Annotated in this window: 64 protein-coding genes and 1 tRNA gene (2 of these 65 only partly in view); 19 read left to right on the top strand and 46 right to left on the bottom strand. The window is 43.4% G+C overall.

Annotated features, from left to right (window positions below; genetic code table 11):
• The 26 genes from L3V37_RS14035 to L3V37_RS13910 form a co-directional block, all read right to left on the bottom strand.
• On the bottom strand, nt 1-244 hold the start of the coding sequence (locus L3V37_RS14035) for a DsbA family protein (protein WP_053304219.1). Its footprint begins 386 nt before the window's first position; only the first 244 of its 630 coding nucleotides appear in the window; its start codon is at nt 242-244; its stop codon lies beyond the left edge, outside the window.
• Nucleotides 245-1,024: 780 nt separating this feature from the next.
• Complete coding sequence (locus L3V37_RS14030) at nt 1,025-1,558, bottom strand: hypothetical protein (RefSeq protein ID WP_193837607.1); 534 nt, start codon at nt 1,556-1,558, stop codon at nt 1,025-1,027.
• Between the two features lie 235 nt (nt 1,559-1,793).
• Entirely contained in the window at nt 1,794-3,434 is a 1,641-nt protein-coding gene (locus tag L3V37_RS14025) for a hypothetical protein (RefSeq protein WP_237306491.1), read from the bottom strand.
• Entirely contained in the window at nt 3,431-3,904 is a 474-nt protein-coding gene (locus tag L3V37_RS14020) for a hypothetical protein (protein WP_017635430.1), read from the bottom strand. Before L3V37_RS14020 ends, L3V37_RS14025 begins: the two co-directional genes overlap by 4 nt.
• Nucleotides 3,898-4,788 (bottom strand): hypothetical protein, encoded by an 891-nt coding sequence (locus L3V37_RS14015; RefSeq protein ID WP_193837609.1) that lies wholly within the window; start codon nt 4,786-4,788, stop codon nt 3,898-3,900. Before L3V37_RS14015 ends, L3V37_RS14020 begins: the two co-directional genes overlap by 7 nt.
• Complete coding sequence (locus L3V37_RS14010) at nt 4,785-5,186, bottom strand: hypothetical protein (protein ID WP_193837610.1); 402 nt, start codon at nt 5,184-5,186, stop codon at nt 4,785-4,787. The genes L3V37_RS14015 and L3V37_RS14010 overlap by 4 nt, the downstream gene beginning before the upstream one ends.
• Nucleotides 5,187-5,189: 3 nt before the next feature.
• Nucleotides 5,190-6,968 carry a phage tail protein gene (locus tag L3V37_RS14005; RefSeq protein ID WP_237306490.1) on the bottom strand — a complete coding sequence of 593 codons (1,779 nt, stop codon included), beginning with the start codon at nt 6,966-6,968 and terminating at the stop codon, nt 5,190-5,192.
• Between the two features lie 6 nt (nt 6,969-6,974).
• Nucleotides 6,975-7,571: a phage tail protein gene (locus tag L3V37_RS14000; RefSeq protein ID WP_042522470.1), complete on the bottom strand. Its 597-nt coding sequence runs from the start codon at nt 7,569-7,571 to the stop codon at nt 6,975-6,977.
• A complete protein-coding gene (locus tag L3V37_RS13995) occupies nt 7,564-8,769 on the bottom strand; it encodes a baseplate J/gp47 family protein (RefSeq protein ID WP_193837612.1) in 1,206 nt (401 codons plus the stop codon). The genes L3V37_RS14000 and L3V37_RS13995 overlap by 8 nt, the downstream gene beginning before the upstream one ends.
• Nucleotides 8,766-9,107: a DUF2590 family protein gene (locus L3V37_RS13990; protein ID WP_017635436.1), complete on the bottom strand. Its 342-nt coding sequence runs from the start codon at nt 9,105-9,107 to the stop codon at nt 8,766-8,768. Before L3V37_RS13990 ends, L3V37_RS13995 begins: the two co-directional genes overlap by 4 nt.
• Nucleotides 9,097-11,076, bottom strand: coding sequence for a phage tail tape measure protein (locus tag L3V37_RS13985; protein WP_193837613.1), 1,980 nt, complete (start codon nt 11,074-11,076; stop codon nt 9,097-9,099). Before L3V37_RS13985 ends, L3V37_RS13990 begins: the two co-directional genes overlap by 11 nt.
• A 30-nt stretch (nt 11,077-11,106) precedes the next feature.
• Nucleotides 11,107-11,259, bottom strand: a complete 153-nt coding sequence (locus tag L3V37_RS13980) for a hypothetical protein (protein ID WP_017821181.1) — start codon at nt 11,257-11,259, stop codon at nt 11,107-11,109.
• Nucleotides 11,260-11,291: 32 nt separating this feature from the next.
• Nucleotides 11,292-11,573 carry a putative phage tail assembly chaperone gene (locus L3V37_RS13975; RefSeq protein ID WP_017821180.1) on the bottom strand — a complete coding sequence of 94 codons (282 nt, stop codon included), beginning with the start codon at nt 11,571-11,573 and terminating at the stop codon, nt 11,292-11,294.
• A complete protein-coding gene (locus L3V37_RS13970; RefSeq protein ID WP_140337432.1) occupies nt 11,566-11,754 on the bottom strand; it encodes a hypothetical protein in 189 nt (62 codons plus the stop codon). The genes L3V37_RS13975 and L3V37_RS13970 overlap by 8 nt, the downstream gene beginning before the upstream one ends.
• Nucleotides 11,755-11,776: 22 nt before the next feature.
• Complete coding sequence (locus L3V37_RS13965) at nt 11,777-12,118, bottom strand: hypothetical protein (RefSeq protein WP_052764199.1); 342 nt, start codon at nt 12,116-12,118, stop codon at nt 11,777-11,779.
• Nucleotides 12,093-12,683: a lysozyme gene (locus tag L3V37_RS13960; RefSeq protein WP_042522473.1), complete on the bottom strand. Its 591-nt coding sequence runs from the start codon at nt 12,681-12,683 to the stop codon at nt 12,093-12,095. The genes L3V37_RS13965 and L3V37_RS13960 overlap by 26 nt, the downstream gene beginning before the upstream one ends.
• Nucleotides 12,670-12,879 (bottom strand): HP1 family phage holin, encoded by a 210-nt coding sequence (locus L3V37_RS13955; protein WP_017635442.1) that lies wholly within the window; start codon nt 12,877-12,879, stop codon nt 12,670-12,672. Before L3V37_RS13955 ends, L3V37_RS13960 begins: the two co-directional genes overlap by 14 nt.
• A gap of 4 nt (nt 12,880-12,883) precedes the next feature.
• Nucleotides 12,884-13,090: a TraR/DksA C4-type zinc finger protein gene (locus tag L3V37_RS13950; RefSeq protein WP_017635443.1), complete on the bottom strand. Its 207-nt coding sequence runs from the start codon at nt 13,088-13,090 to the stop codon at nt 12,884-12,886.
• Nucleotides 13,091-13,110: 20 nt separating this feature from the next.
• Entirely contained in the window at nt 13,111-13,563 is a 453-nt protein-coding gene (locus L3V37_RS13945) for a phage protein (RefSeq protein ID WP_017821175.1), read from the bottom strand.
• 3 nt (nt 13,564-13,566) lie between these two features.
• Nucleotides 13,567-14,697, bottom strand: coding sequence for a DUF2586 domain-containing protein (locus L3V37_RS13940; RefSeq protein ID WP_193837614.1), 1,131 nt, complete (start codon nt 14,695-14,697; stop codon nt 13,567-13,569).
• Nucleotides 14,698-14,699: 2 nt separating this feature from the next.
• Nucleotides 14,700-15,359, bottom strand: a complete 660-nt coding sequence (locus tag L3V37_RS13935; RefSeq protein WP_193837615.1) for a phage virion morphogenesis protein — start codon at nt 15,357-15,359, stop codon at nt 14,700-14,702.
• On the bottom strand, nt 15,352-15,840 hold the full coding sequence (locus L3V37_RS13930; RefSeq protein WP_042522477.1) for a phage tail protein: 489 nt from the start codon (nt 15,838-15,840) through the stop codon (nt 15,352-15,354). Before L3V37_RS13930 ends, L3V37_RS13935 begins: the two co-directional genes overlap by 8 nt.
• Nucleotides 15,837-16,301, bottom strand: a complete 465-nt coding sequence (locus L3V37_RS13925; protein ID WP_017635448.1) for a head completion/stabilization protein — start codon at nt 16,299-16,301, stop codon at nt 15,837-15,839. Before L3V37_RS13925 ends, L3V37_RS13930 begins: the two co-directional genes overlap by 4 nt.
• A gap of 108 nt (nt 16,302-16,409) precedes the next feature.
• The gene (gene gpM / locus L3V37_RS13920) at nt 16,410-17,126 is read right to left on the bottom strand and encodes a phage terminase small subunit (RefSeq protein ID WP_193837616.1); all 717 of its coding nucleotides are present in this window, start codon (nt 17,124-17,126) and stop codon (nt 16,410-16,412) included.
• Nucleotides 17,119-18,141 carry a phage major capsid protein, P2 family gene (locus L3V37_RS13915; protein WP_017821171.1) on the bottom strand — a complete coding sequence of 341 codons (1,023 nt, stop codon included), beginning with the start codon at nt 18,139-18,141 and terminating at the stop codon, nt 17,119-17,121. Before L3V37_RS13915 ends, gpM begins: the two co-directional genes overlap by 8 nt.
• On the bottom strand, nt 18,141-19,007 hold the full coding sequence (locus tag L3V37_RS13910) for a GPO family capsid scaffolding protein (protein WP_237306489.1): 867 nt from the start codon (nt 19,005-19,007) through the stop codon (nt 18,141-18,143). Before L3V37_RS13910 ends, L3V37_RS13915 begins: the two co-directional genes overlap by 1 nt.
• 165 nt (nt 19,008-19,172) lie before the next feature.
• Between L3V37_RS13910 and L3V37_RS13905 the strand changes: the two genes are divergently transcribed.
• From L3V37_RS13905 to L3V37_RS13895, 3 genes are all read left to right on the top strand, one after another.
• Nucleotides 19,173-20,960, top strand: a complete 1,788-nt coding sequence (locus L3V37_RS13905; RefSeq protein WP_017821169.1) for a terminase family protein — start codon at nt 19,173-19,175, stop codon at nt 20,958-20,960.
• Entirely contained in the window at nt 20,957-21,988 is a 1,032-nt protein-coding gene (locus tag L3V37_RS13900) for a phage portal protein (protein ID WP_017821168.1), read from the top strand. Before L3V37_RS13905 ends, L3V37_RS13900 begins: the two co-directional genes overlap by 4 nt.
• 65 nt (nt 21,989-22,053) lie before the next feature.
• Nucleotides 22,054-22,305, top strand: a complete 252-nt coding sequence (locus L3V37_RS13895) for an ogr/Delta-like zinc finger family protein (protein ID WP_017821167.1) — start codon at nt 22,054-22,056, stop codon at nt 22,303-22,305.
• On the opposite strand, the gene L3V37_RS13890 is transcribed toward L3V37_RS13895, so the two are convergent.
• Complete coding sequence (locus L3V37_RS13890; RefSeq protein WP_017821166.1) at nt 22,300-22,578, bottom strand: hypothetical protein; 279 nt, start codon at nt 22,576-22,578, stop codon at nt 22,300-22,302. The genes L3V37_RS13895 and L3V37_RS13890 overlap by 6 nt on opposite strands.
• 323 nt (nt 22,579-22,901) lie before the next feature.
• On the opposite strand from L3V37_RS13890, the gene L3V37_RS13885 reads away from it, so the two are divergent.
• A complete protein-coding gene (locus tag L3V37_RS13885) occupies nt 22,902-23,366 on the top strand; it encodes a hypothetical protein (RefSeq protein ID WP_193837618.1) in 465 nt (154 codons plus the stop codon).
• 74 nt (nt 23,367-23,440) lie between these two features.
• Nucleotides 23,441-23,878, top strand: coding sequence for a hypothetical protein (locus L3V37_RS13880; protein WP_017821164.1), 438 nt, complete (start codon nt 23,441-23,443; stop codon nt 23,876-23,878).
• Between the two features lie 110 nt (nt 23,879-23,988).
• On the opposite strand, the gene L3V37_RS13875 is transcribed toward L3V37_RS13880, so the two are convergent.
• The 8 genes from L3V37_RS13875 to L3V37_RS13840 all read right to left on the bottom strand — a co-directional run bounded on the left by L3V37_RS13875 (nt 23,989) and on the right by L3V37_RS13840 (nt 29,572).
• A complete protein-coding gene (locus L3V37_RS13875; RefSeq protein ID WP_021033993.1) occupies nt 23,989-24,567 on the bottom strand; it encodes a hypothetical protein in 579 nt (192 codons plus the stop codon).
• A complete protein-coding gene (locus tag L3V37_RS13870) occupies nt 24,564-25,295 on the bottom strand; it encodes an AHH domain-containing protein (RefSeq protein WP_017635458.1) in 732 nt (243 codons plus the stop codon). The genes L3V37_RS13875 and L3V37_RS13870 overlap by 4 nt, the downstream gene beginning before the upstream one ends.
• Nucleotides 25,296-25,479: 184 nt before the next feature.
• Nucleotides 25,480-27,567 (bottom strand): hypothetical protein, encoded by a 2,088-nt coding sequence (locus tag L3V37_RS13865; protein WP_237306488.1) that lies wholly within the window; start codon nt 27,565-27,567, stop codon nt 25,480-25,482.
• A gap of 222 nt (nt 27,568-27,789) precedes the next feature.
• Nucleotides 27,790-28,017: a hypothetical protein gene (locus tag L3V37_RS13860; RefSeq protein ID WP_237306487.1), complete on the bottom strand. Its 228-nt coding sequence runs from the start codon at nt 28,015-28,017 to the stop codon at nt 27,790-27,792.
• Nucleotides 27,999-28,301, bottom strand: coding sequence for a hypothetical protein (locus L3V37_RS13855; RefSeq protein ID WP_237306486.1), 303 nt, complete (start codon nt 28,299-28,301; stop codon nt 27,999-28,001). The genes L3V37_RS13860 and L3V37_RS13855 overlap by 19 nt, the downstream gene beginning before the upstream one ends.
• A 63-nt stretch (nt 28,302-28,364) precedes the next feature.
• Nucleotides 28,365-28,700, bottom strand: coding sequence for a hypothetical protein (locus tag L3V37_RS13850; protein ID WP_213909913.1), 336 nt, complete (start codon nt 28,698-28,700; stop codon nt 28,365-28,367).
• Nucleotides 28,701-28,709: 9 nt separating this feature from the next.
• Nucleotides 28,710-29,249, bottom strand: a complete 540-nt coding sequence (locus L3V37_RS13845) for a phage regulatory CII family protein (RefSeq protein WP_193837620.1) — start codon at nt 29,247-29,249, stop codon at nt 28,710-28,712.
• A gap of 110 nt (nt 29,250-29,359) precedes the next feature.
• Nucleotides 29,360-29,572: a hypothetical protein gene (locus tag L3V37_RS13840; protein ID WP_017821157.1), complete on the bottom strand. Its 213-nt coding sequence runs from the start codon at nt 29,570-29,572 to the stop codon at nt 29,360-29,362.
• 153 nt (nt 29,573-29,725) lie between these two features.
• On the opposite strand from L3V37_RS13840, the gene L3V37_RS13835 reads away from it, so the two are divergent.
• From L3V37_RS13835 to L3V37_RS13825, 3 genes are all read left to right on the top strand, one after another.
• Nucleotides 29,726-30,388: a helix-turn-helix domain-containing protein gene (locus L3V37_RS13835; RefSeq protein ID WP_237306485.1), complete on the top strand. Its 663-nt coding sequence runs from the start codon at nt 29,726-29,728 to the stop codon at nt 30,386-30,388.
• Between the two features lie 86 nt (nt 30,389-30,474).
• Nucleotides 30,475-31,431 carry a HipA domain-containing protein gene (locus L3V37_RS13830; protein ID WP_237306484.1) on the top strand — a complete coding sequence of 319 codons (957 nt, stop codon included), beginning with the start codon at nt 30,475-30,477 and terminating at the stop codon, nt 31,429-31,431.
• A gap of 17 nt (nt 31,432-31,448) precedes the next feature.
• Nucleotides 31,449-32,183 carry an HIRAN domain-containing protein gene (locus L3V37_RS13825; protein ID WP_237306483.1) on the top strand — a complete coding sequence of 245 codons (735 nt, stop codon included), beginning with the start codon at nt 31,449-31,451 and terminating at the stop codon, nt 32,181-32,183.
• A gap of 34 nt (nt 32,184-32,217) precedes the next feature.
• Here the strand turns inward: L3V37_RS13825 and L3V37_RS13820 are convergent, their stop codons facing one another.
• The 4 genes from L3V37_RS13820 to L3V37_RS13805 all read right to left on the bottom strand — a co-directional run bounded on the left by L3V37_RS13820 (nt 32,218) and on the right by L3V37_RS13805 (nt 36,056).
• Complete coding sequence (locus L3V37_RS13820) at nt 32,218-33,153, bottom strand: sce7725 family protein (RefSeq protein ID WP_237306482.1); 936 nt, start codon at nt 33,151-33,153, stop codon at nt 32,218-32,220.
• 20 nt (nt 33,154-33,173) lie between these two features.
• On the bottom strand, nt 33,174-34,016 hold the full coding sequence (locus L3V37_RS13815; protein ID WP_237306481.1) for a sce7726 family protein: 843 nt from the start codon (nt 34,014-34,016) through the stop codon (nt 33,174-33,176).
• Between the two features lie 429 nt (nt 34,017-34,445).
• The gene (locus L3V37_RS13810) at nt 34,446-35,519 is read right to left on the bottom strand and encodes a hypothetical protein (protein ID WP_237306480.1); all 1,074 of its coding nucleotides are present in this window, start codon (nt 35,517-35,519) and stop codon (nt 34,446-34,448) included.
• A 168-nt stretch (nt 35,520-35,687) separates the two neighbouring features.
• On the bottom strand, nt 35,688-36,056 hold the full coding sequence (locus L3V37_RS13805) for a 4-fold beta flower protein (protein ID WP_237306479.1): 369 nt from the start codon (nt 36,054-36,056) through the stop codon (nt 35,688-35,690).
• 510 nt (nt 36,057-36,566) lie between these two features.
• Here L3V37_RS13805 and L3V37_RS13800 point away from each other — a divergent pair.
• On the top strand, nt 36,567-37,589 hold the full coding sequence (locus L3V37_RS13800; RefSeq protein WP_237306478.1) for a tyrosine-type recombinase/integrase: 1,023 nt from the start codon (nt 36,567-36,569) through the stop codon (nt 37,587-37,589).
• A gap of 236 nt (nt 37,590-37,825) precedes the next feature.
• On the opposite strand, the gene L3V37_RS13795 is transcribed toward L3V37_RS13800, so the two are convergent.
• Entirely contained in the window at nt 37,826-38,161 is a 336-nt protein-coding gene (locus tag L3V37_RS13795; RefSeq protein ID WP_017635833.1) for a Grx4 family monothiol glutaredoxin, read from the bottom strand.
• 285 nt (nt 38,162-38,446) lie between these two features.
• Between L3V37_RS13795 and sodB the strand changes: the two genes are divergently transcribed.
• The 3 genes from sodB (at nt 38,447) to L3V37_RS13780 (ending at nt 40,566) form a co-directional block, all read left to right on the top strand.
• Nucleotides 38,447-39,031 (top strand): superoxide dismutase [Fe], encoded by a 585-nt coding sequence (sodB, locus tag L3V37_RS13790; protein ID WP_005396533.1) that lies wholly within the window; start codon nt 38,447-38,449, stop codon nt 39,029-39,031.
• 153 nt (nt 39,032-39,184) lie between these two features.
• Nucleotides 39,185-39,688 (top strand): VC2046/SO_2500 family protein, encoded by a 504-nt coding sequence (locus L3V37_RS13785; protein ID WP_033907342.1) that lies wholly within the window; start codon nt 39,185-39,187, stop codon nt 39,686-39,688.
• A gap of 134 nt (nt 39,689-39,822) precedes the next feature.
• Nucleotides 39,823-40,566: an SDR family oxidoreductase gene (locus L3V37_RS13780; RefSeq protein WP_005380732.1), complete on the top strand. Its 744-nt coding sequence runs from the start codon at nt 39,823-39,825 to the stop codon at nt 40,564-40,566.
• 143 nt (nt 40,567-40,709) lie between these two features.
• Here L3V37_RS13780 and adhE read toward each other — a convergent pair whose 3' ends face one another.
• Nucleotides 40,710-43,412, bottom strand: a complete 2,703-nt coding sequence (gene adhE / locus L3V37_RS13775; protein WP_005380731.1) for a bifunctional acetaldehyde-CoA/alcohol dehydrogenase — start codon at nt 43,410-43,412, stop codon at nt 40,710-40,712.
• A 650-nt stretch (nt 43,413-44,062) separates the two neighbouring features.
• Here adhE and L3V37_RS13770 point away from each other — a divergent pair.
• Together L3V37_RS13770 and L3V37_RS13765 are read left to right on the top strand one after the other, a co-directional pair.
• Nucleotides 44,063-44,701 (top strand): YchE family NAAT transporter, encoded by a 639-nt coding sequence (locus L3V37_RS13770; protein WP_005380729.1) that lies wholly within the window; start codon nt 44,063-44,065, stop codon nt 44,699-44,701.
• A gap of 35 nt (nt 44,702-44,736) precedes the next feature.
• Nucleotides 44,737-45,600: an ion transporter gene (locus tag L3V37_RS13765; protein ID WP_005380728.1), complete on the top strand. Its 864-nt coding sequence runs from the start codon at nt 44,737-44,739 to the stop codon at nt 45,598-45,600.
• 57 nt (nt 45,601-45,657) lie between these two features.
• Here L3V37_RS13765 and asd read toward each other — a convergent pair whose 3' ends face one another.
• The gene (asd, locus tag L3V37_RS13760; RefSeq protein WP_237306477.1) at nt 45,658-46,773 is read right to left on the bottom strand and encodes an aspartate-semialdehyde dehydrogenase; all 1,116 of its coding nucleotides are present in this window, start codon (nt 46,771-46,773) and stop codon (nt 45,658-45,660) included.
• 431 nt (nt 46,774-47,204) lie between these two features.
• Between asd and nhaC the strand changes: the two genes are divergently transcribed.
• Complete coding sequence (gene nhaC / locus L3V37_RS13755) at nt 47,205-48,638, top strand: Na+/H+ antiporter NhaC (protein ID WP_005380726.1); 1,434 nt, start codon at nt 47,205-47,207, stop codon at nt 48,636-48,638.
• 193 nt (nt 48,639-48,831) lie between these two features.
• A complete protein-coding gene (gene tnpA / locus L3V37_RS13750) occupies nt 48,832-49,266 on the top strand; it encodes an IS200/IS605 family transposase (RefSeq protein WP_017633711.1) in 435 nt (144 codons plus the stop codon).
• Nucleotides 49,267-49,342: 76 nt separating this feature from the next.
• Here tnpA and L3V37_RS13745 read toward each other — a convergent pair whose 3' ends face one another.
• The 3 genes from L3V37_RS13745 to yejK form a co-directional block, all read right to left on the bottom strand.
• Nucleotides 49,343-50,506: a chemotaxis protein gene (locus L3V37_RS13745; protein WP_130545928.1), complete on the bottom strand. Its 1,164-nt coding sequence runs from the start codon at nt 50,504-50,506 to the stop codon at nt 49,343-49,345.
• Nucleotides 50,507-50,622: 116 nt separating this feature from the next.
• Entirely contained in the window at nt 50,623-51,939 is a 1,317-nt protein-coding gene (locus L3V37_RS13740) for an Hpt domain-containing protein (RefSeq protein WP_130545929.1), read from the bottom strand.
• Nucleotides 51,940-52,022: 83 nt separating this feature from the next.
• A complete protein-coding gene (yejK, locus tag L3V37_RS13735; protein WP_005380723.1) occupies nt 52,023-53,021 on the bottom strand; it encodes a nucleoid-associated protein YejK in 999 nt (332 codons plus the stop codon).
• A gap of 85 nt (nt 53,022-53,106) precedes the next feature.
• Between yejK and L3V37_RS13730 the strand changes: the two genes are divergently transcribed.
• The 3 genes from L3V37_RS13730 (at nt 53,107) to L3V37_RS13720 (ending at nt 55,409) form a co-directional block, all read left to right on the top strand.
• Complete coding sequence (locus tag L3V37_RS13730; protein WP_098415157.1) at nt 53,107-53,334, top strand: YejL family protein; 228 nt, start codon at nt 53,107-53,109, stop codon at nt 53,332-53,334.
• Nucleotides 53,335-53,356: 22 nt separating this feature from the next.
• The gene (locus L3V37_RS13725) at nt 53,357-55,165 is read left to right on the top strand and encodes a DUF3413 domain-containing protein (RefSeq protein WP_005380721.1); all 1,809 of its coding nucleotides are present in this window, start codon (nt 53,357-53,359) and stop codon (nt 55,163-55,165) included.
• A 153-nt stretch (nt 55,166-55,318) separates the two neighbouring features.
• Nucleotides 55,319-55,409: transfer RNA gene (locus L3V37_RS13720), tRNA-Ser, on the top strand.
• Nucleotides 55,410-55,603: 194 nt separating this feature from the next.
• Here L3V37_RS13720 and L3V37_RS13715 read toward each other — a convergent pair.
• Nucleotides 55,604-55,708, bottom strand: the end of a protein-coding gene (locus tag L3V37_RS13715) for a histone deacetylase (protein ID WP_005384909.1). 819 nt of this gene lie beyond the right edge of the window; only the last 105 of its 924 coding nucleotides appear in the window; its start codon lies beyond the right edge, outside the window; the stop codon is at nt 55,604-55,606.

The raw sequence follows: 55,708 nt of genomic DNA, 5'->3' as shown, positions 1-55,708 counted from the left end.
AAAGCTTCCAGAAATCGTAGTTAAACTTAGTGCCTAACTGGCGCTCAATCTGCTTCCAAATACCTTCGAGTTTTTGTTGCATCTCGGGCGGCATCGGTAAATTAGTATCTGGCGCAAGACCACCAACCACATACTCAAATTGAATCACACCTGGCAGTTGCTGTTTTAGTTTATCCAGCGTTGGTTTGTAACCCCAACACCAACTGCACATTGGGTCATGCACGTAGTAAAGCTTTATATCCACTTTAATTTTTTAACCTATAAAATCAATTAGTTAAATGAAACAAGAATAATAAATGGCGATAAAGTGGCGACACATTTAAATCTTATTGCTTGGTTTCTGCTTAAGAGTTAGCGAGTTTTGCTTGTAACCCTGATAGCAATATAGGTCCAGCACTCACTCGTTCCCCTCTTCTTCATCAACACGTAAACAGCGGTTTTGTCCCGTTAACTGCACAGTGATTTTGACATCTGAGTTTAATTATACCGTCTCATAAATTGAAAAACTGCTTTATCTTAATAATTCGCTCTAAAGACTTATAGAGTAAGGCTCTATGCCCTCTTAATCAGATCTTATCTGCGCTCACCTGATCATCTATATTTCTCACAAAATTCTGAACAACACTTATTTTTCATACACTTACAAATTTCATCTTGATCTTTCCAGATCATTAAAATTGGAATTTACTGAAAGTATTTTCAATCTTTGAAATTTTCAAAACACTCTCAGTCTAGGCTCTAAGTAGCTCTATTCTCTCGCAAGCCCCGCTATATATATGGTTTTCCACGAGACACTCTAGGAACTCTCCCCACTAAATTTCAGTACACAAAAACTGAAAAAAAACTGTTCGAAAAACCTCGCAGGCGGGTGAGGAGAGTGCGGATTTTGTCATCCGCTCAGTGTGTCCCGTGAGTTCATAACCGTTCATCGCCATATGACTTGTAGCTTTAGTTTGAGGCCAACATAAAAAAACGCAGCCGTATGGCTGCGTTGATTGTGTGAAAATCAAGTTCTTTATGTGTGCTAATATGCCTTAAACTTGCTTTCATCATCACCTTGTCCTACGGACTGCATTTCAGAGCAGCTCCATAGCAGCTCAAATTGGTTCAGATCTTCATCGTCTTCGGGAAGAACAATGGTTGAATCTTGAATAACTAGCTTCACGCAACTTGATTGTTTAGTTGGGATACAGTGGTAAAGCTCAGCAACTTTTTTATCATCTTCGACTCCCCCAAGCACAAGCGTTGAAGCGTCTAGAATGAGACACTGGCAAGGTACAAAGTCCGGCAATGCCCCAAACTTAGTTTCTAGATTATTCAATAACTCCGTATCTAAACTATCTCTCTTCAAGCAACCAACGATAGCAAACTGGTAATTTTTCGATTTTCTAACCACCTTACCAGAGAGCCAAGGTTTGTGGTCTTCGTTGACAATTTCTACCCACCAATTCCAGTCCTCAAACATTTTATAGATCTTCTTATTTTGAGTGCTTTTTTTAAAAGCGAGATACAAACCCACCACTACAAATGCTGCAGCTACTAGAGTACTGATTGTCATCCCCTTTCCCCTACTTAATGGTTCTTTAAATACAAAAATAGGAAAGAGAATAACAATAATTTCAAACAGTTATTATTCTTAATGGAGTATTCCAGCGAATCTCCCTACAAAATGGTTATTTTGTCTATCAAAAACATGGCATAAGAAGGTAATAAGCCTAATTAATATATGGATAACCATTGTTTAAGCTATCAACATTAAAGTCCAAGTGAGTTATCCCCCACCCGTTGGGCAACTAGCTTGTTTGTGTTATCGGTTCGAGTCTTCCCTTCAATTTCATACTAGCCTCCCCATGGCCAACAATATCATTCGCTTGGACTGGTGTTTTGGTGCTTGCTCGTCCTGGTGCTACACCGCTATGTGTATGCGTTGCTAAAGTGTCGGCCAATTCTTTAACCACCTGCATTAGCTCCGATAAAAGAATCAACACATTCTCTTGCTTAGAGCCTATCCAAGTCTTAGGTGATTGAAGCCATTGGTGCTCAGCGGCAATACTTCGGCGAAATTTTCCGATGGTCTCAATCAGTTCGCCAGCGGTAGCCGTTTGCATGTTACCCAAGCTTCCTAACACCAGATCATCTCCTGACAACAAATTAATAGCGCCAAGCGCTTCAATAAGCTTCTTACCATTCACTTCTTCAGTACTGTGCTCATTTACAAAAAGCTGATGCTGGCCAAACTCACCTTTATACCGTTCAAATTGGTCTAACTTACCAAACGCTCTCTGATTTTGAGTTTGGTCAGTCTGTAGTGTTGTATTTCCTGCGGCATCGACTCGATAACTCACTTCTTCACGTTGTTGTTGTAGTTGTTCACCAGGCTCTATTGAGGGAAGCGCATATTCACGTCCATAAACGCCACGTATGATGGGCCTATCGCTTCGACCATAAGCGAAAGCAATTTCAACCAATGTTCCTTCTAATGGATACGCTAACAATCCGGACTCATGTCCGCTCATGTTAACCGGCAGTGGAATCGAGCGATAAACCGGTACGTTACTATCTGGTTGCAAGTTCTCATCTAGAACTTGCACATCAACAGAGAGTCTTGGCCGAAATGGGTCAGATACTTTACCCGCCGTCGCACTGTCTCTGACCATTTCGACTCGCCCGAACTTTGGCAAGTGAAAGCCTGCTGTTAATTCAGGAAAATGCTGTAGTGTTTCTCGCATTTTAGGTATGACTTCAGACTGCTCAGCTTTCCAATACGCCGTCATATCATCCTGTATTAAGTCAACCCGATTGACTCGCTTACCATTCACAACACGACCTGGTCTAAGCATAGGAAACGGAACAAAGGTGGCACTGTTACCATTTTGGCGACTCGTAAACTCTTCAGGTAATGGCATTGGTTTGTCGTTGAAATGGCTATCTTGATAGGAGCCAAAATAAACCACCTGGTCAGTATGTTGAAACCACACACAGTCAGGAATAGAAAAAGCCTTAGCGACCTGATCTAAACATTGATAACCCGTTCCCTGGCAAACAAAGTTTGGGATCGCGGTCTTCATGTATTCTTTATTAGGTAGATTAAACTCGAGACCAGTAAGGTGAGAGAGCGCATCAATAACTTGCTCGGCATTTGGATGCTCTAAACTGAGAGACCAACGTTTACTCAAAATACCTGTCAGTTCTTTTACTGTGACTTTTTGGTAGCCATTGACTGTAGATTGGATTTTATCAACATAGCCCTCAAACCAAGGCGACGTTTTGTTTTCATATCCAATATCAAAACGCACCGGCTCGAATAATTTCAAGGGTTGTGTAGCTTCAATTTCAAAGATGGCCACACTACCCAAAGAAAGCTTTAAGCTCACCATGTTACTTGCCAATTTGACTTCTTCGCCGCTTATATACAAGCGCTTCTCTAACTTCATTGAGTCGCCTCCTCTGCGGTGATGAGTGCCTGTTTCAAGCGAGTATTCTCTCGCTGCTCTGGCTTGCTTTGCGCTTTAATCCGCTGCTCTTTTTGCTCGGCGACACTGTTGTACTCCCGAAGCTCAAAAGATACATTCCAGGCCTGTAGAGTTTCATGTTCTCTTGCTTGAATACGCCCAGTGAACTTCACATTGCGAATTTTAAGTGCGAGCGCAATGTCATTGCCGATTCGATAAATACGTCTAGCATTCGCCTCATCTTTGTCCGAAGCAAACGCATAAAGTTGGGTCAGTGTGTCTATACGAATGAATGGAACACGACCACTAAAGGTAAGCTTTTTGCCTTTGTCACCTTGCTCTGCCACATCGGTACCAGAAGACTGCCCACTCATGTCCTGGTCTTTAAACTCCATGGACACTTCAACCGTCATCGAGTCTAAGTTAATTGGCACACCATCTAGAGCTAGCATAATAGCTCCTCAAAAAACGTCATAGGTTCATAACTAAGCAATAAGCTTGCTAATGTAAATTGATGATTGTTGGGCGTACCCGCTTGATTCAATCGTGTTGCTATACTTTCCGCATTGCCCTCCACGGATAACGCATAGATACTTCCTTTTAGGTTCTTCAGGGCGTTGAGCTGAGCCTTGATTTCTTCCATCTTTTTATTGCGTTTCGCTGCTAGTAACTGCAACTTGTCAATTACGTCATGGTCATCGTCTGCTAATGACTCTAGCGTAGCTACTTGGGCACCTTGCCAATGTAAAGCATCATGTAATGGGTTAGCGTTGAGTAAAGCCATCGGCTTAAAGCGTGGTAGAGCGATCGCTGCAGGTTGATGGAACTTATCAACGTCATTGGTATTTAAAGCATGACTTTGCCTAGCTACTTGGCACCACTCAGGCATTGGAAACAATGATGTAAGCTCAATGAGCTGCCGAGAGAATTGGTTCAATTGAGAGGCCGTTACCATTATCGCAATACCGTGAAGATGGCCATTTGGTCGGTACCTATCAGCGTAATCCCGCAGCTTATTAGATAACGTTTTAATTGCAGTACTAGGATTGAGGTAACACCCCGAGTCCAAACGGGTCCCCACTTGAAACTGATATGGCGACACTGTAAGTACGGTTCCTGAGACAAGTAAGGGTTGAAGTTCACTACGCAGCTTAAGCAAAGCGCTCGCCTCTTCACTTAAAGAGTGACGCCCGTAATTGGCGTCACTTGTATGGTTGGTTAACCGGTTAATCGCTTCATTCATTACGGCGCCGACTGCGTCTGTCACTGACTCAGCCTTGGTTTGAATATTCTGCGAGTAACTTGGCCAGTTTAATTGGGATAAGTGCCAAGTCATAAGCGGCCTTCAATTGTCATGGATTTCTCTGTAGGGCGTTGTGGTCGAATGGCCATCGTTACTACACCGTCCTTTACATAGTCGCGTAGTGCTCTCCGGTAACTTCTCCAAACTGAAGCAGTTAGCGTAGAACGAGGGTCGGAGTCTTCATGTAATGTGACTTGTCTATCCACATAAACCATTTCATGTGCCACCCACTGATTTTCTGCTTCAGCAAAAATGGCTGGCTCTTCTTGACCAGAAACTGCATCTGGATATGTCCATATGCCATTTGATTGTAAGACAGCGGGCAACTTTTCGGGTGGTGAAGGGATCTCTATCCATCCATGCGGAGGGGTACCTCCGACAACTTGAAAGCACCCTGTTCCCACTAATCCATATATTTGCTCGTTATCCATGCCTTACACCTTAACGCCCACAATCTTTCTCAAATAATGCTCACCTGAATAGGCGGTCACACCATCGTATTTTAGAGAAGTACCACCTCTAACCGATTGAACTTCCTTACATGTCAAGGTAAACCCGTACTTGCCATCACTCTGCAAGATGATATAAAACTGGCCCAGCTCCATTGCTAATTGCACATCAACAATCGCGCTAAGACTTAGCCCTGACGCCGCTGCATAACCACCTTCGGCTGTCACTATCAAGAAATCGAAGTTCGTAATAGGCTCTGACGTTTTTAGCTTCGTATCACCTGGCGCTCTTCCATTCCATAAAATTGACCGCTTTGTATTTGATTTACTACTGAGTGCTTCTTGTAAACCTCGAATAGTAGAAATAGCTTGAGTGCCCGTATGATTAGCTCGGTTCTTTAAGTATGCGTCTGTTTGATTTTTCGTAGCTTGAGTGGCAACTCCATCGAGCTTTTTCTTATCTGCTGCCGTCATTACCCCTGCATGAGATGTCGTCACCGCACTTAAAACCGCATCTTTACCCGTAGAACTCTTGATCGTTTGAGTTGTGGCGTTGCGAGATGCCGTCAAGTTAGTTGCGATATTCGCTTGCGCTCCAGCTTGTATGCCATCCAGCTTCTTCTTGTCTGCTGCGGTCATAACCCCGGCGCTCGATGTTGTTGCGGCACTTAAAGTGGCATCTTTACCCGTAGAGCTATTAACCGTTTGAGAATTGGCGTTGCGAGACACGCTCAAGTTAGTTGCTACATTGACTTGAGCCCCACTCTGAATCCCGTCTAATTTTTTCTTATCGCTTGCACTCATCCAACCGGAGGCTGTTTTAGTGGCATTCTTAACATTCTTGTTGATGTATGACGCGACAGACTGAAAGACTCGCTTTGCACTCCATAGGCTACGGTATTCATCCTCACCAGCTTCAGCTTGTTGCTGAGTGATAACATCCCACACGCGCCAATCAGTAACATTGCCATGGGAGTCAATGCCAGCAAGTCGAGCGATGTAATGCTGTTGACCGTTTTCATCAACGTAATTACTGAGTTCTGTTTTTGAGCTTCTTACTGTCGCTATGTTTTCCCAACGAGAGAGTGCGCTGCCTTGGCGTACCACATCTAAGTACAAACCACATGGGATGCCATCACTGACCACCACCTCTTTTTTTGACAGCTCAACACGTAACCCTGAGACATAAACAACTCCGGGACTAACAACAAACGTGTTTGACTTTCCTTTAGCGACGACCGAGTAGCCACGAACAAAGGCCGAATGGCCATAATGGTCAAGATTCGCCAAACGTAAATCATCATCAATGCCCATTAAGCGCCCATGAAAATCTATCTGCCAAGTTCCTGGTTCAACATGAATATTTGCTATCGCTGCAGCGCCACTGTACTCCTGCGCGACGGACTTAATAGTGGTCATGTTTTCTTCTTTAGTTTCCGTGTTCTTATACACGATCAAGCCACAGGAGTTCTCAACATGCTTATCATGGAGGTAAATCGCATTGAACTTAAAACTCGGTGTGGTTGACTGAAGAATGACGGAATACACCAACGTATTACTATTAAGTCGCGCAGCCTGGTCCACTTTTTGACGATGCACGATATACGCTTCACTAGGCAGACCTAGGGCTCGGTCAATCGGTGATTCAGCGTCTAAGTTAGGAATATGAGCAAACACAAACTCGTTCATGTCTGTCGTACTACCCGTTGTAATTTTATCCACTAAATAGCGCTCAAACTGAGCAGGGATAATGGTCTGGCTCATACTGTATTATTCCTCTAGTTTTGCACTAAATAGCTGCTGACTCTGGCTGAAACAGGCCGTACGAATGTGCACCTGAATGGGATAAACGACTTCAAATCGATATCGACGGCAAGTTCTCCCATATTGCTCTATGAGCACTTGAACCAACTTGCTGTTTTGCGAGATATCGCCATCACTTAGCTCAATAGTACAAACGTCCCACTGAACTTCGTTTTGACGCTCTTTGAACTTAACGATACCAATGCCTAACCTTTCAAAAATCCGCTTGAAGCCCGCTACGCTACCTGCGTCTTTGGCGTTCACTTCTGCGTATTTCACTCGCTTTCGAAACAGTGAAAGTGGCTCACTCTCAAACCTTTTGATATCTCTATCCCATGCCATTAATTCCAATGCTTTTTCGTTACAGGTCAACGCATCCATTTGGCGAAGCGGAAATAGTAGGCTGCTCCAAACTATCCGGAAGAATGAAAAAACGCCTTTAGATAAAAAGTGAGGTTCTTTGACTTCATCCGCCGTCGTTCTTCCGTCCTGCCACCATGGGATCACAATTTCGGGTAAGCGAGGGGAATGTCGGCTTTGGTCGTAATTTCGAGACTCAGACATCCACGAGTTCCTTAACTGTGAGTGATTTCAAGCGAGGCTGTTCTAGCTTGCTGATAATGTCTTTTTGGACTTTTCCGTCTACGGTAAACCTTACCGATTCAACTTCCGTCATGTTGGTATGTATCTCAGTACCAAGCAAAGATAAGCTAAAACGATGCTCAGGTTTCGCGCGTGTCATTTCTGGGTAAGCTGCTGTTTCTCGAAAAGCCGCTCTAATCCTCTCTTCCACTTCAAGAAGTTCATTCACTTTGGTGGCGCTGTCTAAGTTCTCAGCTAAGACGACATCCGCCGTGATCTCATGTTTCGTATCGGGAATGGCTTTACAGGTAAGTACATCACCGTGACCGTGATGCCCTTTAGACATTATGTGCTCATTTAGCTGTTCAAGAACGGTTAGCGGGGTTGGTCCCACTTCCATCAAAATCAATGCTTCTGCTGAACCAGGGGTTATGTCCCCTGTATTTCTAAAATAGATGTTATCACTTCGGATCCCCGCTACGCTGGCGATGATAGAGCGATACACATCATCGATGTGCCATTCACCAGAGCTAGTAAAGGCATTTTGAATACGAAGCGCTAACTCTTCATCAGTTTCTGCGTCAGCACCGAGTACAGAGAGCCAGTCAGGTTCATTCACCGCATCAACAATGCCCGGTATCGCTTCAGGAATAATGTTGAAATACCCCGCCGGCAAGTTAAACGCGGAGCCCGCTTCAAGTGCTTCGACAAGCACCTTACCCTTTAGGTGACCAGCCTCGATGATTCCAGGCTCAATAACTTGAACTTTATACATAACGCCATCTATAGGTAGCGTTTGAATAACCGCCCCTTTCTCAATCGTCACCGCATCAGCAGCATTTGCTTTAGTTAGTGTGATGTAGCCTTGTGCTCTTTGAGCTACTTTCGGCGCGATATTGTGCTCCCATGCTTTTAGGTCCAGAGCCCAACGCTCAGCGGTTGCCACGAACATATTGGGCATAACGTGCTGAGCCAATAGATGTCTAATCAGCCAAACACATGGCGTGACCACTGCAGCGCGAACCCAACGCCAAAACGGTGACATTTCGGAGTCATTCGAAACCTTGCTACCAGCCCCCACGACTTCTTGTTTTAGTTTGGTTTCAAAGTCCTTTTCGGTAACTGGCACACCCGATTCACTTAGCACCTGAACAAAATCCGTACTTGGTCGTTTACTCATACTTTCACCTCAAGTTCCCCATATTCATAAGCCTTAGCGGTTAAGGTGATATCACCAGTTTCTGTTTCTCTTGCTGTCGCTGAACCCGGTACCACTCTTACATCTCTCTCAGCAAGTTGCTCAATTTGCACCATTACATCAGCGCGTAACGCTGGGTTTCTTTCTGCAACCAATTGGCGAGCCAATCCTGATTCCATGATCGCGTGCTTAATGTCCTGCGCGATGCTGTATAAATCACTGCACTCTTTAGGCTGTTGGCCTGCGTCCATATCCCAGCCACCCTCGACCACTTTGATATCGTTGTAGCGCTTGCGTTCTGTTAAGTCGTTACCCCACATTGAGCTCATCCCACTCGGCTAATTGGTCTGGTGTTATTCCGTTAGGGGCAGTGATATACACGTCACCAAAAGAGCTAACTCGACTAGCATCACTGTGATTGGTTGCTTTCATATTGTTCACCACTTGAGGAGGCAATCGTGGCTCGTTGCTCTTCCCTTTGTATTCGATAAACGGTTGAGGCGATTGAGTATCTAGATTTGGAGCTTCAACGTTGATGCTTGGCTGAGAAATAACCTGGCTTTCTGCAATTTTGAACGGCGCCATTTGCTCTGGCTCATATCCATAAACGTCTTGGTTCGTCGCTATCGCAGACTCGTAACTCATTTGAGGTTGAAGTAGTTCTAATTGCTTAACTTCTGACGCATCACCCGGAGTTAGGTTCTGTGATATAGGAGTACTGTGTTCAGCTTGGACGGCCGTTGTCATCTCTGGCGTTTCAATTTGGCTCCCCAGTTCAATATCAACACCTGGGATCATATTGAGTAAATCAACGAGCCCTTCGATAGCATGAGCAATAACATCAAACCAAGCCGTATCTTTAAACGCGGAGGTTAAGTCGTCCCACCAATAAATTGCCGCAGCAATACCACCTATAAGCAGCGCTATACCAGCGACAACCCAAGTTAGCGGGTTGGCCCAAAGCGCGGCGTTAAATAGCCATGCAGCAGCAGTACTCGCCAGCGTACTAATACGCAGTAGTTTCATGATGCTATTTAAACTCGTCATGGTAACCGTCCAACCAGCAGACATCATTTGCCCGATCCCCATGGCAAGCGACAATGTTGCAATCACCCCGCCAAGAGACAGGCCTGCGATAGCGACATAGCCAAGAATTTCAGCAAGCCAAGGAAATTGGTCCGTCCAACCAACAATCACCATTAAGCCGTCAGCCATGGTGCCTACAACTGAATTGATTGAAGGAAGAATCGCACCAAATACCGCAGCACGAACCGCAAACCATGCCGCTTCTAACCGTTCCCACTGATCTGTCATGGTGCTGGCCATTTGCTCAGCCTTCGACATTCCCTCGATTTGACCAAGTTGGTCAATACTGCCTGCGAGTCCTTCAGTATCAGCCATTAATAACTTAATCATGCTAACGGCTTCTTCTGAGCCGAATGCCTTTTTCAAATCAGCCGCTTCAGCAACACTTAAGGTGTCACCATATTTACCTTTCAATTGTTCAAGAATATCTAGTATAGGCAGCATCTGACCTTGGCTATCGGTAAACGACAAATTGAGCTTATCTTGAGCGTTGGCCACACCCGCTAAGAATGCTTTGTATTTGGTACCCGCTTCGCTGCCACTCATGGTTGATTGAAGGGTGCCTAAAATCGCCATCTGCTCTTCGATAGCAACTCCTGCACTGGTCGCATTCGCTCCGATGCTAGTGAAAGCACTACTCATGCCTGCGCCTGTAGTCTTAAACATTTCAACAGACTGCGCAGTCATGCCGGCAATTTGTTTGGACCAAATTCCAACCCCAATTTCATCAGCTTGATTTTTGAAAACACCATACATGGTGCCCATATAATCCGTAATGGTTGCTGTATCAGCCTTAGTCGCAGCAGCTAAAACGGCAGAGCTTTTGGTGATGTCAGAAAGGTTGTCTCCATCAATATCACCAAATGCTGACTTGATATCATATGAGGCGCCGACAATATCTGTGGCGGATTTCCCGTACTGTGCCGATGTCCAAAGCGCGGTCTTTGAAAGCTTCGTGAGATCCTCATCCAGAACCCCTAACGACTTCACTTCGCCTAGCTTTCTATCCATTTCAATCGCTGGCATCAGCGCATTTTGAATAGCAAAGCCCGTGGCGACTAAACCCGCACCACCTGCCGCCATGTTTTGCATGCCTTGCTTACCAGCATCCATCGAAGCTTGTACTTCTTTAGTAATCCCCTGCAACGGCTTGGTGACTTGATCAACCAACGCTATGTGCATCAACAGTTTTTCCATGCTCATCGCGTAATACTCACTCGCTCTTTATGTCTGTTAATGACTAAACAGTCGGCTGATAGCACTCATTACCGCTCTTTCTTCGCGTTCGAACTGGTGTTTGTCCAGCCAGATAGCGCGACTTAAACTTCTTTCGTCGTCTGGCTCACTCGGCAAAAAATGACGACGAAGGGCAAAGGCTTGTTCCAAAGGATTATCTTCAATCCGCTTTGCCCTATCTGTTATTTTTTTAGTGTGATTTCGATACCACCTTTAGAAGCGTTACTGACCGTGGCATAAAGCTCGATAGTTAAGCCAGGAACGCTATCAAGTAACTCAGTGAGCTCATCTTTTTGCTCTGGGTTTACGGTACGCGTTAAGTACGTATAGGCAGGCGCGACTTTGTTGTTAGGCATCATGTCATTGGTATAGTTATTTGCATCCTGTACCGTTGGCGTAAATACGAAGTCAGTGCCACCGATAGCGACTACGACAGGTTTTGATGTAAAGGTAGGTTTAGTCATTTTTACTTCTCTTCTTGTTTTCGTGCCTAGCACGCCATTGCAAATAATCTTCAATCTGGTTATCACACTCAGTCAGTGCGTTTTTCAGCTTGGGAATGTCGTCGGTAACCACTTCTGGCCATGTCCCTTGAACTTGTGGTTTTGAACAGGGCACCAACATTCCAGCAGGTGGCAATTTCATGAACACCTGCGTTGCGACGGTTTCAGTAGGGTTCGCGCAGGCGGTCAGTAACAGTGGCAGGGATATGGCACTGAACGTTTGCCAGCTCTGTTTTAAGTGCTGCCAGGTCTGCATTGAGTTTTTCCTCTGCTGCTATGTGTTGCCGTTGCCGCTGAACTAACATGTTGTTAGCTTGCTCACTTTCACCCTTCAAAAATTCAATGGTGGTTAAGTTGATTTGGTTGTCTGCTTCTGCCTTGGTGAGCTTTTCACTTAATGTGGTTTTCTCTGCTTTGACGGTATGAAGCTGCAGCTTCAGCACCGCGATGGTCGTCACCAACACCGCAAGACCAATCCACTTAATCCATTTCCATGCAGCGATCACGTTCTAATCCTCTTCGAGTGACGAGTCCTTTAAGTACAACGCCCTGACTCTTTACCCACTCCGTAATGTGACCGCAGGCTTTGGGATAATTGCCATGTTTGATTGCTGCGTAAATCCGAGTGTCAGAGCCGTCCTTATTTTTGCGAAACTTGGTACACCCGAAGTTGAAAACAAAGCTGGTAAATGCGTCAAATTGACCCGTGCTCATTTGCGCTCCTGAAATCCTTTCTGCATTGGTCACACATCGTTCGGCCGATTGAATATTTTTCACCCAGTCGATCGCGACTTGCTCCAATGTGATTGGCGTATCTGGCACACCATGAGTATTCCCAATCCCATTCGTAGGAATACCTCCCGGGCAAACGTAAGGGTTCTGCCGGCATCCCTCGGCATCACCAATCAACTTCAGTCCTTTAGGGGTGATGCGCAGCGCTCCTAAGTCTCGTTCCGATACCACAACTTGCCCAATGGGCTGCGTCAATTCAGGTCCATAAACAGCCGTACCACCTGTTACCAAGCCGATCACAGCGACTACAGAACAAATGATCCGCTTAGTCAGTTTCACTCAGTGCTACTCCTTTTTCGCTAGCAATACGTTGCATTGCTCGCTTGTGCCAATAGTTCAATCCCAGTGCTGCAAGGCCAATCACTAGTGATAAAATGAAATACCACTGCTCAAATGTCAGCTTGCTGAAAGTCATTCCTGCCAATGACACAAGGTAAGCAACTCCACTGGTTAATTTGTCGAACCAATCTTTCATATCGTTACTCCAACTTAGCCTGGCAAGGGGCGCAAAACTGGCATCCCGCTATCGCTATCTGACGCCCTTCAGGGATAGGGTCACCACATTCAAGGCATTCTTTTGCACTCTCTTGTTCGCTTGTCTGCATAGACTGTTTAAGCTGGTTTGCGATTGCCATTTCAGTAAACTTGGTTTCGTTACTACTAGCATGGTCGATAAAGTCAGGCATTCGTTCTCTCTCTGATAGGCTTAAAGCAAACCGCGGGTATCATCATTACTTAGGTATGAGATGCCATTAATGCGAACAAAGTGAGGGCTCGTCACAAAGCCTTTAAGCTTGCGCTTGGTTTTATCACTGCTGTTTGGATCAACACTAAGTAAATCTGAGATTTGAAGCTTCACACCAAACAGCTCTACTTTGTCTTCATCATCGCCAGTATTTGCATAGAACATACAGTCGTGTGGCTTAATACCGCGCCAACTGCCAGCTTCGCGAGCTTTTTGTTGAAGCTTACGGAAGTTGTTCAAGTCCAGCTCATACTCAACATCACAACTCACAGCTCCATGAGTAAATCCAGTGGGAATGCCGCGCTCTTTATCAACAGCAGACTCATCATTGATGGTTGCTGTAGCCGACTCCACATGAACCAAAATCCCCAGCATGTTTATGTCGAAGCTTCGCCCTGTATAACGAGAATTCATTGTTTACTCCCCTAGTCGTTGATTGAGCATGATGCCGATGGTGATTTTCACTGGGCACTCGTAAGGTGTAACTGCGAGTAGAATTTCAACTTCTTCACTATTAACCCATGTAATGGTGATGTCATCGTCTTGAGGTGGTTTGATTTCACCAGGGAACTCGTAATCACCAATTTTTTTCACTACCGCCATTTCACGGAGGTCTTGAGTAAAATACAGCTTTGCGCTGGCTTCACTGCCTGGTGTGGAATTGAATTCTCGATCAGCAATTCGTGCAATTGCTCGTACCCGCACTTTACGTGCTGCTTTCATGGCGACACGAATGTGACGAATATCTTGATAATCACCACCAGGGACATCTAGCGTACGTCCAGTTGTCCAATATTGCCCCGGATAGTCCGGATACCACATCGGCACAGCGATTCGAGCAGCTTCTAGTGCTTTAAGTGTTGCTAGCTCTAATGGCTTTCCATCCTTATCTTTTGCTAATGCCATACTGCCGAGAATGCTGCCTGTTTTTACTCGTGCCGGTGAGTCAGCAATAGATACTTCTTGATTGGCCAACCGACCTGCATAAATGCCAACTGTAGAGTTTCCTTCGTGTACTTGTGGCACTACGGTGATGTATTCACTTGCAATGTTCTTTGGCACATTCACCGTTTGCGCTAACCACTCGGCCCATGTTTCACCGTCCTCGGAATCATTAATTCCTGGTAAGGAACAGATCATGAAAACTTCTCGTCCAAGCTTGGCTTTAAGTTCATGGCGAAATGCGACTGCATCTTCAAGAGTGGACGCTCCAGTATTTGGCTTATCCAACACAACAGCTTCAAAGCTTGATGTCTCATTGGCTTTAAAAACCGCAGCCTGCCAACTATCTGATGGGTTTAAAACGATCACACCGGCAGTCCAGTTCTGTTTCCCATTTAACTGAGCAGCTTTTAGCGTGAGCATGTGTACAGGGTCGATGTTATCGAACGCGCTGTCTGAAAAATCCGTGGTGTTATCCACCATAATTAGGTTGCGCTCTGTTCCTGCAACTGTGCCGTACACAACAAACAGAAAGTGAAATTCAACGCCCGGGATCGGTCCGCGCATCATGTTCAGAATGTTAATAATGACGGTAGGCCATGCCATGTTTAGTTGCTCCTATTTCGATTCATTTCCCGCTTGATAATCATTGCTGCCCGTTTCGGACTAATGCCTATCAATCGGCGTTCTGGGCGATCTACTTCCCACTTACGTAATGGCGTTTTATTTTCCAGATCACTAATCAGTTTTGCGGCTTCAGCGACGGTCATATTCTGAGTAATGAATTTGAGCGTTGGCTTTTTGCCTCTCTTCTGCCTGCCTTGGGGCGGAAGTCTGTAACCTAAATCGCGTAACTCTTTTGCTTGCTCTCTCGTTGCCGGGTCGGTTTTCTTTGGTTCTTTCGCTTTCTTGGCTTGCTTGAATCGCTGCTGCAATCCGCTTTCCTCTGCTTCACCGGTATGGTGAGCCAGTGCAACGGTTCCTCGTCTTGATGGCCAACCAACAACCAAAACCCGGTTATTGTCTTTTTGAAAATGCTTTAGCTTCTTAGTGAAACCTCTAAGCATTTTTCGCCTGCCGTTTTTGCGCTTTGACCACGCTTTACCGTCTGGGTCACGATGTGCTCGAATGTTTTTTTTGGTCGTTTTGGTGATGTATTTACCAAGCTCTTTCAGCACTCGGGCTCTGGCTTTTTTCTCAAGCTTTAGCAGCTCGAATTGCTCTTTAACTCGCAAATAACTGCGCTTATCGGCCCGTATCTCATACATTGCGGAGAACTACATGTGATAGCCTTTCCGCCTGCCAAATCTCGTACTCTTCAATCTTCCAGCGTTGACCATTCCAATAGATTGGCCCGTCGGGGTCTGCAGCCACTTTGACGGGTTCTTCAAACATGACTGAGACCAACACTTCGGCGTTTTTCTCATCTTCCAGTACTACGTCTACGTATGGGTCGTCTAAGTCTTCGATGCGGAAACGGTCAGAATCGTTGTCCATCAACCACGCCCCAACATTAGCGAACAGCACCGCTGGGTCGTATTCTTTGAAAGGGAATTTGTCGAAGTAGAAGTCAGCAACATAACGCTGATACAGCAGGTCAAAACCATGACCCATGTGCTTGGTTTCTAGTTTCAACTCAACCTTGCCCATTTCACATTCCATGCGCTTGGCTATCTTGTCGCCCACAACGCTGATTAAAAATGCGTTTAGGTCACGCAGCTTGTAACCTGCTTGGTATTGCGTTCTCATAGCAAATCCACCGATGAACGGTTCAGCCCTTTCATATTTCGAATAATGCGCTGGCTTTCTGAAAGTAATTCAGTGCGCACCTCTACGCTTCTGTCTGCGATGTGATCGCCCTTGTCCTTGGTATGAACAGTTGCAATGTCCGGCAGCAAATCAGCTTTGGCTCTCGCAAATACTGCTGATTCGTATTGATATACAACACGGTTTTTATCATTCATTTTCGGAAATGTAGGAACATTGCCAGCAGTTGCATGCCCCTCTTCCCGATACTTAGCTTTTAAGTCTTCGAGTTGCTGATTAACTTCCGAAACCGCATTAACTAGAGCGATAGCAATACGTTCTGAATCTTGAGCAGCAGGAATACCGCGACGCTTTTCAAAATCACCGGCATTGATGTTCGGCCAAAAACCGTCATTAGTGATTTCTGTCGCTTGATAATCCGAACCGGAAGATCCCGTAAACATCGTTATTCCTCTTTTAATAAGTGAGCCTCTAGCCACTGGGTCGACGGTATTGAGTTAGCCTATTGGCACTCTTACCTCACCAGCCGAGGCTCGGCGGCGTAGGAGCTGTTATAAATTTTTGTTGTCTTTAATCGCTCGAATACGTTGTTCTACCTGACCAATTTTGGTTTTCACCCCAATTTTGGCGTACTTCTCATGAGCACACTGCAGTAGCAACAAGGCCTTTTCCAAGGTATCTAAACAACCGATAGATGTCGGTTGCGGTTGTCCTTCTTCATTTCGAAGTAAGTGCAACCCAGCAAATCGATACCACTTGGCATGCACTTCTTCGTGTAGTCGCCATTCGCTCTCAACCTTTTCAAAAACCGCGCTGAAATAAGGCTCGATAGAATGTCCTCTGCCAGACTCTTTTTCCGCCCAAGCTAAAACTTCATCGGCGCACACGGTTGGCCAGTCACGTCGGAAGTTATCTGGTGTAGGTAAATCAAGCGCTATGGCTTTCAAGCACCAATCAATCGCGGTTTCCATGTCGTTGACATCGAACAACCAGATAACCATATTGGTGAAAATTGGGTTCTCGAATACTTCGCCTTTTGCTAGGTAAGCTTCCACGTACGGTTTGTACTTGGGCACCAAAACATCACGCTTATGTTTCACCTTGTCTTCGATAGCATTGAGCTGTTTTAGATATTTGCGGTCTTCTTCAAAATCGATCAGCTTGATGTGCAGGCTTTCGGTATTTGCACTAACACTCAACTTCGATGCAGAATGACTGACTTGATTTTCTAGAAGCTGACGACGCTGCCTTGCTAAAGGACTAGCCATTCATCACCTCTGCAGTGGCTGATTCGACGACTGAAACAGATTCGATAGCCGCGAACTTTTTAAGATTTCCCACAGCGTAACCTTCCATACGGATATGGTTTTGCTTGAAACGAAGCTCATCTTCATCGTTTTTCTGCTTACGCCACTGAGTGCCTTCTTGCGTCAGAATCTGTAGGTTCTTGGTATTGGTAACCCAAAGTTGATCAGCTGGGAAAAATGGTGGTGTGTAAGCCTTTTTGCCAGCAATTGTCTTGGCTAGGCTTTGGGCCGCTTTATGCTCTGTTGGACTATCGGCAGCCTCAAGTAAGCGGTGCTGCTCAGCCGCGACTAGATTCGACCCAACTAAAACAACGAGATCTGGGTCTTGACGATGTTCGGGAGCAATCGTCGTGTTGATTAGATCTTGCGTAAGTGAATCAAGATTCTTGTATGAATCAGTCGCAGTGCCTGTTGGGTCAAGCTTTGCTGATGCGAGTACCTGGCTAGATCTCTTCTCTTTAACAATCGTGAGCCAGCCTTTATTTACATCCTGGCCTAATGGATTTTTAATCGGGTCCGTATTAGTTGCGATAGACGTACCGTTAAAACCGACACGCAACATATCCAATGCAAAACGACGAGAAATCGCGCTTTTCATCATGCTCAACCAGTGACCTTTAGAGCCAGAGTTTGCCCATTGCGTCATAGTTTCCCAAAGGATGTGTGCTCCTGAATCTGTCTTTGTAAGCTCGTAGGTATTACCACTTTGGCCCACTTCCACGCTAAAACGTCCCGAACCAGATCGACCGGTCGAAAGGCCATCATCACCAACATCAACAACCTGACCTTTGATTTGCTGAACTGGCAGCAATGAAACCATACCTAGGAAAGCATCCGATTCCATAATTGCTTGACGTAGCTTAGTTTCCATTGGGGGCGTCAAGTTAAACGACTGTGTACCTTGCGGAGCATTTGCGGCGGATAACGTCGCTGTACAAAACTCTTGTAAATAACTGGTAGATAGTGCGTTCAGCATTAAAACATCTCCTTAGATGAGAAAGATTCACTAGCACCTGATGGATCTGGTTCCTGGTCAGGGACTTCTTGTGATAGTTCAGCAAACTTAGTTTCTAGTCCGTTCACTTTCTCAAACAACGGATTTAGCTTTTCTTCCAGCGCAGCGGAAAGCTGCTCGACCGTCGCATCTTTGCTTGCTACTTCTGGTGTTTCTGGTTGTTCAGGTGTGTTTTGCAAATTGAACTCTTCTTTTAGTTCTTGCTTAAACTCACCTTTGAAAGCAGAAAACTGCTCTTTTAGTGCGACTTTTAATTGTTCTTCGGTCACGTTGGTGCCCTCTGCTGTTGATAGCGTTTCTGGCTCTTCATCGTCAGAAGAGAAAAATTCATTGAATGCCGCAAAAAAGCGGTCTTTGCGAGTAAAGCAATCTGAAAAGTCCACCTCTTCTAAATGGCTTGCTTTGATCTCGGTGGTTTCCCCATGAACACGAGAGAATTGAAGGAGCGATGTTCCTGTGGAGGCTGGGGAGTCAGTCGCAGCTAGGCCCATTAGATAGCAACGCCCTTCCCCCTTGTAGTCGGGATTTGGCTCAATAGATGTGAAAAGTTTTTGTTTTTTACGGTTGGCTTCAAGCAGATAGTCATTCGGCTCTAGCTTGGCGAACAGACGTAATTTTCCGCCTTGTTCCTCCGCTTTTACTTCAACCACTCGGCCCCAGTTTTCACCGTAACCGTAAAATCGACGATGCTCAGGCCAAATTAGTGCGGTGTACTCATCCATCGAATAACTAGCGGCCATTTGCTCAATCCAATCACGGGTTATTTTACGCCCGTCGACGGTCGGTCCTTCTGTCGCGATGATTTTCCACTCACTAATCTTTGGCATTTTTGTACTCAAACTTGTCAATCACATACGGTTCGAGCAAACAATACGCCTTTGAATGTGTCGTTTCAGCTACTTCAATTCCTTGTAATTCGGATACATTTACTATCCGAATTCATCCGAACTTTGCTTAGTCATCTGCAAGTTTTCGGCGCGTATGATGCGCTTATGGCATATTCTCCCGAAATACGACAAGCCGCCCGAGCACTCTATTTGAAAGCTTGGACGCCACGTGAAATCGCTACCGAACTGAACCTGAATAATGAGCGCATCATTTATTACTGGGCAGATAAATTCGGTTGGCGCGATATGTTGCGTGAACAAACCATTGATGAAGCGATAGCAAATCGAATTCAAACACTGCTTGAACTTGTTGACCCCAGTAAAAACCAACTAGACATGCTCGATCGGCTTATCAAGCATCACGCTGCATTAAAGAAACAAAGGGCACAAGAAAAGCAGCAAGGTGAGCAACCTTTAAATACAGGGAATAAAAAGCACGACGGTACGAATAGCCGTAACAGCCAGAAATCTAGCAGTAATTCAAAATCTACCAAGAAACGTAAAAGTAAAAAGAATGACATCAGCGAACTGAGTGAAGATGACTTTGTCACATGGCATGACTCCCTGTTTGCCTATCAGCATGTAATGCGCAACAACATAAAACAGCGTATTCGAAACATTCTTAAGTCCCGCCAGATTGGCGCAACTTACTACTTCAGTGGTGAAGCGTTAGAAGATGCGATTCTGACCGGCGATAACCAGATCTTTTTGTCAGCATCACGAGCTCAAGCGGAAGTTTTCCGCAGCTACATCATTGCTATTGCAAAAGAGTTCTTAGACATAGAGCTAACTGGAAACCCGATCATTCTCTCCAATGGTGCTGAACTTCGTTTTTTATCTACCAATAGCAAAACCGCGCAAAGTTACCACGGCCATGTTTATGTAGATGAGTATTTCTGGATACCGAAGTTTGACGAACTAAACAAACTCGCTTCGGCAATGGCTACCCATAAAAAATGGCGTAAAACCTACTTTTCGACACCATCATCGAAAATGCACCAGGCATATCCGTTTTGGACGGGCGACCAATGGCGAAAAGGCAGAGACTCACGCGCCAAAATTGAGTTTCCAACGTTCGATGAATATCGCGATGGGGGTGTACTTTGCCCTGATAAGCAGTGGCGATACGTCGTCACGATTGAAGACGCTGCTGCAGGCGGCTGTGAACTATTTGATATTGAAGAACTGAAGGACGAATACAGTAAAGACGATTTCGATAACCTGTTTATGTGTATCTTCGTCGACGGCTCTTTGTCTGTATTCAAATTCTCTGACCTCGAAAAAGGCATGGTTGACTCTGCCCACTGGCAGGACTTCAAGCCGAAAACAAAATCACCGTTTGCCGGGCGTGAAGTATGGTTGGGTTATGACCCTAGCCGAACGCGAGACAATGCTTGTTTGGTAGTAATAGCTCCACCGGCAGTTGCAGGTGAAAAGTTTCGTGTCTTAGAGAAGCACTACTGGAAAGGGCTTAACTTCCAGTACCACGTGAGTGAAATTGAAAAGGTATTTCAACGCTACAAAGTCACTTACATAGGCGTTGATACTACAGGCATTGGTGGCGGTGTTTGGGACTTAATTAAGAAAAAGCACCCTCGTGAGGCCCACGCCATACATTACAGCAACGAAAACAAGAATCGCTTAGTAATGAAGATGATCGATATCGTAGAAGCAAAACGACTGCAGTTTGATGCCGAACACAAAGACATTGCTATGGCATTTATGGCGATTAAACGAGTGCCGACCAATAGCGGTAACGCTATGACCTTTAAAGCAGAGCGAAGTGAAACAACAGGCCACGCTGATGCGTTTTGGGCCATTTCACACGCCATTATCAATGAGCCGCTAGACCACAACACACCAACGAAATCAACCTGGGCGACTGCAGCATGAACAATCAAAAAGACAAACTAGTACAACAGGAGCAACATGTGGAATCGGTTTATCACCTTGACTCCACACCTGAGGCAATTGACTCAACGAGTTGGATGACTTCATATTCTGAGCTTTTCTATAACGACACTGATGGTTACTGGGAACCTCCAATCTCACGCCAGGGCTTAGCAGAAACTTCACGTGCAAACGCCTATCACGGGTCTTTACTTAAAGCTCGAGCAAATTATGTTGCTGCCCGTTTTATTTCAGGTGGCGGTTCAAGACGTCGGCAGATTCAATCTTTTTGTAATAACTACTTCACGTTTGGTGATGCCGCATTTTTAAAAATCCGCGACCACTTCAAGCGTGTTGTGCGCTTGTTTCCTCTACCGACCATGTATCTACGTAGACGTAAAAATGGGGACTTCGTTTTGCTAGAGCGAGACAACAAGCAACGAGTATACAAAGAGAATGACATCATTTTTTTGCCTCAAGAAGATCTGCAGCAACAAGTTTATGGATTACCTGACTATCTAGGTAGTTTACAAAGTAGCTTACTAAACCGTGATGCAACGCTATTTCGTCGTCGCTATTACAAGAACGGTGCACACATGGGATTCATTTTTTACGCCACGGATCCAAACCTTAGTGATGACGACGAACAAATGCTGAAGGAAAAAATCGCGAGCTCCAAAGGGGTGGGTAACTTTAGAAGTATGTTTGTTAATATTCCAGGCGGTGCAGAAAAAGGGATTCAGCTAATCCCGGTGGGCGATATCGCGACAAAAGATGAATTTGAGCGAATCAAAAACATCACTGCGCAAGATATTCTCGTAGGCCATCGCTTCCCTATAGGAAAAGCAGGAATAATTCCCCAGGGAACGACTAATCTGGGTGACCCCGTCAAAATTGGCAGTGAGTATGCCAAAGACGAAATCATACCTGTATGCGAATTAATTATGGATGAAGTTAACAACGATCCAGAGATAAGAAATATCAAAAATCTACATTTAAAATTTGATACTACGTTTGGAGAATGCTCATAAACCTGTACAAAAACACAGCCCTTTGACGTATCATTATTTGGTCAGTCAATAAGTTAGGTGCTTGTATGAGAGTATTGTGTCCGGAGTGTGGTTGTAAAAGCCGAATTCAAAAATCCAATCGACTATCCAATAGTCATGCCGATTTATATTGCAGTTGTAGTGACCCAGAATGCGGGCATAGTTTTGTGATGAACTTGTCTTATAGTCACACTTTAAGCCCATCGGCAAAAACAACTAGTCAAATAGCTTTTGATTTATGTAAGGCGTTGCCGCCAGAGGCACGACAACAGCTCAAACATCAACTCTCGATACTATAGTGAATCTTGTATAAACGCCGTGCTATCTACTTCAGAAGCCATCTCGACAATGCTCAAGATGGCTTTTTGTTTTTCGGAGTCCAACTGCCCTTTTGTATCAGCCAGTATTAAGCCAGCAATATATGCACCTGCCGCTCTAGTCCTCTCTGTTGCCTCACTATTAGCCACACCATCAATGACGATTTCTAAAGCAGACAACAAGATATCGTTTTGATTTTTATTCGACATATCAACACCCTTACCAATCATTAGTGAAATATACTGTATATCCATACAGTTTTCCACAGTGGTTTTTAGATACCAGTCACTAGTTTGTTATGACGACACATAAAGTAGCTAAAACGTATCTCTGCTGGAGAATGTTAGTTGATTAGCAGTGAGGAGATTTCATTTTGTAATTACTCATTTGAAGCATTTCAATTTTAAAGCAGTATTGCTGCATGACCTTCAGTTTGAAGGTTACTTTTCAATCAAACAAGAAAGCTGAACACTGATTAATATCACTAATTAAACATCTGCTAATTGAAGAGAATTATTAAAGGTTGCAATATCAGTATTGAAAATTATGTTTTAATACAAGCAACAATCTGACTTTTATGAGAACTATAACAACAGAAATTCTATTATCATTATTACTTGGAGCTGTGCCGATAATATTGCTCAGCAATCAACCTGATTTTTCAGCGGCAAAAAGCTTATCGTCTTTGAACCCTGGTGACATTGTACTCAACTACTTCTTATACTTATTATGTATTCATTTAGTTATTTGGTTTTTAAATAGTCAAGTTTTAAAAACAAACCAGTCTATTTCAGCAACGCTACAAAGGGCACACGAGTTCACTCACAAGCTCGGGTTTGCCATTCATGGTGTTTATCGTGTTATAGCAGGTGCTGTTCCAGCGGCAATTTGGTTTGAAATTGATAAGCATGGATTTGTTCAAGGTTGGCAAGCGATAACTATTTTCAGTGTGGTTTTATCAATATCTAGCTTTATCGCTAGTGTAGCTTTAGCCAAAGCTACTAACTATACAGCACCAAGAGCACTTCTTTTCGGTAAATAACATCAAAATTATAGTAGGCATAAATATCAAGTTGCTTACATTGCAAACAAATGTAACTTTTAGAGAGACTATTAATGAACAAATCAATCATTCTGGCCAGTGTTTTCATTGCATTAACTGGCTGTGCTTCACAACCTAATAATGAAAAATTCAATGTACATACAGCAGACTTTACAAAATCTAGTGACTTAAACCTATGTGCTGTCTATGGGGCCAGAGCGAATCGCTCTATTGAAGCTAAGAACGAACTAGTTAAGAGAGGTGTTTTCTCTGATGCTGAGTGGGAAAGCATTGCAGATAACAAAGTATCTGTCGGAATGACAGAGTGTGCTGTTAAAGCGGCCTACTCTGTTAATTTTATAAAACAGAAAACCACAAAATTCAAAAATGGTGATAAGGGTATGACTTTCTTTTATGATTGTAAGTCAAGCAATGCTACGTATTGTCCATTCACAAAAGTAGACTTTGTAAATGGAAAAGTCTCTGCGGTGTCTAAAGTTCAAAAAATATAACACCAAAAGCTAAAAAATCTTGATCTAATTTAAGTGTACCAAACCAGTAGGATGAGAATCACTAGCTTGGTACATTTATTACCAGAATCTGAGTAATGACTACAATCTCATCAATCAAATGGATCTGTCAGATTAGAAGAAAATACGAGTCCATTAAGCTGATTTTGTTCACACATAGCCTTGAACCTCTCTGTACAGTATAAGTTGCTGGCCCCTTCTAATCTTGATTTAAAGATCACTTTATCTTTCACATCATCATCAATGAATGCAAGAACCTCTAACCCATCAGGGCTTCCATATGAGATCTTCTCTACACACTTTTGTCTATCTTCTTTTCCAAAAGTCAGCGATGTATATAAATACCATTGTTCACTTTGATAATTGACAGGTAAAAAATCCCCGCTTTCAGATAAGAAACTATTTAAAGCTTCATATGCTCTCGGCGATAAAACAAGATATGTTCGTAACCATAAGCTAATATCAGGCAATACGGAGTTATCGGTTAATACATCTTCAAACTCGACCTCCGCAGACTTCCAAATATCTTTCAGAGATTTATTTTCAACAGCCTGCAATAAGATTCTCTCAAAATAGTCGAAATCCCCCAACTGGGTAGCGATTTCATCTGGGCCAGAACATACCGACTGAAACTTAGTTAAATCATCTGTAATTTTATAAACCGTCATCATCCTTTCCAAACTTCATTCTTAGCTTCCAAGACCTCTTTAGGGTAGGTGCCACTCTTTAACTCCATTTTGACCCGAAGTAAGTTAGCCTCAAAGTGCTGTTTACTCGGAATACCCTTCGAAAATTTGGAACTAATCCAAGTTTCATAATTAAATGTATGGATCGAACGGTGAGCCGGAGACTTAGGTGCTTCCCAGTTAAAGTCCGTATGCTTCGCATAATTTGTTAACCAAACACCATTTACGGGCGCATTTATGCCAATTTTATGCATGTGCAAATTTAACCTTGCGGCTCTCATTTCTGCTTTTCTAAACCTTCCCGAGCCAGGAATGATATGGTGAGGCTCATGGTTTTTAGTCGGTTTAGGCTCTCCTGCAGCGGTTAGATTATTAGCTAGTTTCGTCGTCGGATGATGCTTTTCAACGAACAACTCTTTCGCATTTTTTTTTAAGTTTTCTGCAGAGTACGATTGTAACTTAGCTTGCATATCTTCAACTCGAGCATGAGCAATGAGTTCAATCCTCATTTTTTTCAAAAACCTCAAGTCTTGTGCTTCAAACTGCAGTCGTTTTGCTCTTTGCTGTTCAGTTTCACCCGCAGGTGGAGCCACACGATACTTGCTATAGAAATCGTCGACTAACGCATCAAAACGATCTAAGGCCAACTCAGCTGCAGTTGGATTACTAGGACGATTCGTTTTTCGTCCAACTATACTCAAATTATGCTTCATACTCGTATCCCTCGAACAAACAAAGCCGTTGGATAACATTCACATAACTGACGAGCAAATAATCAATAGCCTTTATGTGGCCTACAGCTCAGATTTGTATGCAAGCAATAGCATTTTAAATCAACTTTAAGAAATAGCGGTTCACTACTCTAACCTTTAAGTTCTTATGACGACACAAACCGGACTAACTCAATATTGGAAAAAGCCGCCCCTCAAGATAATCTGCCGTAATGCTATACCAATAAGAAAGCTCACTTTCATCAACTTCCATGTGTGGTATAGATTCATGTAATAGTGATTGCCAATAGGACTGATTCTCCTTAAATCGCTGATATTCAGATTGATAGAAGTGGCTCGCGTCTTGTTTTATATCGCTCAGGTCCAAATCTCTGCAATTCAATGACCACCCTCTTGCACCAGCAGCCCAAACCATAAACTTGTCTACTTTATCTTTAGCCAGTTCTCCTTCAAACGTAATGCAGAAGCGATTGTTCGTATTCACGTGCACTCCCCTGCTATGCAAGTTCTGCCTCAGCTTTTCGGCCTGCTTTTCCAAACGGATGATTCTCTGATAAAGCTTGTTCTGATATTCCTCAGGTTTCTGCTGCTTTTTGGCGATCGCTTTGGCCTTAATGGTTTGCTCTTTGGCATTTCGTAGCTTGCGAATTTGCCGCTTAATTGGCTTTTTCCATTGCTCAAGTTTGTAGCCCAACTCCTTAATTATTGCGGTCATATTGCCAGCTTCAAACGAAGCAAGAGTTTCCCAGGCAGGAGCTCTTGAGCACTTCGCGATATTGTATCGATTTCCCTTGATTAGCCCTTGGTCAGCATTTTCACCTTTAGCGGCATAACCGACTGCTTTGATAATGTAAGAACCGGCGGCTTTTGGCTTTTTGATTCGCTCTAATTTCGCAAACCCGTGCCCCCATATCTTTTCAAGTCGCTTAGCCCAAGGACTAAAGAGATGCTCTGGTACTGTCCAACGTAGCAAAATATGAACGTGTGGATTAGGCTCTCCATCTTCATTAGCTGGACACTCGGCTACCCATATGTAATGGAAATCAGCAGGCAAGTTAGTTGGGCCAACATCGCTGGGGTGAACATGTTTAGCAACTTTCTCCTGGGATAAATCACAGTACTTTCGTCCACTATCTTTATCAACTTGGATGGTATGATCCGCAACCCAGCCACGTTGATACATTTTCTTTGCGCCATCAAGAAAACGAGAGACTTCTTTACCTATCGTTGTCTCTAAGGTTTTTTCCATCGAGAACTCTTGCTTGGGCTTTTGTTTAAGATCGCAATACGGCCCGGCTATGACACTGCCCTGGTTCATAGCTTTAACACGCTTACTATCTGAGGTTGGAAACAGCCAGTATTCTCCACCAATATCCGTGATTGGTTGGTCAACTTTCTTTTCGCCGCGCTTGGGATGTATTGTCACCATGTTGCGCTTATAGATTATTGGGTGATGCGATCCCATATTGACACACTCACTTCCATCCAACATTCCGCCGAATATGGCCATCCGTTGTGCCTTGGTGAAAGTCAGCGTCAGAAAAGTAGAGAAACCACCATGGCAAGCTGCAGTGTAAGCCCCTGCCTCAAAGATTTTAGAAACAGAACGGGACGTCAGCTTTTCCGAAAACCTCTCACCACTGTTTTCCGCAGGCGCAGCACTAGATGGCGTTTCGGTTACCGCCTGAAACTTATAAGTTTCATTCCAAGACCGGTGCATTAGCTGCATTGAAATAGGAATCTTTTTAGGTTCGCCTTGTCCTCGTTTTCCATTCTGATTGAGAATGGCAGGTTTGGAGCGCTCGTTCGTTTCATACAAAGCATCATGGCTGAAGTTGGCGTCGGCATTACTGATGATACTTTTAGGGCGTAGAGACTTGCTCAGACTCATCAATTGCTTAATTTGCTTGTCTTTTCTGTGGCGAAATTTCTCTGTCGGACTTTTGCGCCCTTTGACTAGCCTATACTCTTCGGCGATTCTCGCCGCCGCTTCGCGGTCATGTTCCGAGAGGTAATTAACAGATTTATAGAAGTCAGTTCGCTCTTGAAGCTCTCGCTCACGCTTAGACTTTCGATTGGGAACGCGGTCATATATCGCTATTTTTTTGACCATTCCGCTATCCAGAAGCGCTTGTTCTTGGTCTGAGTAAATTTTGGAACCTAAAAAACCAGCATTATAGCTGGCGTCATTATTTTTGATTCGGTCCAGGGGCATCACTGCCCCGCCGATATAGAGAAGGTCAGACTGGTTCATACTCTATCCCTAATTTTTCTTTCGAAAACTTAACGAATAGTCTCTGTGTATCAGGAGACTTCAGAAAACCTTCGACCTCTTCGAGTCGAATAGTCATGGTTATGCCCCATCCTTCCGGCCCAGCAAAATATGCAATAGCACACTTTTCATATGTCTCTGTTCGTCCTTCCAAAATTTGAATGACATCATCACCGACACTAACTGAAGTGATCCTTTTATTTTTCATACCGCCTCAAGTTCTTGGGTCGTTACCAACATAAAACCGCCTTTCCCATTGCCTTTGCTCAAAACGCCTTTGGTTAAATGAGTGCAACTGAGGGATACACACGCTTGTTCGATCGCTTGGTCTAGCGAGTCGAAGTCGCCAACCATTAAATTGTCAACTTCTTGAGTGTCTTCATGGCGGATAACACCGCCAGCTGGACAAAGCATTATTGCGGCATATTGCATAAATAAGGCTCCAGTTCTTTCTCATCGCGACGAACGGCAATGCGTTCGATCAAGTAATCTTCAATGTTCAGTAGTTCTTCAAGCGCACGCTCTTTATCAATTAACACAACGTTGTGAGCGTGATTCGTTGTGTTTTCATCAAACACAATCACGTTGAGAAGACTCATTTTTGATGAGTACTCGATACGAATACTGATGACATCTGAGCTATCCAACGCCAAAGCGAACAGACTATTAATAGTTGTTTGGATCGCGAGTTTGTTTGCGACTTCATTTAGATTCATCTTTTATGCTCCTACGCTAAGACGAAAAAAAGCCCCCTGTTACAGGGGCAGAGGCTTGGAGAATTAATGCGTACCACTGAATTGGTAATGCTTGAGGCGTCGAACGTCACCAAGATTGCGATCGAACAACGTTGCGATTTCTTTAATCTGTTGCATGCCGTTACGGATTTTTTGAAGCTCCAAATCATTAAAGCTTTCAAACTCTCGCACATGCTCCGAGGCTTTCAGATCACCGGCGACTAAAACCATACCGCGAAAGCGTGGTGGCATCGCGTTCCACAACTGCTTCAACTTGCCGCGTGTAGCGGAACCATTGAACAAAGCTTTACAAGCGGCAATGCTCTCGTTGGCGTTGGGTATTTGCTTTTGTTGTTCCTGTTGAATAGCTAACTGACTCATTGGCTCTCCTTAGGCTAAGCCCGGAAGTGGCGCACCGTTGGCGAGGAAATCTGTGCCCATTTGCATTAGTGGCTGAAAGCCGGTGGTGCGATTTTCTAAATCGTTGACGAACAAAACTAAGTTGCCGATGGCCGCTTGAACCTTGGCAATGGTTTTGCGTTTTTGACTGCGAGGTAAACGGTCTGCACTGCACATGTGCATTGCATCGCTAGACAGCTCACCTGAATATTGGTTGTTAAGTAGCGTGCGCTCTAAAAGGTTCTTCTCTTTCCCGTCTTGAGGTAACTGAACCGTAACCACACCTAGGTCAGCAAAGAGTGTATTCACAATGGTGTAATCGCCGGATTCTTTGCTCAGCAATGCCAAATCCACTGGGTCCAGCTTATGCGGCTGTTCTGGGTTGAGCTTGTTACGCAACATTCTCCCAGTCAGGCCAATGCGTGGAGCCAGCTTTTCCATATTATGATTGATGGCGAAGTCGCAGCATGCAGCGTTAAAAGATTGCTGTTTGCGTTCGCGGAATCCGCACATAGCGATATTTGCGTCCATGATCCACACTCTTACATGAAAGGCGGTACGAGAATGACAACCAACGAGAACACATTTAGCCAAATTGGGCAGTGCGTTTTAGTTGGAATAAGAGAGGAAAAGCCCATTACTTACCCAAGCGCAGCAATGGCTTCACGAGCCGCCATTTCGTGCATAGCAACCATGTTAATCAGTGGCTTATCACGGCGTTTGTCTTTGGGCTTGATGATAACGCGACCTTCAGTCACGTATTGTTTGATGGTGCCCATAGGTAAACCAGTAAGGCGAGAGTATTCTTCGTAAGTCACATATGGACTTAGTGGAGGTATCTTGTACGTTAACATGGTGATATCCTTGTATTTATATCTATCTTCTTCGGTTGCCTCTTGCTTTGGTCGGCGAGTCACCCGAAAACAAGTTTAGTATTGATCCGATTTTTCGTACGGTCAACGCATTTTCGTACAAAATTGAAATCAATCACATAATGGTGAACGATTATGAGTGCAGAATTGGCTATTTTTGATTACATCAAAGGCGAGGCATTCACTGACAAACTAAAAGAAATCAATGGCGTAAGCTCTCTTGGAGAACTGGCGCAGATATATGGTGTACCTAAAACCACTTTTAGCACTTGGAACTCACACAACAGAAACTCACACGAACTGGTTGTGAGAACTCATTTACGTACGGGCATCCCAGTTAAAGAGCTGATTCTTCCTAACGACTATCCTGAGACCGAGTTACACCACTCTTTTTGGGGCAATCAAAAAACGCCTGAAGCAGAACTGACTTCATCGAGTCTAGAGTTACAGAACCCTCAGTTAGCCGTCGTAGCAATTAAGAGTTTCTGCCTCACGAACGGTCAACTTGTGCCAACTGGAGAAATCCCATATGCACAACGCATGTTTAACTCTTGGGATTTAGAAGCCAGCAACACCATTGAAATCGAGACAAACGACGGCCGCTTTCTGGTAGATAAAAAACAGAACGATGCAGTGAGTGGAGAGTATTTGATTGATATGAATGGGCGTCTGTCCATCAACCACATTCAACGACTACCAAACAAATTAGCAATCGTGTTTGGTAACTCGACGGTTGAAGTATCAGAAGAAGATATAAAAGTAATTGGTCGCGTAGCGGTGGCATTAGAAAAGGTGTGAATAGTTATATCAAGTCATTCCAGCTCAACTCTTTTGTCAAAATATCCCTAAACTATACTGAGTTACTCTAACAAAACGGTAAACTAATGACAGATACCCCACCTCTTGAGTATTACCCAATTATCGATATTTCAGATCAAGATATCGATGAGTTTGAACAAATGGGCACCAAATCTAAATTTTGGTACAAAGACTCTCAAACCGGTATAGATTATCTGTTTAAGTCCATTCATACGGAGGATGGTAACGGCAAGCCAATTCAACGCAAAGGTGAAGACTGGGCCGAAAAAATTGCGTGTGAAATCGCCGCGTTACTTGGTGTGCCACATGCAATATATGAATTGGCGACACATAGAGGGGAAAGAGGCATTAGGAGTGAAAAGTTTACTCTAGAGGGAGAAAACATGTTTTTTGGCAACCAGCTTATAGAACACGTTGTCAATACCATCAACGCAACTCTAGAAAGTGGGCAGCGTTCACAAACGGTTTCTCGTGTATCCTTGATTATGGACCAGTTAGTTAAGCATCCTCCCAAAGGTTGGGTAGAAACTGAAAATATTAAAACTGCATTGGATGTATTTATTGGCTATCTATTACTCGACGTATTGATTTCCAACCAAGACCGTCATAATGAAAATTGGGCGATGATTGTTTCAGGTAATACGATTAATCTTGCACCTTCATTTGACCATGCAGCAAGTTTAGGGAGAAATGAGTCTGTAGAAAATATGCAACGTAGACTTACCTCTAAAGATAGTGGTCAAAAAATACCCAATTATGTGAGTAAAAGCAAATCTTGGTTTTATTATAAAGACAAGAGACTGAAAACGTTAGATGCTTTTCTTCATATTGGCTACATACGGAAAGATGCCGCATTGGAATGGCTTTCGAAACTGGAAGCAATCACAACGGAACAGCTAATTAATGTAGTAGTTAGAGTTCCTAAGAGTATAATGTGCGAGACAGAAAAGACATTTTGCGCAAGCATTCTCGTAGCAAACAAAGCTAGAATTCTGGTATATAAAGATTTATTTAAAAATTAAGAGGTTAAACCTAACACATGAAAAGTGTTTTTGTTATTTGGAAAGATATTGAAGATGGTATGTGGCATCCAGTAGCCAAACTTACCCGCATTAACGACGGGTATCGCTTCAACTACACCAAAGGAGCAAATCACAAAAATTTCATAGCCTTTCCTCGCATGAATGATTTGGCTCAGGTCTACCATTCAACTACATTGTTTTCATTTTTCACAAACCGACTTATTCCAACGAATAGACCTGAGTTCAAAAAAATGTTGAGTTGGTCTGATATCGATCCAACAGCTTACGACGAGCTTGATTTGCTCGGCATCTCTGGTGGTGCACGCAAAACTGATGAGTTCCGCATCATTCCTGAGCCCGAAGTGACAAATGATAGTCGTTATGCGATCCGTTTTTTTATTAGTGGCGTTAGTCACTTAGGACCAGAGAACACTAAGCGTGTTGCAAGCTTAGAGGATAATGAAGAACTAAGATTGGTCTATGAAAACTCGAACGCTTATGATTGCAATGCCGTCCTGATCTCTACAAAAGATGAAATTACCGTAGGTTACTGTCCGAAATACTTCAATTGTGACATCCGGGCATTGTTAGAGAAACCAGAGCTTACCTCATATTCACTCCGAGTTGTTAAACTAAATGCAGATGCACCGGCACAGTATAGAGTTCTATGCGAGTTCGTTACAAGGTGGCCAAATGGTTTTACCCCCTTTGTATCAGAAGAATATGTAGCTTATTCTGCCAGTTATATTTAGTGTAAAAATGTAAAGCCCCACTATGGGGCTTATTTTATATAATGCGATTAATCAATTCTAGATGATGCCGCATGGCTAACTTCTTAACAAACGCTAAGCTGGTTTGACGACCGTCGTCGTGTAATGCAATAAATTCGTCAATAGCCATAGTAAATTGGTTTTCATCCCAATTATCTTGTATAAAATTAACCAACTCTTCAATGGCCTCAGAAGCTAGTGTTGCTCCATCTTCAACAAAGTCCCTAGGCTCTGACAGGAAGTGCTTAACCCAAATTTCTTCTTCGTCTGGCTTCTCATATGTAATATGGATAGCACAAGCTTTGGCCCCACCACCACCTTCAGAGAAGTGGTCTCCGACTACTGAGTAATCACCAAAACCGAAGTGCCCGTCAGATTTATATGTATATACCTGATCACTAAAGTATTCTTCACCTTCATAAGCAGAGTTTGGCTCCTGGCGAATGAAACAGTCTCTTAGCAGTACGTTATCCCAGCCATGGAATTTGTTGCGGTACAACCTTCCGGTGCTTTCAACACAGAAAATATTGTATCTGAAGTTTTCCGTATCAATAATTTTGATTAAATCATCAACTTCTTCAACGCTACTTTCATGAATAAGTGATACTGGGAAATTGGAAAACTCGGAAATAAAGCTTTTTATGTTTTTTAAAGGCGTTTCGTCATTAATTCTTAGAGCAAATTCTATTAATGGATTCCTGTTTGCACACTCTTCAATCAAGTTGAGGATGCTTTTTTGATTTCTTACGAAATAGCCTTTAGATGGGTTCACCACAAAAATAAAGCCAGCACCTGCTTTAGAAAACTCGTCACAAAACCTATAAATATCTCGTGTACCTTCTACTACTGGCTCGATTATAGGCTTTATTTGGTCGCTATCGATACTACTATTAATTGTATCTCTAAGAGCTAATAACTCATACTGTCTTGCTCGGAAAAATGGGAAGTACATACTCACTCCTGACGCTAAACTTAGATAACCTCCCGTAATACTTGATCAAGCGTAGAAATTTCTTTCAGTGATAAATTGACTGATAAGAGTGCTGATATCAAAGCAGGAGGAGCTTCTTTAATCAACTGGATCTGTTCATGTTTAATCTGACGAGATTTTAGAGCGAGAAGAAACTCTTTATGCGCTTGACTCTTATCTAGCGTTAAAAACAGCTCTCTACACCTACTCTTTAGTTCGACTGGTTTACAATTGGGAACAAATCCAAACTGATTCTGAATTGCGTTGATAAATTCTTTGCGTCTGAAACAAGAGAACAAAGCTTCCATATCGAACTGTTCGATATGGGACTCCGACTCTCTTATCTGCTGAAGTGTATAATTGGGGGTTAAAGCTAGAATGCCAACATCTACAGGAATCTTATGCGCCCACTCAATTACTTTTGAGCTAGGAATAACAACATAAATACGATCACAAACCTTTGCATAGTCTGCAAGTTGACCTGCTAGACGTTCAAATGAGTCGTACTCTGTTTTTATCTCATACGCCGTAGTTGTTCCGTTTGCTATTAAGGCATCAGCAACCGAACTTCTTATACGAAACTCAGTTGCATAGAAGCACTTATTTGAAAGCTTATGCCTACCACGAATAATCTTTTCTGCGATCGCATTCTTATAAACGTATTCATTACGGTATTCATCAACGAGTTTTGAATAAGCAGTCTCATACCACTTGGCTACGGACATACCATGCTGACTAGTCGAGCCTAAAGAGCCAATCTCATCAACACCTTGTTCAATTAGCCTTTTCATTGCTGCCGGAGAGAATTTAAGCGCTATATCTCGCAGTTTTTTACCATTATTCATGAATACTTGTTTATCATAGTTGCGTACCCAAATTGTACTTTATCAGCCACAAATAAAGAAATTCACCAACACTGTTTGCCGAATTTTTGCACGAGAATCAATTAATGAGCTTGACTCAACTCACACGATGAAACTTACATCCATTAGTCCTCTCTAAAGTTAGACACAACACATGATTCTTTGCTAATTAAATTACTAATCCCTCAGTACGCCATAAACATTGTTCTTACTATCAGAAAGATACGCGCTGTTTCTATGCACATATTGGGGGCTATATTTATGTCTATACGAAACCTTAAAGTCAGTTTTAAAAAACCTTGTCCGTCAATGCATCAACCACCCCATGATTTACACGCACGTCTCGCTAAACAGCTTTGCAGAACCCTCTTACTATTCTAGAAATCTAATTCTGGAATCTTTAGAGGTTTGTTAGAGAGTTTTTTGTAACGCACTAATAAAATTCTTATTTACCTTTGTTGCGAAATTGAATTTATCTTTGATGTATCGCTTTTGATCTGGCGTTAATAATCTAGTGTCAGGCATTTGCGTAAACAACCAGTTTTGCCATTTGAGCGTTTCAATTGCACTGGCTGTCATCACCTTCTCGTCTTTATGACAAGGTAAGTTTTGCATAGAGTAAATAGTATCACCGTGACAATATTCGACTAGCTTCCCTCCTTTCTCTACAAAAATATTACCATCACCTTTGTCATAATCTAACGAATGGTCTCGAACATAGTCACAGTCATAAACGGAAAAATCACCATTTATCATGCCATTACGAAACTGAGGTTGGTAAACAACTACGCCATTGTGCCGGATAGGCTTACGCATCAAAGGCCGCATTAACCTTTTTCGACCCTGCACTACTCTCCCACCGCACTGATCACTATCTGGCGATAACACCATATCAGTGACATAAGGAAAACCGACTCGTCGAGCGAAAAGAAAAGCAGATGAAACGCTGATAAAGTTAAAATTATTAATAGTGATTGAAAATGCGCTAGGAGCAAAACTAAATGCAGGTGTATCTATGGCTGAAAAGTTAATGCGCGGAGCTAATCTGTCCGTTTTTTGGATTATCAACAAGCGGTCATACTGGCCAATACGCTTCTCAATATGAAAATTAGATTCTACATCTAGATAGTTTTTATCTAGTAGTTGCATGCCTAGCCATAGTCCAATTCTTACTTTATCAATCCAATCAAGAAGGGATGAAAGCTCTTCGCTGGTCACTCCGTCTTCATTCAATATTTTCAGGACAACAGGTTTTACTTGAGATTCCAATTTACCGTACTTTGCATTACACACACTACACGCAGGAAAAGTAAAGCGTGCGAACGGATATACTCGAGGCTTGCCGAAGTCGGCCTCGTTCTTAGTAACTCCAAAAAATGCTTCACGCTTCGGGCTACCTGTCAACCCGATCAACCACTGAGGAATAACGTGCTCCCGAGATTTATCTTTTGGCTTAGCGCCACAGAAAATACAGAACTTACTCATCTAGTTACTCCGAATTTGCAATGCTCTATCGGCGGTACGGTTGTATACCCATAGAACACCATATAACTTTCACAATTACACCATGATCATAAAACCCCAACCCCAACCCCAACCCCAAGACTGAAATTCCAAGCATTGGGTATCACTCTTAAATACTTGTTAGTGTTTTTACTGGCCCCACCATGCAAATATACTTTCTTGAGCCCAACCGCCAGCTGGTGTTGCAGGGCGTGCTGGTCGTGCTGGTCGTGCTGGACGTGCTGGTCGAGCAGGCCTTGCCACCCTTGCGGCACGTGCAGGGCGTGCTGGACTAGATGTGCCACGAACTTGCTCTTTCGGATTCCAAGCAACCGGCTGACCATTTTGGTTTAGACACAGCAACCCTTTTACAGGCCCAAGCCAATTCCCGGTATCACTCGACCAAGCATGATTATTTTTAATATAAGCCATCCAGTTCATATCAACATCGAAAATATGCTGTCCCGGCTTAATCCAACCAACTAACTCACAATCTTTATCAAATAATGGATGCATCATATCTCCCGTACGAGTTCTAACGATTCTTAAACCACACTAAAACGCCTTATTTACATCTATGATGCAGCCTTTCTTATAACAGTTCAATTAACAATCAATAAGTTAATGTCGAGAAGTGAGGCAGGTTACAAAGTGTTGCATAATTATAGAAGAGGCGATTACTACAGTCTTTTGAATGAACTAAGCTTCATTTGCGGTTACAGCGTATAATAAAAATAGTTTACTGAAGCCCTTCCCCACCAGCTGGAAGGATAAGTGACTCGCGTTTTAAGTCATACTATCCCGAATCACTTAATGCCGAATGTCAGCAAAATTAAAACCTCGACCATCAACAAATTGACCACACATTGATTCACACGCACATTTAGCCAAACCATTTAACCGACTTTAACCACAGTATCTGGTAACAACCATATTGTTGTCATTCCTGTTCGTTCACTATCAACTTAAACATTGCAAAATCTCTGACATAAAAATACTGTATATAAAAACAGTTACATTTGTATTCTAATGACTATACGAAACCTTAAAGACGGCAGTAAAAAACCTTGGCTTTGTGAGTGCTACCCGCAAGGCCGCTCTGGTAAACGCGTTCGTAAACGCTTCGCCACCAAAGGTGAAGCTACAGCATTTGAACTCCACTTAATTAAAGAAGTGGATGACAAACCGTGGTTAGGGTCTAAGCCTGATCACCGTCGATTATCTGATTTAGTCAAACTATGGTTTAAACTGCACGGCAAAAATCTTAAGTCTGGTGACCACACTCGCCTACGTTTAGAGAGCATGGTTTTAGACTTGGGCAACCCTATCGCTTCACATCTTAATTCCAAGCAACTCGCTAATTACCGTTCTAGCCGTTCTAACAAAGGTCGTGGCCAACAACACAAAGAACTTTCCATTGCTTCGAATAATGTGGACTTTGGGTTGCTGAAAGCAATGTTCAATAAGTTGATAAAGCTTGGAGAGTGGAAACAGCCTAATCCGGTTGATGGTATTGAGGCAATCAAAAAGCCGGAATCCGAACTGGCGTTCTTGACCGAACAAGAAATTCGTCACCTGTTCGACGTGGCACAGGAAAGCCCAATTGGCGATGAGTTAACAAGGATATATAAAGTTTGCTTAGCGACTGGCGCACGTATCAGAGAAGCGATTTATCTGAAGGGTTCTAACCTAACGAAATACCGTATTACCTACAACAACACGAAAGGTAAGCGGAACAGAACAGTACCGATTTCTGAAGAGTTGTATAACCAAATTTATAAGCCAACCAACGACCGCCTTTTTACTTGCGGTTACGGCGTAGCATACAAGTGGTTAACGAAAGCCCTTCCCCATTTACCAGAAGGACAAGCGACTCACGTTTTACGTCATACCTTCGCAAGCCACTTCATGACTAATGGCGGCAACATTCTTGTTCTTAAGGAAATCCTTGGTCATCAGCACATCGATCACACTATGATTTACGCTCATTTTTCGCCAAATCACCTGAGTGATGCCGTACGTTTTAACCCACTAACAAACCTTAGTATCTAGCCGCCACTTATGGCGACAAAATGGCGGCACAGGTCAGCTTTTGTCGTTATTCATAAGTCACAGTCGGATTGAAGAGTTACTTACACTCTATATATAGCAAGGGATAGCAACGAATAGGAAGGTTAGGCAAGGAGGCGGCACATAATAAAGCTTTATGTTCATTCCACTAACCTAAAAAGAAAAAGGAGCCAGTACGGCTCCTTCGTATTCTATCGCTAAATGTGAGTATTTACGAATTACTCAGCTTGATCTTCAGCGCGCGCTGCTGCTTCTTTGATTAGAGGCTGCAGTTCACCTTTTTGGAACATTTCTAGAATAATGTCACAACCGCCGATAAGCTCACCTTCAACCCATAGTTGAGGGAAAGTTGGCCATTGCGCGTACTTTGGTAACTCAGCACGGATATCTGGGTTTTGCAGAATGTCTACGTAAGCGAACTTCTCACCACATGCCATTAGTGCCTGTGACGCTTGAGAAGAGAAACCACAGCTAGGTAGTTTCGGTGATCCTTTCATGTACAGCAGGATTGAGTTTTCAGAGATCTGCTGTTTGATTTTGTCGATAGTTTCCATCGCTTCCTCATTCATGGGTTTGAACTTTATTTATTTGCCACATTCTACTCAATAACGACAGAATAAAAACCATATAATTAATAAGGCTTAATTTTAGGTTGCTCATTGGCGAGCAATGCAGCACTTCACCACTGCTAACCTCTTAAAATATTTTCATATCGGGGTTTTAATAAAGTAAAAACTTGCTAAAATACTTACCAAGTCAGCCTTAAAGGCGACATAGCTATAAAAAAACACTGGAAGCAATCGAAAGGTCATCCTTTCAAATCAATGGAGAATCGAGTAATGGCATTTGAACTACCAGCTCTTCCTTACGCGAAAGACGCACTAGAACCACACATCTCAGCAGAGACTCTAGACTACCACCACGGTAAGCACCACAACACTTACGTTGTTAAGCTTAACGGTCTTATCCCTGGTACTGAGTTCGAAGGCAAAACTCTAGAAGAGATCATCAAGACTTCTACTGGTGGCGTATTCAACAACGCAGCGCAAATCTGGAACCACACGTTCTACTGGCACTGTCTTGCTCCAAATGCGGGCGGCGAGCCAACTGGCGCAGTTGCAGACGCAATCAACGCAGCATTCGGTTCTTTTGAAGAATTCAAAGCGAAGTTTACTGATTCAGCAATCAACAACTTCGGTTCTTCATGGACTTGGCTGGTTAAGAAAGCTGATGGCTCTCTAGAGATCGTTAACACTTCTAACGCTGCTACTCCTCTAACAGAAGAAGGTACAACACCACTTCTAACTGTTGACCTATGGGAACACGCGTACTACATCGATTACCGCAACGTACGTCCTGATTACATGAACGGCTTCTGGGCTCTAGTAAACTGGGACTTCGTAGCTGAGAACCTAGCGAAGTAATATACTTCCCCCTAAGTTCAATTTAGTCTTATTCAAAAGCTCGCTATTTAGCGGGCTTTTTTTTTCGCCTTCCCTAGCACCTTTAAATAATTCCCTCTTTTACTAAAGTTCTTCTTATCCACGCCGTTAAAAGAGCATCGAGCGAGGAACATCATGCAAATTCATACGTTAGACAAAGCTGCAATTATCAACGAACTTCAGTTCGGTAATGGTATTAACCATGCCGTACACGAAGGTCGTCGTGCGGATTTCTCGCTGATTCTGTCTATGTTCTCTAATGATGTTCGCGATGTGGTCCCAGTTGAAGAGGTCCAGGAAGTCATCACCAGTGACAGTATTCTTCGCCAACAATTGGGTTTATCGCAACCTCAAGCTCTTCGTTCTGATAGCAGCAGCTATGAACTCGCAGCTGAACAAGCGAAACAGTTTCACGATGCAGGATTGCCTTCCGCAAAGCTGAGCCATTACCTAAAACCAGATGCGCTGACTTACCTGCCTGAAGACACATTCAACCTACCAGAGGAGGTTTATCACAACCTATCTGGTCATGAGCGACGCAGATTGGGCGAACGCAACAAACAACTGATCCCAGATGCTGGGCTATATAATCAGCTAGTGACGGCTCAACGTCAGCATCAAATTCAAGCTAAAGCATAGAGATCCGCTTTTTATCCAATAGCTTGCAATACCTACACGTCAGAAATGTGACGTCTTACAAATTACCGCACAATAGTCCTCACTCGAAAGCGTTAGTTTGAAGCCTTTCACACTGAACTCAACGAATTTCAACCATGCTATTAGCACAAACCACTGGTGTATTGTTTTTCACATATGGATACAGTGAAGGTGCTATGGATATCAAAGAATCAATTATTCTCGTCACGTCTGCAGGTTCGGTTATAGGAAGAACCTGTGCAAATCACTTTGCTCACCTTGGAGCAACGTTGATTCTTTGTGACCAAAATTCTAGCGCTTTGAGAGCGAGCTATGAGCAAATCAGCGCTTTCACTGACAAAGTGTATGCGATGAATGTGTGTAGTGATAACACAACGTCCATTAACTTATTGTTTGACCAGATAGAATCACAGCTACGTGCGACACCAGATGTGATTGTTAATTGCTGGACCAGCTCCCCTATGCCTGGCTTAATGGCGCCAGAACCAATGAGTACTTACATTGATCACTTGTCGTCTGCGGCACGCTTCCTTTATACCTACGGCCAAGTAGGAGCAGAGCGCTTTCGAGCCAGAAACAAGAAAGGCGTCATTGTTAACGTCATTTCTCATGACAACCATGAAGACTTTACGGGAGTTGAAAGCATGGCGGCGTTGGTGTCAGGTTTTACTCACAGCTGGGCAAAAGAACTCACACCATTCAACATTCGAGTGGGCGGCGTTATTCCCTCGGTAAATCATACAAAAGAAGAGCTCAACGAGAGGCACTGGGCTGAGATCCAAGACGAACTAGTCCGCAACACAGCATACATCGTCGCGAATGAATACTTCAGTGGCCGAGTAGTTGCGACCGAAGTGTAAGCATACACAGCAACTCTGTTTTCCCAAGCCAGATGTAACTCCTGCACCAAAATAAAAAAAGCCCCAGTCATTTGACTGGGGCTTTAACCTTTTCCCGATTAAGGTTCCGTGCTAGCGAAAACCTTGCTCACTCGATTTTTTAATTACGCGTCTGCTTTTTCTTTCTTTGCTTTAGGTGCTGCTTTTGCTGCTTCTTGGTCTGCTTTCTTCTTGATAACAGTTGTACCTTCGAAAGTTTCGCCTTCAACAAATGCTTTACCGTAGTAAGAAGCCATCAACACATCTTTAAGTTCGCTGATTAGAGGGTAACGTGGGTTCGCACCAGTACATTGGTCATCGAACGCTTCTACCGCTAGCTCATCCAGTTTCGCTACGAAATCTGATTCAGCAACACCTGCCGCTTGGATAGACATTGGGATGTCTAGGTTAACTTTTAGTTCATCCAACCATGCTAGTAGACGTTCAATCTTCTGAGCAGTACGGTCACCTTCTTGGCTTAGGCCTAGGTGGTCAGCAACTTCAGCGTAACGACGACGTGCTTGTGGACGGTCGTATTGAGAGAACGCAGTTTGTTTAGTTGGATTGTCGTTCGCGTTGTAACGTACCACGTTAGAGATAAGTAGTGCGTTAGCTAGGCCGTGTGGCAAGTGGAACTCAGCACCCAGTTTGTGAGCCATTGAGTGACAAACACCTAGGAATGCGTTCGCAAATGCAACACCAGCGATAGTAGCTGCGTTGTGTACTTTCTCACGAGCGATTGGGTCATTTGCACCGTTCGCATAGCTTGATGGTAGGTACTCTTTTAGCATCTTAAGTGCTTGAAGAGCTTGGCCATCTGAGTATTCGTTAGCAAGAACAGAAACGTAAGCTTCTAGAGCGTGAGTTACTGCATCGTAACCACCAAATGCTGTTAGAGACTTAGGCATGTTCATTACTAGGTTCGCATCAACGATTGCCATGTTTGGCGTGATTTCGTAGTCAGCTAGTGGGTATTTCGCACCAGTCTTGTCGTCAGTAACAACCGCGAATGGAGTAACTTCTGAACCAGTACCTGAAGTTGTAGTGATACATACAAGCTCAGCTTTTTTACCCATTTTAGGGAACTTGTAGATACGTTTACGGATGTCCATAAAGCGCATTGCTAGTTCTTCAAAGTGAGTTTCTGGGTGCTCGTACATTACCCACATGATTTTCGCTGCATCCATTGGTGAACCACCGCCTAGCGCTAGGATAACGTCAGGTTGGTAGCTAGCCATTTGAGCCGCACCTTTTTCTACTACAGATAGTGTTGGGTCAGCTTCAACATCGAAGAATGTTTGAACTTCCATGCCTTGCGCTTTCAGTAGGCTTACTACGTCATCTGCGTAACCGTTGTTGAATAGGAAACGGTCAGTTACTAGGAATGCACGTTTCTTGCCTTCTAGGTCGCCAAGCGCGATTGGAAGGCTACCACGACGGAAGTAGATTGACTTAGGTAGTTTATGCCACAACATGTTTTCAGCTCGCTTCGCTACAGTTTTCTTGTTGATTAGGTGTTTAGGACCTACGTTCTCAGAGATAGAGTTACCACCCCAAGAACCACAACCTAGCGTTAGAGATGGCGCAACGTTGAAGTTGTACAAGTCACCGATACCACCGTGAGTAGTCGGGATGTTGATTAGGATACGAGCTGTCTTCATCTTGTCACCGAAGTAACGGATACGGTCAGCGTTAGTATCTTGGTTAGTGTAAAGACCAGATGTGTGGCCGATACCACCAATCTCAACCATAGTTACCGCTTGAGCAACCGCGTCTTCGAAGTTGTCAGCACGGAATAGACCTAGAGTTGGAGATAGTTTCTCGTGAGCGAATGCGTCATCGTGAGATACTTTGCCCAGACCTTCACCAACAAGAACTTTAGTGTCTGCTGGAACTTTAACGCCTGCCATTTCAGCGATTGCTGCTGCTGGCTGACCTACGATTTTCGCGTTTAGCGCACCATCGATAAGAAGCACTTTACGAACTTTATCAGCTTCTGCTTTGCTTAGGACATACGCTTTGTGAGAAGCAAAGCGCTCTTTCACTTCGTCGTATACTTCGTCTACTACGATTGCAGCTTGCTCAGAAGCACATACTACACCGTTGTCGAAAGTCTTAGACATAAGGATAGAAGCAACAGCACGTTTGATGTCTGCTGTTTCATCGATAACAACAGGAACGTTACCTGCACCTACACCGATTGCTGGCTTACCAGAAGAGTAAGCGGCTTTAACCATGCCTGGACCACCAGTTGCAAGGATAAGCGCGATGTCATCGTGTTTCATTAGAGCGTTTGAAAGCTCAACAGAAGGCTGGTCGATCCAACCGATGATGTCTTTTGGTGCGCCTGCTGCTACTGCTGCATCTAGAACGAGTTTAGCTGCATCGTTAGTTGAGTTTTTCGCACGTGGATGTGGTGAGAAGATGATACCGTTACGAGTCTTCAAAGAGATTAGAGATTTGAAGATCGCTGTAGAAGTTGGGTTAGTCGTTGGTACGATACCGCAGATGATGCCTACAGGCTCAGCGATAGTCATAGTACCTAGGTTGTCATCTTCTTCTAAGATGCCACACGTTTGTTCGTCTTTGTATTTATTGTAGATAAACTCAGAAGCGAAGTGGTTCTTGATTACTTTATCTTCAACAATACCCATACCAGATTCTTCTACCGCTTGTTGAGCTAGCGGGATACGGGCCTGGTTAGCTGCAAGCGATGCTGCACGAAAGATTTTATCTACTTGCTCTTGAGAGTAAGTAGCGAACTCTTCTTGCGCTTTCTTAACGCGAGCAACCATTGCATCTAGTTCAGCCATATTAGTTACAGGCATAGGGAATCTCCTAAAATTAACAAATATTAAAAACTTTTTACTAAGGCTATTACTTATTGTTTTTACTGTTTATCAGTCACTTAGAAAACAAACGTCTTAGTAAATTGCTTTCAGGACTGAGTATAATATTTCAGAGTGTGAAAAAAATTGACTTGGATCAGTTCTCACCACCTAAATACTACCAAAGTGGTGCTTCATCACACCAAAATGACATAAATCACTGATAAACAAATAAATTAACTTTCATTTTTTATTGAGTAAAAAAGAAGAAAATGGACAAATAAATAAAAGAAACTACAACAACCTGTAAAAAAGTTTCATTTTTGACCAACAAAATTACATGTAGGCCCAATTCTTTGTGCTACTGAGAGTATATCGAACCGAATACATCTCTCTACAAACCACCTTGGTTTTTATCAAAAATGTGCGAATGTTAACGTTTATGTAAAACAGTGCAATTTATCAGCAGCTTTATACGTAACATTTCCTTTCCAGATTAGATACAGTTTATTAAAGAATTAGTTTTTCTCACTTAAATGGCAGGGAATGCGTTAGTTTTTTTCATTTCTTACAACCTAACTTTTGCCTTACATTACGCCCAAATTACCCCTTCTCCTTTTCACTAATGTGAACTTTGATGAGTACGCAACATGCAAACTTTTGAACTTGCTATCTTCTTGCAGTTTTTTCTCGGTTTGGTCGCCGCAGTAAACCCTGTTGGTATCATGCCTGTGTTTGTGTCACTAACCGGGCATATGACACCAGACGAAAAGCGCAATACGGCAACAACAGCAAATGTGGCTGTTGCGATCATCCTGATCATTTCGCTTTTTGCTGGTCAGTTACTGTTAGACATGTTCAGTATTTCTCTGGATTCGTTTCGTGTCGCTGGCGGGTTGCTATTACTTAGCATCGCATTCTCGATGATGAGCGGTAAACTGGGGGAAGATAAGCAGAACAAACAAGAGAAAACGGAATACGTCAGTCGTGAACAGATTGGTGTGGTCCCTCTTGCAATGCCTTTAATGGCAGGTCCTGGTGCAATCAGTTCGACTATTGTTTATGGTGCACGCTACCCAAGCATGTTCGATACCGTGGGCATTAGTATTACGATTGGTTTGTTCTGCCTTTGTTCATGGCTATTGTTCCGCTCTGCCCCATTGATCGTACGATTTTTAGGTCAAACTGGAATCAACGTCATTACTCGTATCATGGGTTTGATATTGGGCGCGCTTGGCATAGAGTTTATTGCGAATGGCTTACGCAACTTATTTCCAGGATTAGCCTGAGTTTCTATAAAATTGTATGATAGAGCGATTCAACAATGGATCGCTTTGTCATGACGACTGACTCTCTTAAACATACTCTATATGTCACCATTTTTGGTACTCATACCAAAGCTGGTAAAACGTTCGATATTGCTCTCATTATCGCGATCATCAGCTCGTTAATCGTACTGGTGTTAGATTCGATACCCTCCGTTCGGGCCGAGTGGGAAAAAGAGCTGAAGTTTATTGAATACACATTTACTGGCCTATTCACGATTGAATACCTTCTAAGGCTTTATTGCTCTCCTAAACCTGCCGCCTACGCAAAGAGTTTTTATGGTGTCGTCGATTTACTTGCGATTTTGCCCACTTATTTAGCACTCTTCTTCCCATCCGCTTCGTTTATGGGTGTGATCAGGGCGCTGCGAGTGATGCGAATATTCCGCATACTCAAGTTAGTCCGATACCTCCAAGAGTCCAATATCCTCTTACGTTCACTGCTTATGGCGCGCAGAAAGATTTTTATCTTCTTTAGTTCCGTCGCCATTATGGTAACGATTTTCGGCTCGTTGATTTTTATCATTGAAGGACCTGAAAACGGATTTACTAGCATTCCTAAGAGTATTTATTGGGCGATCGTGACCATCACAACGGTTGGGTATGGTGACTTGGTCCCTCAAACAGACCTAGGTAAAGGGCTTGCATCACTCACCATGTTACTGGGTTATTCCATTTTGGCGGTACCTACAGGTATTTTCACTGCCGAACTGCACCAAGAGATGCAATCGCACAAAGTATTGGTGAAATGCCCAAACTGCTCCCACGCAGGGCACGACTCTGACGCAATTTACTGTAAACATTGTGGTAGTGAACTAGCCGATCCAGACAAAAGAGTCGTTCGAACGGAAGACGACGCATGAAAAAAGAGCTCCCTAAGGAGCTCTTTTATTTTGTCATCAAATAAAGGATTGATGTGATTATGCTTTCTCAGACAGAATAATTCGCAGAGTACGACGCAATGGCTCCGCAGCACCCCAAAGCAGTTGGTCACCAACAGTGAAAGCATTTAGGAAATCATCACCCATTGCCATCTTACGTAGACGACCCACTGGTACAGACATTGTGCCCGTAACTTTTGCCGGTGTTAGCTCTTGAGCAGTGATGTCACGGTCGTTAGGAATCACTTTCACCCAATCGTTATGAGTGGCGATGATTTCTTCGATTTCGTCCATTGGTACATTTTGTTTAAGCTTGATAGTAAGTGCTTGAGAGTGACAACGCATCGCGCCAATACGCACACAAGTACCGTCAATTGGAACAGATGAACTTTGAGAACCCAAAATTTTATTCGCCTCAGCGCCCGCTTTCCACTCTTCTTTACTCTGACCATTATCGCGCTTCACATCGATCCATGGGATCAACGAACCAGCTAGTGGCACACCGAACTTATCGGTAGGGAAAGAGCCGCTGCGCATTGTATCCGCAACTTTCTTATCAATATCTAGGATAGAGCTTGATGGGTTTGCAAGTTCAGAGCTCACAGAGTCATTGATAACGCCCATTTGCGAGATCAATTCACGCATATTTTGCGCACCAGCACCAGATGCGGCTTGGTAAGTCATTGCGCTTGTCCACTCAACAAGGCCTTTCTCAAATAGACCACCTAGCCCCATTAGCATTAAACTAACCGTACAGTTACCACCGACAAATGTGTTCGTGCCACCGTAGATGCCTTGTTGGATTTGCTTTAAGTTCACTGGATCAAGTGTGATGATCGAATCTTCAGCCATACGTAGCGTAGAGGCCGCGTCAATCCAGTAGCCTTTCCAACCAGCCTGACGAAGTGCAGGGAAAACTTTTTCTGTGTAGCTACCACCTTGACAGGTGATTACCGCATCAAGCTGTTTTAAGCTTTCAATATCATACGCGTCTTGCAGTAAGCCTGCGTCTTTTCCTAAGTTAGGAGCAGGAATACCAACTTGAGAAGTACTGTAGAATACTGGTTCGATTAGGTCGAAGTCTTTCTCTTCAACCATACGCTGCATAAGGACTGAACCAACCATACCGCGCCAACCAACTAAACCAACTCTCATCGTATTAACTCTCCATGTATTAAAAAACCTACCCCATAGTTAATTTTTCACAGCAAAATCTCAACCCCTATTTTGTAAATAAGCGCGTTTTTTAACCTTTTCCTCTGAAAAACCGGGTTACACGAGATTTTTTAGTGTTTGGTTTGCGGTTTTAACCATTTTTCAAGTAGGGAAAGCACTTTAGCCCCCTAATTGGTCTTACCACTCAATGAGAAAATAACACATGAAGCACAATAATTTCACATTACACAACATTTAAAACCAAAAAAGTTAAAACAAACTAACAGTTAATTTCACAAGCAAACGTTTTTACCGACGAACATCAAGATAAAACACCAAATGTTCGAAATATAATTTTTGTTAATGTATGTTATGCGCGATTACAACAAGGAGCGCCTTCCTCTATTGCTCCAAGATTGACAGAGGCACATATGAAGCAAGTTACACCACGCCTACCAAGCTTGATACAGGTATTTATCTCGCTCGGTTTATTTCTCCTGCTGGCATTTTCGTTCACAGCCAAGCTAGACCTACCGATTCAGCTAGCGCTATACATCGGTTGGTTCATTGTCATGATATTGGGCATAAAGCTTGGCCATCAGTATAAAGATCTGGAAAAAGCAGCACTAAATGGCATTTCCAATGGACTTGGAGCCGTTTTAATCCTTTTGGCCGTTGGCGCGCTTGTAGGTACTTGGATCTCTGGTGGTATTGTTCCAACCATTATTTACTACGGCCTTAAAGCAATCCACCCTTCCATCTTTTTGCTCGCGACCATGATCATCTGTTCATTGACTGCGCTAGCGACTGGCACATCTTGGGGTGCGGCTGGCACGGCAGGTATTGCAATGATGGGTATCGGTCAAGGTCTTGGTGTTCCTGCGCCAATCACTGCAGGTGCCGTACTTTCAGGCTGTTACTTTGGTGACAAAATGTCGCCTCTATCGGATTCAGTAATCCTTGCTTCATCTATGTCTAACGTTGAAGTGATGGAACATATTAAAGGCATGTTGCCGATAGCACTCATTAGCTACATTATTACAGGCATTATGTTTACTGCATTTGGCTTCCACTACGCAGGTCAAGTTGACATGAGCCAGGTAGACTCTGTCATTAAAGCGATGGAACAGCAGTTCTACATCACCCCTTACTCATTTGTTCCTGTGATCATCGTATTGTCACTTCTAGCGATGCGTATGCCTTCATTCCCAGTGATCAGTTTTGGTTCTCTGCTAGGTATTATTTGGGCAGTGATGATCCAAGATGTCGATTTCCTAACCGCGTTCAACACGGCTTGGGCTCCGTTTGCAATCTCATCTGGCGTAGATTTCATTGACTCAATCCTTAACCGTGGCGGCATGTCTTCAATGCTTGGGTCGGTAGCGGTTATCGTATTCGGCCTTGGTTTTGGCGGTCTACTAGATAAAGTAGGCGTGCTAGAGACTATCGCGAAGCTGTTTGAAAAACGCGTTCAAAGTGCAGGTTCATTGGCAACAAGCACAATTGGTACGGCCTTTATGGGCAACGTATTTGGTTCAGCGATGTACGTTTCACTTATTCTGACCCCAAAAATCTGTGCGAAGAACTATGACCGTCTAGGCTACAAACGTAAGAATTTGTCTCGTAACGCAGAATTTGGCGGCACGCTAACCTCAGGTATGGTCCCTTGGAGTGACAACGGTATCTACATGGCCAGTATTTTGGGTGTTGCTACACTGTCTTATGCCCCGTTCATGTGGCTGAGTTTTGTATGTATCATCGTAACGATCTTCACTTCTTACATGGGTTGGTTTGTTGATAAGTGCGAACCAACAGCAGAAGCAGTCGAAGAAGCTGAAGGCGAATTAAAGCAGCAAACCGCTTAACTTCGTAGAGATAGGAAGAACCTCCCTTCCGAATTCAATACTAAAAAAGAGCGCTTTAAAGCGCTCTTTTTTTATTTTCAGCCCTAAACCACCTACTTCAGTAGGTGGTTATCATCCGTTTCGGCTTTGCCTGTAAAACTACTCATGCTAAATGCGTCTTTGATTTTTCCAGAAGTCAAAGAGGACAAATAACATGAGTAGATACAATCAAGCTTCCCACGTATTTTGGCGTTGTCAATACCATATAGTGTGGACGCCAAAGTATCGATTTAGGATCTTGAAGAACAATATAGGTAAAGAAGTTTATCGATGTATTTATGTTTACTGTAATCAACTTGGATGTGAAGTCGTAGAGCTAAACGTACAAGTTGACCACGTACATTTAGTTGTAAAGGTCCCACCAAAGCTTTCGATATCCAAGTTGATGGGGGTATTGAAAGGCAAAATAGCCTTAAAGCTATTTAGCAAGTTTCCTCACCTTAGGAAGAACAGGCTTTGGGGTAATCACTTTTGGCAAAGAGGCTATTTTGTCGATAGTGTTGGAATCAATGAAGAAATAATACGCCGATATGTAAGACATCAAGAGAAGCAAGAGCGAGTAGAGCAGCAGCAATTGGCGCTGGACTAAACAAAGGCCCCCTTTTAGGGGGCTCACACAAAGCCACCTTCTTTAGAAGGTGGTAATTTATTTCCAAAACAAATCGTTAGCTTTGTTTGACTGGCGTTTTCACGGCTGCACGCTTCCCAAACCAATAGCCCAAGCCAAGCGGTGCAAAGAATATAACGGCAATGAACAGAATAAAGTAGATGATGGTACTTTTGACAAGTTCAATCAGTTTAGTCATTGCGAGATTCACAACCTCTTGCGACACTCGATCCATATCTTGAGCAAACTTCTCGCGCTCATGGGTAATGATCTGTGCGATTTCTTGGCGCTCTCTGGCAACCATCAGCTCTATAGCTTGGCGTTCTTCACCCAACTGAGATAAACGCGCCTCCGTCCTTTGATCGATATCGTCAACCAAAGGTTGTAACTCCAGCGCCATTTGTTCTGCCAAATAACGCATGTACTCTGGGTTGTTATCGATAAAATCCCTCATCGAATCAGCGGTAACTTGCAAACTATTGAGCGCCGCATTGACTTTTTCGATACTGGCAGAGCTATTCAAGGCCAACAACTGCGCTTTCCACGTCATAATTTTTGGTGTCTGTTCTGATACCAGACTTAGACGATCAGAGACATCCCCAAGTGCTTCTGGCATCGTGCCTAGCGTTGTAACGGCTTCCTCTTCGCTAATTTGGTTTGCATCTAACCACCTACGGTAAGCCGGAGTCCTAATCATGCTTAAATCAGCGAAGGGATGCTGCTTGGCGAACTCTGCAACAAACGTTTGTGTCTTGATGTATGCTTCTTTCTTCAATAAAGATTGAGCCAGTTTATCTACCTCTTTCGCTAAATAAACGGAAACTAACTTGGCCTCATCAGACGCAAAGAGCTCATTACCAGAAGCGGTAGTAAAAAACTGTTCCATTTGTAACGTGAAAGTCCATGTATCAATCAGTGCAGCCATTGGGGACACTTGGTATGCAGAAGCTTGGATGCCTTCTTCAGCATTTATCTTCCAAAGTAAAATATAAGATTGATGCACTTTATCATGAGGCTCATATTGTTCGTGTAGTGCATCTGCTGCTTGCTCAACCTGAGCAAAAAACTGCTGCGCATACTCACGAGTCAAAAGACGCATATTGAGCTCTTGTTTGGTAAGAGGGACGGTTTGACTCTCGATCTTGACTTCGAGCAGGGAGCACCCTGAAAGTATCATAACCAGCCCTATCAACATTATTGAAGACATTCGGCGAACGGACATAAAAGCACCTTTAACAAATTGTATAGAACAGGAATAAAGCGAACTAAGTCATATAGTTCGGGCCTTTACTACCTCAATTCTCATGACATTAAGTCAGAGTAATATCAATCTGTTAGCTATTCTGTTATCTTTTCACTATTGAGAACGTTATTAGCAAAAAGTATGGTTTGTTTTAGGATATCATCTAAACATGCCAACTTCTCTTCCGGCACTTTTTGCCCTTGTTTAATCAACAATTCAATATCACCCGAAATACAGTGCAATGGCATTGCACCTAAACTCCCTGAGACCCCTTTAAGACTGTGTGCGGCTCTTTGCGCTTGCTCTTTATCCTCTTCTAACAGCTGATACATTTTAGTACCATCGCCAGAGTGGTCCTGAATAAAGACCTCCAGTAACATCCGCACAGCGCCCTCGTCACCAGACAGAGAATCTAACATTTTATTGATATCTATGTACGGCTCACGTTCCACCACTTCCACTTGTGATGAATTCACCTCATTACAACTTTCTTCGTTCATTTGGACGTTTTGAAAATTTTCTGACTGAGCTGAGGGAACAGCGTTAGCTCCATTTTCATCATCGCCAACTTGCTCTGACTTTTTATCATCGGTTCTGGGTAGTGGTATCGGTTGAATCATTTTTGGGGAGAAGGCTCCCCATGAAATGAGGAAAAGGAGCAAACCACTGATTACAGACAGCCAAACAATAAAAGTCATTAGCTTCTGTTCCAACTGATCATTTATCGAAGTTAACTGGTTCGGGAAATCTGGATTAAGCAGGTGGTTGGATAAATAACTGCCCTGTGCCTGAGCAGATAGTGCGCTTGAGGTTTGAGCAAGCTGGCGCTGAAGAGCGCTTCTCTCTTCGGGAGATAGCGTCTCTGATTCAATAAAAAGTCGGTCTAAGTCACGGTAAGTATCGCTATTCGTTGCAGAGTCACTAAAGACAGACTCAAAAACAAGCGCACCTAAGCGATAGTACATTGCCTGAATTTGATCAGAGTTTTCTGTTCGAGCACGGCTGCTTCGTAACTGTTCTGCTAACGAAACCAATTCACTGTCACTTCTTACAAAAGCTCGAGCACTTTCTAAAAATCGGTCGGTCGTGTAGAGCAATTGAGTGATGTCTGGTGTGATTTTCCCTTCAGAAAACTCACTTTCAAGCTGTAAGCGAACTGCATAAGCCAACTGAAGTTTCAGTGAAATTTGGTCGACGTGTTTAACACGGTAAGGCAGATCGAAGTTAAAAAAGTGCCTGACTTCTTCAACTTTACTTCCTAACTCATTTACAGTCGAAATCGTTTGAATCGTTTGTTTGGCTTGCAGCCAAATGCCAAGTGCTAAAACACACCACAAAACGAACCAGAACCAAACAAAACGCCGTATTCCTTCTTTTAGCTTCAGCAACACTTGCCCCTCGCATATCTCCATTAATTACAAGCATATACTATGGATGTTTCTTATTCACATAAAAAAAGAGAGCCGTTTTGCTCTCTTTATTTAACGATATGATTTTAATTGCGACTTAACTGATCTTTTAGATTTGGAGGCGTCCCTTTAATCGTTAAGGTATCCGTCTCTGGATCATAAAAAATACGCTCGCCAAGTAAGAGACTATCGAAGCTAATATTCAAACCACCACCAGCTCCAACAAATTTAGTCAGTTTGCGAACCGTCGCACGATCACCTGGGAAAGACTCTTCAAGTTCGTACCCTTGCTCTTTGGTGAAATCCATAAAGCTCGTGCCATCTTGGCTTTGAGGAAGCTCTCCGGAAAGCTCTGAGATTTGAACTTCATCACCGGATTTAATTTGCTCATTGCAGTAGTCGTAAACTTGTTTCTTGTACTCGTTCACTTCTTGCTTTTCTAGCTTCGAGTCAGCACAAAAATCATCCACCGCCTGCATCAACACTAAGTTTTGTTGTTTAGTATCTAAGCCAATATCCGCTTGCAGAAAATCTAGGAAGAAGTCCGCCACTTTACGGCCAACGCGTCCTTTAATGTATTGCAGATAACGATTGGATTCCTTGTCGGTCTCGTAGCTCGACAGGTCGATGCGTGCGGCAATATCCATTTTGGTGATATCTAAGTAATCTGTCGCACTGATGTCCAAACCTTCGGTCACTTTTAAACTCTGATTCATTGGTAAGATACCGATGAACAAGTAGTCCGTTGCTAAACTCTGATACTCAGCGAAAACCAAGATACCTTCATCCGCAAATGGGTACTTAATCAACTCTTCTTTCAAGCGATTTGCACTAATTTGTGAGAAGTCGTAAAAATCTCGCTCTCCTTTGCGCATTTCTTGAAGCCAAAATTGAAATTCGCTGTCTGACTGGAAAGCGCCAAAACCTTTACCAGCTTTAGAATGGAATACTCGGTGAAGCTCAGCGACTAAGTTTTCTGTAGATGCATCGTTCTCTAATGATGCTGGACGAAAGTTTACAACCAGCTCGTCCTGATCGTTTTTGCACAGTTGATGCAGAATAACGTTTGAAAGATGAAGACTCATAGTGATTTTATCTTGCTACAAGGTTTTAGTTGATGGGCATTGTAGGTTATCATAAGCCGCTTTTACTATCATTATTAGAGTCTTTATGCCGATTACATCTAAATATACTGACGAGCAAGTAGAAAAAATTCTTGCTGAAGTAGCAACAGTTCTTAAAAAACACGCTGCTTCTCCTGAGTTGACGCTAATGATTGCCGGAAATATCGCAACCAATGTCTTAAATCAACGTGTTGCTGCTTCACAACGCAAAGCGATTGCTGAAAAATTTGCTCAGGCGCTGATGTCTTCTTTAGAAACACCAAAAACACACTAATCACGGACAATAGAACACATACATGGTAGACAGCGGAAACTCATACGGCGAACGTGTATCTCGACTAGTTGGTTGGGGTCACTGGTTTGCATTCTTCAATATCGTTGCATCGATGTTGATAGGCACACGCTACATTGTTCAGTCTCCTTGGCCCGAGACGTTACTTGGTCAGTTTTATCTGGCGGTTTCTTGGGTTGGTCACTTTGGCTTTCTAGTTTTCGCACTTTACTTGCTTGTTCTATTCCCGTTGACGTTTATCCTGCCATCGCGGAAGTTGTTCCGTTTGGTGGCAGTGATTTTCGCAACCGTTGGGCAAACCATATTATTAATTGATACCCAAGCGTATCAGTCGATCAATTTGCACTTAACTCCCGTTGTCTGGGAGTTACTATTCAGCGAAGACAAAAGTGCGCTCAGCACTGACCTACAACATTTATTTGTTGTGATGCCGCTGATCTTCCTTATTCAACTCGCACTATCCGAATGGGTATGGCGAAAACAGCGCAAACTATCTCATAAGCACGTAGGACGCCCTCTCGCGGCCGTCTTTTTCCTCAGCTTTATGACCAGTCATTTGGTTTACATTTGGGCAGATGCGTATTTTTACAACCCAATTACTAGCCAGCGTTCAAACTTCCCTTTGTCTTACCCGATGACGGCGAAGAGCTTTATGGAAAAACATGGTCTACTTGACCGTGAGGAATACCTAAAACGCTTAGCGGAAAATGAAGGCAACGTAGAGTTAGTCAATTACCCTCTGGAAAAGCTAGAGTTTAACCGTCGAGTCAATAAGCTCAATGTGTTGATGATCAGCATAAACAATTTACGAGCGGATGCGCTTAACCAAGAAGAGATGCCTAACCTCTATGAGTTTGCTGAAAACAATCAGAACTTCCGTAATCATTACAGCTCAAGTAATGATACATACGGGGCCTTTGGTTTGTTCTATGGCTTACCGACTAGTTATGCATCAAGCATCAAGGCGCAAGGTGCGTCCCCAGTATTGCTCGATGTACTGAAAGATCAGGGCTACAACTTTGGTTTATTCAGTGGCAGTGGGTTTGAAGATGATCTCTACTCAGAAATTATTTTCCGCGACTTGAACTTAGCGGAAGACCTAGATGGCACGCAAGCTCATACCGATAAACAATCTATCGCAAACTGGAATACATGGTTAGCAGAGAAAGCAAGTCAGCCATGGTTTAGTTACATCGAAGTCACCACCGTTGATAATTTTGAATCGATTCCTTCAAATAATGACGAAGAAATGCCTGCAAGTGAGCGATTCAAAAAAGCTTATGAATATGCAGTGAAGTCGGCGGATAGAACTATCGCCGGTATTATTGATGAACTGGAAACGACGGGACAACTGACAAACACCATCGTAATCATCACTTCTAATCACGGTAGTGAATTTAACGAAACCAATACGAACAGCTGGGGAGCAAACAGCAACTACAGCCGTTATCAATTACAAGTTCCGATGGTGATCCATTGGCCTGGAATGCTAGCTGGCGAATTTAATCACAGCACAAGTCACTTGGACCTCTCGGTTACACTGTTGCAAGATATGCTCGGCGTATCTTCCAACCCATATGATTACAGTAGTGGTCGCAACCTATTCGATGAAAGTCGTCGTCGCTGGATCTTGGCGGGCGATACTCGCGAGCTTGCCTTAATTACTAGCTCACAAACCACAGTGATCGATAAGTTTGGCAACTACAAGCTGTATGACAAAAACTACAAACGACTTCGAGATGATGCACCGAAGTTGCCAGTTTTGATGCAAGGTTTAACTGAGTTACAGCGTTTTTATTCTAAAAACGATTAATACCTAGCAATCCATATACTATTCAAACTCCCCTTTTTGGGGAGTTTTGTTTATTTCAACAACACAAACCACAAATTTGCGCAGTAAACATCCAATCAGTTCAACTAGGGGTTTACAACATTTTCAAAGCCTTATATTATGCGCCTCAACAACGGAGAGATGGCTGAGTGGTTGAAAGCACCGGTCTTGAAAACCGGCATACGTTAATAGCGTATCTAGGGTTCAAATCCCTATCTCTCCGCCACTTTTAGAAAAAGCCCGCTAAGAAATTAGCGGGCTTTTTCGCATCTCCAGACTTAAAAAGATTTGTACAAATCACTTATCACCTCTCGAACGCAACTAAGCACTCCGCCACACTCAGAAAGAACCCACAAAAAATTAATGCCCTTTTCGTTCGTTCCAGTGTTGAATCAATTTGATATTTACGTCTAGTTGTATCTACTCATCAATAAAGACTTCTTTAGCGGCATTGATAAGCTGCAAATGGATTGGGACGAGGTCAGCATGATTCGTTCGATATCCACCTCCAACGACAGCTGCGAC

Origin of the sequence: Vibrio sp. D54 (assembly GCF_021728075.1) — a bacterium.
In the GTDB taxonomy this organism is placed as follows: domain Bacteria; phylum Pseudomonadota; class Gammaproteobacteria; order Enterobacterales; family Vibrionaceae; genus Vibrio; species Vibrio alginolyticus.
Note: the sequence above shows the minus strand (reverse complement) of the source record. Positions and strands in the feature narration are given on the sequence as shown.

Coding starts and splice junctions, on each gene's coding strand:
- L3V37_RS13765 (WP_005380728.1), top strand. CDS start 44,737: ATGGATCGCTTTGTCATGACGACTGACTCTCTTAAACATACTCTATAT.
- L3V37_RS14030 (WP_193837607.1), bottom strand. CDS start 1,558: ATGACAATCAGTACTCTAGTAGCTGCAGCATTTGTAGTGGTGGGTTTG.
- L3V37_RS13865 (WP_237306488.1), bottom strand. CDS start 27,567: ATGAACCAGTCTGACCTTCTCTATATCGGCGGGGCAGTGATGCCCCTG.
- L3V37_RS13990 (WP_017635436.1), bottom strand. CDS start 9,107: ATGTGGGGTAACGACTTAACAGAACGCAAGCGCTACAACGATATCAAA.
- L3V37_RS13800 (WP_237306478.1), top strand. CDS start 36,567: ATGACTATACGAAACCTTAAAGACGGCAGTAAAAAACCTTGGCTTTGT.
- L3V37_RS13945 (WP_017821175.1), bottom strand. CDS start 13,563: ATGAATTCTCGTTATACAGGGCGAAGCTTCGACATAAACATGCTGGGG.
- L3V37_RS13955 (WP_017635442.1), bottom strand. CDS start 12,879: ATGAAAGATTGGTTCGACAAATTAACCAGTGGAGTTGCTTACCTTGTG.
- L3V37_RS13940 (WP_193837614.1), bottom strand. CDS start 14,697: ATGGCATGGCCTACCGTCATTATTAACATTCTGAACATGATGCGCGGA.
- L3V37_RS13875 (WP_021033993.1), bottom strand. CDS start 24,567: ATGATGACGGTTTATAAAATTACAGATGATTTAACTAAGTTTCAGTCG.
- L3V37_RS13835 (WP_237306485.1), top strand. CDS start 29,726: ATGAGTGCAGAATTGGCTATTTTTGATTACATCAAAGGCGAGGCATTC.
- L3V37_RS13740 (WP_130545929.1), bottom strand. CDS start 51,939: ATGGAGATATGCGAGGGGCAAGTGTTGCTGAAGCTAAAAGAAGGAATA.
- L3V37_RS13815 (WP_237306481.1), bottom strand. CDS start 34,016: ATGAATAATGGTAAAAAACTGCGAGATATAGCGCTTAAATTCTCTCCG.
- L3V37_RS13820 (WP_237306482.1), bottom strand. CDS start 33,153: ATGTACTTCCCATTTTTCCGAGCAAGACAGTATGAGTTATTAGCTCTT.
- L3V37_RS13970 (WP_140337432.1), bottom strand. CDS start 11,754: ATGAAATTGCCACCTGCTGGAATGTTGGTGCCCTGTTCAAAACCACAA.
- L3V37_RS13830 (WP_237306484.1), top strand. CDS start 30,475: ATGACAGATACCCCACCTCTTGAGTATTACCCAATTATCGATATTTCA.
- L3V37_RS13890 (WP_017821166.1), bottom strand. CDS start 22,578: ATGGATATACAGTATATTTCACTAATGATTGGTAAGGGTGTTGATATG.
- L3V37_RS13870 (WP_017635458.1), bottom strand. CDS start 25,295: ATGAAGCATAATTTGAGTATAGTTGGACGAAAAACGAATCGTCCTAGT.
- L3V37_RS14000 (WP_042522470.1), bottom strand. CDS start 7,571: ATGTCTGAGTCTCGAAATTACGACCAAAGCCGACATTCCCCTCGCTTA.
- L3V37_RS13905 (WP_017821169.1), top strand. CDS start 19,173: ATGGCATATTCTCCCGAAATACGACAAGCCGCCCGAGCACTCTATTTG.
- L3V37_RS14020 (WP_017635430.1), bottom strand. CDS start 3,904: ATGCTAGCTCTAGATGGTGTGCCAATTAACTTAGACTCGATGACGGTT.
- L3V37_RS13915 (WP_017821171.1), bottom strand. CDS start 18,141: ATGCTGAACGCACTATCTACCAGTTATTTACAAGAGTTTTGTACAGCG.
- L3V37_RS13745 (WP_130545928.1), bottom strand. CDS start 50,506: ATGTCCGTTCGCCGAATGTCTTCAATAATGTTGATAGGGCTGGTTATG.
- adhE (WP_005380731.1), bottom strand. CDS start 43,412: ATGCCTGTAACTAATATGGCTGAACTAGATGCAATGGTTGCTCGCGTT.
- L3V37_RS13805 (WP_237306479.1), bottom strand. CDS start 36,056: ATGATGCATCCATTATTTGATAAAGATTGTGAGTTAGTTGGTTGGATT.
- L3V37_RS13880 (WP_017821164.1), top strand. CDS start 23,441: ATGAACAAATCAATCATTCTGGCCAGTGTTTTCATTGCATTAACTGGC.
- L3V37_RS14005 (WP_237306490.1), bottom strand. CDS start 6,968: ATGAGCCAGACCATTATCCCTGCTCAGTTTGAGCGCTATTTAGTGGAT.
- L3V37_RS13900 (WP_017821168.1), top strand. CDS start 20,957: ATGAACAATCAAAAAGACAAACTAGTACAACAGGAGCAACATGTGGAA.
- L3V37_RS13995 (WP_193837612.1), bottom strand. CDS start 8,769: ATGAGTAAACGACCAAGTACGGATTTTGTTCAGGTGCTAAGTGAATCG.
- L3V37_RS13785 (WP_033907342.1), top strand. CDS start 39,185: ATGCAAATTCATACGTTAGACAAAGCTGCAATTATCAACGAACTTCAG.
- asd (WP_237306477.1), bottom strand. CDS start 46,773: ATGAGAGTTGGTTTAGTTGGTTGGCGCGGTATGGTTGGTTCAGTCCTT.
- L3V37_RS13855 (WP_237306486.1), bottom strand. CDS start 28,301: ATGAATCTAAATGAAGTCGCAAACAAACTCGCGATCCAAACAACTATT.
- L3V37_RS13930 (WP_042522477.1), bottom strand. CDS start 15,840: ATGAGAACGCAATACCAAGCAGGTTACAAGCTGCGTGACCTAAACGCA.
- yejK (WP_005380723.1), bottom strand. CDS start 53,021: ATGAGTCTTCATCTTTCAAACGTTATTCTGCATCAACTGTGCAAAAAC.
- L3V37_RS13850 (WP_213909913.1), bottom strand. CDS start 28,700: ATGAGTCAGTTAGCTATTCAACAGGAACAACAAAAGCAAATACCCAAC.
- L3V37_RS13725 (WP_005380721.1), top strand. CDS start 53,357: ATGGTAGACAGCGGAAACTCATACGGCGAACGTGTATCTCGACTAGTT.
- nhaC (WP_005380726.1), top strand. CDS start 47,205: ATGAAGCAAGTTACACCACGCCTACCAAGCTTGATACAGGTATTTATC.
- sodB (WP_005396533.1), top strand. CDS start 38,447: ATGGCATTTGAACTACCAGCTCTTCCTTACGCGAAAGACGCACTAGAA.
- L3V37_RS14025 (WP_237306491.1), bottom strand. CDS start 3,434: ATGAAGTTAGAGAAGCGCTTGTATATAAGCGGCGAAGAAGTCAAATTG.
- L3V37_RS13975 (WP_017821180.1), bottom strand. CDS start 11,573: ATGACTAAACCTACCTTTACATCAAAACCTGTCGTAGTCGCTATCGGT.
- L3V37_RS13985 (WP_193837613.1), bottom strand. CDS start 11,076: ATGAGCATGGAAAAACTGTTGATGCACATAGCGTTGGTTGATCAAGTC.
- L3V37_RS13780 (WP_005380732.1), top strand. CDS start 39,823: ATGCTATTAGCACAAACCACTGGTGTATTGTTTTTCACATATGGATAC.
- L3V37_RS14015 (WP_193837609.1), bottom strand. CDS start 4,788: ATGACTTGGCACTTATCCCAATTAAACTGGCCAAGTTACTCGCAGAAT.
- L3V37_RS13925 (WP_017635448.1), bottom strand. CDS start 16,301: ATGTTTACGGGATCTTCCGGTTCGGATTATCAAGCGACAGAAATCACT.
- L3V37_RS13860 (WP_237306487.1), bottom strand. CDS start 28,017: ATGCAATATGCCGCAATAATGCTTTGTCCAGCTGGCGGTGTTATCCGC.
- L3V37_RS14010 (WP_193837610.1), bottom strand. CDS start 5,186: ATGGATAACGAGCAAATATATGGATTAGTGGGAACAGGGTGCTTTCAA.
- L3V37_RS13885 (WP_193837618.1), top strand. CDS start 22,902: ATGAGAACTATAACAACAGAAATTCTATTATCATTATTACTTGGAGCT.
- L3V37_RS13795 (WP_017635833.1), bottom strand. CDS start 38,161: ATGGAAACTATCGACAAAATCAAACAGCAGATCTCTGAAAACTCAATC.
- L3V37_RS13935 (WP_193837615.1), bottom strand. CDS start 15,359: ATGTATGAGATACGGGCCGATAAGCGCAGTTATTTGCGAGTTAAAGAG.
- L3V37_RS13770 (WP_005380729.1), top strand. CDS start 44,063: ATGCAAACTTTTGAACTTGCTATCTTCTTGCAGTTTTTTCTCGGTTTG.
- L3V37_RS13810 (WP_237306480.1), bottom strand. CDS start 35,519: ATGAGTAAGTTCTGTATTTTCTGTGGCGCTAAGCCAAAAGATAAATCT.
- gpM (WP_193837616.1), bottom strand. CDS start 17,126: ATGGCTAGTCCTTTAGCAAGGCAGCGTCGTCAGCTTCTAGAAAATCAA.
- L3V37_RS13730 (WP_098415157.1), top strand. CDS start 53,107: ATGCCGATTACATCTAAATATACTGACGAGCAAGTAGAAAAAATTCTT.
- L3V37_RS13840 (WP_017821157.1), bottom strand. CDS start 29,572: ATGTTAACGTACAAGATACCTCCACTAAGTCCATATGTGACTTACGAA.
- L3V37_RS13845 (WP_193837620.1), bottom strand. CDS start 29,249: ATGGACGCAAATATCGCTATGTGCGGATTCCGCGAACGCAAACAGCAA.
- L3V37_RS13825 (WP_237306483.1), top strand. CDS start 31,449: ATGAAAAGTGTTTTTGTTATTTGGAAAGATATTGAAGATGGTATGTGG.
- L3V37_RS13950 (WP_017635443.1), bottom strand. CDS start 13,090: ATGCCTGACTTTATCGACCATGCTAGTAGTAACGAAACCAAGTTTACT.
- tnpA (WP_017633711.1), top strand. CDS start 48,832: ATGAGTAGATACAATCAAGCTTCCCACGTATTTTGGCGTTGTCAATAC.
- L3V37_RS13910 (WP_237306489.1), bottom strand. CDS start 19,007: ATGCCAAAGATTAGTGAGTGGAAAATCATCGCGACAGAAGGACCGACC.
- L3V37_RS13895 (WP_017821167.1), top strand. CDS start 22,054: ATGAGAGTATTGTGTCCGGAGTGTGGTTGTAAAAGCCGAATTCAAAAA.